Source organism: Entomomonas moraniae, from assembly GCF_003991975.1.
Classification (GTDB): domain Bacteria; phylum Pseudomonadota; class Gammaproteobacteria; order Pseudomonadales; family Pseudomonadaceae; genus Entomomonas; species Entomomonas moraniae.
The window spans coordinates 1,609,788-1,667,458 of sequence record NZ_CP029822.1; the positions used below are offsets into that span (position 1 = coordinate 1,609,788).

The following is a 57,671-nucleotide window of genomic DNA, read 5'->3' on the forward strand; positions in this document are numbered from 1 at the left end:
GGTATAGCGTTCGAAAGTAAAAACGGTGGAGTTCACTTAATCGTAAAAGCAGACGATACCTTAATAGATTTTTGGCCTAGTACGGGATTCTTTACGAATCGTAAAGCTAAACGTTCAGGTCGTGGAGTTAGAAATTTAATCAAGTTAGTTAGAGGTAAAAAGAATGTCTCAGAACAGCCAAGCAAAAACACATTTTAGAAAAGCGTTTAACTCGCCTTACCTTAGTAGTGCAGATATTGAAGAACCAATAGAGGTTACTGTATCAAGAGCCGTATTAGAGGGTGATAAAACAAAGCGAAGTAAGGACTTATTTAACACGCTCTACTTTATTGAAAAAGAAATAAGACAAGGCGAACAGCTAAAACCTATGATTTTAAATGCCACCAACAGCAAGATGATGAAAACACTTACTGGATCAGGATATTTAGAAGATTGGAGCAATACCAAAGTCAGGATTTATGTTGATCCTAACGTTAAAAATAGAGGTGAAATAGTGGAAGGATTGCGCTTAATGAAGCCATTCGCATCGAATAAACCAGCTATTACGCCACAAAATGAAAGGATGTGGACAAGAGCAAAAGAGGCTTATGTGCGGGATGGTAATTTAGATAAGGTTTTAGAAAGAGCTACCCTATCACAAGAGCATATCAACCAGCTAATAAATGAGTGCAATAATGATATGGCACAACATCCAACAGAATAGCGAAGAATGGGAGCAGTTAAGGCTTGGCAAGGTAACTGCTTCTAACTTTGGAACTATCATGGCTAATGACGGCGGCGCGTTGGGTGAGCCGGCTAAACGTTACGCTTTACAGTTGGCCCTAGAGATTATCAATAATCAAAAGGCAGAGTATAGCTTCACAAATCAGCATATGGAGCGAGGTCACGAACAAGAGCCAATCGCTAGGATGTTATACGAAAATGAGTATTTTGTTGATGTGACTAACGGTGGCTTTTTTGATTGTGGCGATTATGGCGATTCACCAGATGGACTTGTTGATGATGACGGTGTTATCGAGATTAAGTCAGTTATCGCCTCTACTCACTACGCAACACTAAAACGTAACTCATTCGACCCTAGTTATAAATGGCAGCTCATAGGCCATTTAGATTGTACAGGGCGCAAATGGGTTGACTTTATAAGTTACTGCTCAGACTTTCCAGAACATAAGCAATTAATTGTTTACAGGCTGAATAGATCGGACTGCGAACAGGATATAGAAAGATTAATCAATAGGCGTAGTCAGTTTATTGAGTTGGTTAAAAATACAGTTAAAGAGGTTGGAAATGGCTAGTTTAAATAAAGTACAAATCATTGGGCGATTGGGAAATGATGTTGACATGCGTTATACACCATCAGGAAGCGCAGTTGCTAATATGTCAGTAGCAACTAGCGAGAAATGGAAAGATCAGAATGGGCAAAATCAAGAACGTACTACATGGCACAATATAACGATGTTTGGCAAGGTGGCAGAAGTGGCAGGACAATACCTGGTAAAAGGTTCTCTTGCGTATTTCGAGGGTAAGATCGTTACTGAGAAGTATCAAGATCAACAAGGCAATGATAAATACACAACGAAGATTTATGCAAGCACAATGCAGATGCTAGACAGCCGTCAAGATCAACCTCAACAGCGAGCCGACCAGCAACAAAGTCCTCAACAGCAAAGACCGCAACAGAATCAACAAGCGGCTGCACCTGACTATAACGAATTTGACGACGACATCCCGTTCGCCAAACATCACTCAATCAATGGAGTTTAATTATGTGTAAAGATTTTTCCACTAACTTATGGTAATTGACAAGCAAGTAACGGGGTTGTATAGTTTGCTTACGAGGTGTCGAAACCTTTATACAGCAAGCGGACTAAACCGCCCCGATAGCATGCGGATTTTTTATATCTGTGATTTATGCCGAGAGGGCGAGGAATACAATACCCGAAAGGGAAATAACTCCAGCCAACTTGCTGTGGCTTTCGAACCTCTTGGCACCTAATGTCGAAATTAGGTAAATATTCGAAATCAGCAAGGAGACATTCACATGTCTAATCAATTATCTATATTCAACTTTGAAGACCATCAAGTACGTACTTTATTAATCAATGATGAACCTTGGTTTGTTGCTCAAGATGTCTGTAAATCACTAAATATTAAAAATGTAACACAAGCTATTGAAAGACTTGATGATGACGAACGCTCTATGTTTAACATAGGTCGTCAAGGTGAAGCCAATATAATCAACGAATCAGGATTGTTTACTTTAATATTACGTTGCCGTGATGCCGTCAATAAAGGCACTCTACCCTATCGTTTTAGAAAGTGGGTTGCTGGTGAAGTATTGCCATCTATTCGTAAAACCGGTGGATATGGAATAAATAACAATAGCTTAGAATATCCAGAGTATCGAGAAGATGTTAGGAAAAAAGCATTAGCTTATTCAGATGCCTGCATAGAGCAGTTAATCAAAAATAAAATACCATTTCCTAAATTCCCAACTGTAGACAATGAAGTCATAGATGGAGTTATCTCTACAATATTAATGCATTCACGGTTTATGTTGACGTTTGGAAATGATATGAAAATCCAAATAACCCAAATCCCTATGAGTGCTACTGTTGTTTATGAGGACAACAAAAAGCAAATGTCAGAATTAATAGGTAATCGCATACCACTAGAGTTCATTCCTGAATTATTAACTATTGGTGTTCAGCGACTATCCAATCAATTGAAATAATCTAAACAAGCCCTACCAGTTAGGGCTTTTTAATGCGAGGTATTTATGCAAACAGCAGAATTAATTAATAACGTTGAATTTTATCCGCCTGTTGAGCATACGCTAATAGGAAGTTTGTTGTCAGAATTTGAATATAAGAAAAGTAAAATAACTTCTTTTTCTAATGAAATAATTAATAGCATGAGCGAGGTATCATGTTATTTTGGAAGCTTTTATGCTAAGCAAAATAATAATAACCATCCACCGTCATTAAGTTATCTGTTAGAAAAAGAAGGTGCAGTTAAAGCTTTAGAGGCTGAGTATTGGAATAAAGTTATTCTTTTAACGGGTGTAATGGAAATAATGCCAGAAAAAAGACGGCATGAGTTACATGAGCAAATCAAAAAATTAGAAACCGTTGAGTTTAATAACGATAACATCAAATCAACCGTTACTGATTTATTATTAAATAGAGACCGTTTTTTTGCTGAACGGTTAGATGGGGTATTTAAAGCTTTGTCCGGTAGCCATGTCACTAATCAGCCCGAGGGATTTAGTAAGCGCATGATTATTGATAATGCCCATGATTGTGGACTCTATAATGCGTGGTCATATACAGATTATAGAAAAATTGGTTATTTGCATGACTTACGGCTTATTGTGCGTAAGTTTGCAGGATTACCAGGTGAAGGAGATGTTAATTTATCAGGTGTAACTAGCAACTTAGTAAAAGCGGCATTCAAAGTTACTGGCCAATGGATGTCTATAGATAATGGGCATATAAGATTAAGAGTATATAAAAAAGGTACTGCCCATGTTGAAATTAGCCCTGATATGGCTTGGAAACTTAACACGGTTTTAGCTTATCTTTACCCTACAGCAATTCCGCCAAAATTCAGACAGAAGCCTAAAAAGCAATCAAAAGAGTTTAAGTTAATGAATAAGCCTCTCCCTTCTGAGGTTATAACTGAGTTAGCTAATTCTGATATTTCTACGCAGTTTATAAAAGTAAAAGCTTACTCTATTAATAAAGCAATAGAAAAAGAACTTCATTCAGTATTAAAGCAAATAGGTGGAGTATTAACGGAAAAGCCAAGAGAAAAATATTACTACAATGTTTTTTCTTTTGATTATAACGTTTACGAGGCTATTGAGGAGATTATCAGAACTGGTGAGATACCAGATCACAGAAGCTATCAATTTTACCCAACCCCAGAGAATATAGCTCAAGATGCTGTGGCTATGGCGGATATTCAAGAAGGTAATACATGTTTAGAGCCAAGTGCAGGTATTGGTGGAATCGCTGATTTCATGCCTAAGGTTAAAACAACCTGTATCGAAATAAGTGAGCTTCACAGTAGAATCTTAAAAGATAAAGGCTTTAATGTCGTCACAGGCGATTTCTTGAAACTGGCGGAGAAAACAAGTAAACGTTTTAACCGTATTATTATGAATCCACCTTATAGCGAAGGACGCTGGAAAGCTCATCTAGAGGCAGCAAGTAGCCTTTTAGATAAGAATGGAAAGTTGGTGGCTATATTACCTGCAAGCGTAAAGGATAAAGAGCTGATAAAAGGATTTAAGCATACTTATTCCAAGGTGTATAGCAACGAGTTCTCAGGAACGTCTATTGATACCGTAATATTAGTATTGGAGTAGCCAGCATGCGCCCGACCAATTCAAAGCAACAAGAGCGCGATAAATTAAGCGCTCAGGTCAAAGAGTTTTTAAGCAGAGGAGGACAAATAAAGATGATCCCCTCTTACCACGAATCATTAAGGACCAACAATCCTTATAACCATAAACAGCATGGTATTATTTGAGGTGTGTATGAGTATTAATTGGATATCCATAGAAAATATAGTAAACGATAAAAGAATATCACAAAAAACTGAATTACTTTTACATAATAGAAAGGCAGGTGATTCAGATTTATATTATGCTCGTGCATTTTTTACCAATCGAGGTAATGGATATTTTAATACAGACTACTTAATCAACGAATATTCGCACTATGTAGTAATTACTCCGCCACAAACCAATCAATCATAACCAAGCTAGCCATTCCAAAGCCTAGCCTAATTTAACCATAAACTACTAACAGACTTATCTACAGTTACTGTGGATAAAGTGAGGTTTATTATGCAAATAAATCTAGCAGCAGCCGAAAACATGACTGCTAATGAGTTATTTTCAGCTATTCAATTACTGGACAACAGTCATTTAGGAGAAGTTCTTCCAATCCTTTTAAATAAGATTGATGACATTATTGCTGAAAATCATGAATTAAAAAAAGAATTAGAAGATAAGAGCGTCCTTAAAGATATGGCAGATGAAGTGGATGATCTTAGGGATAGACTAGATCAAATCAGCCGATTAGCAGATTATTGAGAGGTATTGTCATGCCTATTAACTCAATTTCATTTAATGAAGAAATGATCAAGGCCATTTTAGATGGTCGTAAAACGCAAACAAGAAGGCCGCATGCAGAACCGAAATATCAAGTTGGGGATATTGTCTATGTGAAAGAGCCTTGGAAAATAAAACAATGGTATCAAGATGATGGCGATTTAGATATCGAGTATGTAGTAGACGGTACAGTTAAACACAAAAGTGTGCCTTATGAAGAAGATGACTCAGGCGAAATATTCAACGAATACTGGATAGAGTCTTGTGATGATTATATTGAGGCTGGTGTACCATTTAATGAAGAAAATGAAAGATATGAGACACCTGAAATAAACCCATGTCGATTACGACCAGCAGAAGAAATGCCTGAATATTTCTCACGTATTCAGTTAAAAATTACCGCTATCAGAAAAGAAAAGCTACAAGACATAACAGAACAAGATGCTATTGCTGAAGGGTTCGGCTTGACACCTAAAGATATAGTTAAGGAAGATAAAACACCATCTATAACTTGGTTTAGAGGTCTGTGGGATTCAATCTATGGTAATGATGAATCAAAACAATGGCAAGCTAACCCTTGGGTATGGGTTTATGAGTTTGAGAGGGTTTAACTATGCCAGAACCAGACAAAACCAAAGAATATAAACAAGGCCGACAAGCAAGACTAGATCGTAAAGAACTGGACTCATGCCCATACGGCAGCAAGATACATAAAACCTTATGGAAAGCTGGTTGGAATGACACAGATAAAGAAATAAACAAGCGGATGGGGTGCTGAATGATTAAGGCGACTGATTTTATTTTTGAAAAAACCTTATTCTTTGTTAAACAAGATGAATATGGGCGAGCGTTTTCTAGTAAATCATTAAACGATGCGTGCCATTCACTTGCACTTAAATTAGTTAATGAATTTGGTAATTATAAAGATTTTAGTTTATTTGAACCAGAGAGAGTAGCTAGAGCAAGCAAAATAGCGCAACGCTTTGAACGTGAGTTTTTGAGAGAAAATAAAAAACCTAAATTCATTATTCTTCATGGAACAGACATAAAAGAAATGGATATTCTTACATGGAATACTGGATGCGACGCTCCTTACTATGAAAATGCTGTATTTGAAAGCAAAGAAGAAGCCAAGAGATTTGCGGAAGTAGAAGAAATGGATGATTTTACTATCGTTGAGGTAAGCAATGAGAATTGAGAAAAGTGTGAAAATCGTAGAAGCATCTGATATATGCGGATGGACTATTGGGGATAATTACGAATTTCGAGTACATGAGCAATATCCAGATAAAAATGGTGTAATCCACTACTACCACGTAAAGCCATCAAACGGTGCTGATGCAAAAGGGTATTGCCTTTGCATCAATAAAGATTTTGCCATAAAAATAGCCAAGCTGCTTAACGAGGATTTGAAAAGAGGTGATGTATGAGTGATAGATTTTTAACTAAAGAACAAGTGAGCGAAAAAGTAGGACTTGCAGTTAGCACAATTTATAAATATATGAAGCTTGGTGAATTTCCAAAGCAGCATAAAATCATAGGAGGAAAATCTGCAAGATGGAGTGAAAATCAGATCAATGAATGGATAGAAGAGCAAATAAAAAATAATGCTGCATAAATCTTTAGGGGCATACTATGGGGCATAAAAATATCTATGAATAAAAAAAGCCTAGCTAAATCAATTAACTAGGCTTTATATATGGTGCTGAAGATGGGACTCGAACCCACACGACCTACGGTCACTACCACCTCAAGGTAGCGCGTCTACCAATTCCGCCACCTCAGCACTATTCGGTAGGTTAACATTACTGTTAACGATTAATTACTTCCTTTAGAGTCAGCGGCAGGTGCAGGTGTCAACTCAACATCACTTTCTTTTGTTTGCACGTTGCTGTTTGTTGCTGGCGCTGGTTGATGTTCTATTTCTACATTTTGCTGCTGTACTTCTGGTTGGCTTACTGATTGAGTAGCAGCTGCTTGTTCTAATCGACTTGTTGGTGCAGTTTTTAATTTAGCGTAGTAGGTTAAACCTAAACTTGTTGCAAAAAAGATAGCAACAAGTATTCCAGTTGTTCTACTTAAGAAGTTTGCTGAACCTTGACTACCAAACACAGTATTAGAGGCACCACCACCAAAAGAGGCTCCCATATCAGCACCCTTTCCATGCTGTACTAACACGAGAATAACTACACCTAACGCAACTAGTAAGTGGATAATAACAATCGCTGTTTCTAATAACATTCTTAATTTCCCGCTATGCGATAAATCGCACCAAATTCATCTGCATTCAATGAGGCACCACCAATAAGCCCCCCATCAATATCTGGCATTGTAAATAATGCATCTGCATTATTCTCTTTTACACTACCACCATATAAAATCTGTATATTTTGAGCAATTGCTTCTTTCTTTTCAGCAATTAGTGCTCTAATAAAACAATGAACTTCTTGTGCTTGCTCTGGTGTAGCTGTTAAGCCAGTACCTATCGCCCAAACGGGCTCATAAGCAATCACTGCATTGGTAAATACATCAATACCTAAGCTGTCTATTATACTATTAAGTTGATCTCTAATAATAGTAAATGTTTGATTTTTTTCTCGCTGCTCTTTTGTTTCACCCAAACATAATATCGGTTTTAAACCTTTACTTTGCGCTGCTTGAAATTTTTTAATCAGTATTGCTTCTGTATCCCCCAATAATAGACGACGTTCAGAATGTCCAACTAATACAAATTGGCAACCCACATCGACTAACTGACTTGCAGAAACCTCGCCAGTTAGTGCCATCTCATCTGGTTCTATTGCACAATTCTGGGCGCCAGTCAAGATAGGCGTTTCTTTAAGCGCTTGGACAGCTTCAATAAGGAATAATGTGGGAGGAAATACTGCAATATCAACCTGTGGTTGCCATACTAAGTCTTTTAGACTTGTAAGTAGTGCTTTAACGCTCGCACTATTCCCATACATTTTCCAGTTACCTGCTACCAATGGGCGACGCATACTTAACCTCGTCTATTTTGTTGGGCGCAAATATTACCCAAGCTTTTCAAAAGTAGCAAGTAAAAACTGTGTCTATTGTTATTTTTCGACAAAAGCACGTTCAATTAAGTAATCAGCAGGATCGCCCATACGAGGGGATATTTTTAGACCGAAACTATCTAGCACTTGACAGGTTTCATCGAGCATAGAGGGACTACCGCAGACCATTGCACGATCACTTTCTGGGTTAATAGGAGGCAAACCAATATCATTAAATAATTTCCCAGAACGCATTAAGTCGGTTAAACGTCCTGTATTTTTAAAAGGCTCGCGTGTTACTGTTGGATAATAGATCAATTTTTCTTTAACCATATCACCAAAGAATTCATTTTCAGGAAGCTGATTAGTGATGAAGTCATAATAACCTAATTCACTCACATAGCGTACACCGTGAATAAGGATGACTTTTTCAAACTTCTCGTACACCTCTGGGTCTTGTATTAGGCTCATAAAAGGAGCTAAGCCTGTTCCGGTACTCAAAAAGTAAACATTTTTACCAGGCAATAAATCACCTGTAATTAAAGTTCCTGTCGGTTTACGACTTACTAATATTTCATCACCCACTTTTAAGTGTTGAAGTTTAGAAGTAAGAGGACCATTTTGGACTTTGATGCTATAGAACTCTAGATGATCTTCATAATTAGGGCTTGCGATACTATAAGCACGCATTAAGGGCTTACCATTGATCTCTAAACCTATCATGACAAATTGGCCATTTTGGAAACGCAATCCAGGATCACGTGTGGTCTTAAAACTAAATAACGTATCATTCCAATGATGAACGCTTAGCACACGTTCTGTGGCCATTTTACTCATCAAAAACTCCTATTAATCATAAACTAAGTAGTCATGCTTTATTAATACCCTTTGGCATTAATAGCTTTATATTAAATCTGTATGGGTGCACACTATAAGGGAGTTTTTAAACGATGAAAAGTATTTATATAGTCTAATTTGGTATTAGCTTATTAATTGCTATTATAATAATTTTAAAACCTTAAATATTTTTTTATTATTTTTTATTATAAGAAAGCAACTAACCACTTGGCTAGTTACTTTCTTAATGAACTTACTGAGCTTTACGACGACGCCCTTCTTCATCTGCTGCACAAATAGCAGCCAATACGCTTTGAGGTGTTACTCCCCCTGCTATATTGTGTATAGTTTCTCCTTCAGCACAAGCAAGCTCAGCAACAGTAAGTAACTCATCTTGAGTAACATGAGTTAAGCCGATATCCGCTAATGTTGTTGGTAACCCTACCTCTTCACAGAATGTATAAACCTCATCGATAATATCGGGTGATCTGTCTGTTAGCATCAATAAACTTAATACACCCATAGCCACTTTTTCACCATGCCAATAATGGTGTGTAGCCTCTAAGGCTGTAAAGCCATTATGTATCGCATGCGCGCCAGATAAGCCTCCACTTTCAAAACCTAACCCTGATAATAAAGTATTGGCCTCAATGACTCGCTCTAACGCAGGCGTCACAACTTGCCTTTTAACTGCCTGTACAGCAAGTAAACCATATTCAAGCAATGTTTCGTAGCAGAAATCAGCAAGATTACAAGCTGTAAATGATCCTTGGCGCCCTGTCATATTGGCTGCATGGCTATTATAACAATCCTCTGCTTCAAACCATGTTGCAAGGGCATCACCCATTCCCGAAACAAGAAATCTGACGGGAGCTTGAGCTACTATTTGACTATCGACTAAAACAACTCGTGGGTTTTCTTTAAAAACAACCATACGCTTATACTCGCCAGTCGCCGTATAAACAACTGATAAGGCACTACAAGGCGCATCTGTTGATGCTAAAGTAGGAACTACCACCACTGGGCGATTGAGCGTATCGGCTAGATACTTCGCTGTGTCTATTGACTTTCCTCCGCCCATCCCTACAACGACGTCAGGAATATCACCTTTTACCAAGTCCTGTAAGCGGGAAATTTCTTCATCACTACACTCCCCCATAAAACGCTCAAACTTACAGGTAACATGAGATTTGCAAGATTGCTCAATTTGTTTATGAAAATTATCATCTACAAAAGGGTCTAGCAGTAATAAGGCTTTTTTACCTAGTCTCGCCAGCTCCTCCCCTAGTAGATCTAGAGCACCTGCACCTTGAACATAACGTGAAGGGAAAATCGAAGTCGTAATCATAGCCATCTCCTGAATCGTTAGTGTGATTCAAACACTATAACACTACTATTTCGTATATTATTTGTTGATCATCAGTAAAAAGTAATAAAACGTTTATTGGTATCCTTTTGGATTTTTAAGCTGCCAATTCCAACTGTCTCGACACATGGCATCTAAATCATGAACCGCTTCCCATCCAAGTAGTGTTTTAGCGAGTGTTGAATCAGAAAAACACATTGCCACATCACCCTCTCTGCGCTCTGCAACTTGATAAGGAAGCTGCTTGCCACAGGCCTTTTCGAAAGCATGTAACATATCTAAAACACTATAGCCTACCCCAGTCCCTAAATTAATGGCTTTAATCCCTGGTTTAGTATTTAACCAAGACAAGGCATTCATATGTCCATTGGCCAAATCCATCACATGAATGTAGTCCCTAACCCCCGTACCATCTTTTGTAGGGTAGTCGCCTCCATAAATGTTTAAAAATGGGCGTAAACCAACAGCTACTTGAGCAATATATGGCATTAAATTATTGGGTGTTCCCGTTGGGTCCTCGCCAATTAAACCACTTGAATGAGCTCCCACAGGGTTAAAGTAACGAAGTAATGCAATATTCCAGCTATTATCTGCTTGATAAATATCCTCTAATATTTTTTCTAGCATTAACTTTGAGGTACCATACGGATTAGTTGTTCCTCCCACAGGAAACTCTTCTGTGGCTGGTTTACCTTTCGGGTCACCATAGACTGTCGCTGACGAACTAAAGACTAGCTTTTTTACATTCGCTTTTTTCATTGCTTCACAAAGAATCAATGTGCTATTAATATTATTGTCATAATATTCGATTGGCTTTTGTATGGACTCACTGACTGACTTTAAGCCTGCAAAATGAATCACCGCATCAATTTTGTGTTGTAAAAAGACATGATCCAATTTAGCTTTATCACGTACATCACCCTCGATAAAGGTGATTTTTTTTCCAGCGATTTTCTGGACACGAACCAGTGATTCATAATGGCTATTACTTAAATTATCAATCACAATAACAGAATATCCTGCCTCTAATAATACTAAGCAAGTATGCGAGCCAATATAACCTGCACCGCCTGTGACTAAAATTGTTGTAGTCATTTTGTCTCCGTCTATTTGGCCTGCTTAACCATACTAACACCCTCTAGCGTAGAGAAAGAGGTATCTTTTGCTGTTAATAAAAAATCTTGCATAAATGCCGCATCAAACATATCTTCTCTAATTGCTGCATAAAGCGTTGCTTGTAACCCTTTTTCTCCCAACTGTTTAGCTTTAACATAGCCACGGCTACTGTACTCATGTAAAGCCCAATTAGGTAGACAACAAACCCCTCGATTGGATGCCACTAACTGTACCATCATAACTGTCATTTCGGCCGTTCTTACAGATAATGGTTCAACATCATCTGGCTCTAAAAAATGGGTAAAAATATCTAATTTATTGCGATCAACAGGGTAAATAATTAACACTTCTGTTTCTAAATCAGTAGGCTCTACAAACGCTTTATTTGCTAATTTGTGTTTATTTGAAACGGCTAGCATCGCCTCATAGGTAAAGAGGGGGATGTACATAATGCCTGGTAACTCCACAGGATCAGAGGTAACAACCAAATCCAAATCACCCCTAGCTAACGCAGGGAGTGGGGCAAAAGAAAAACCTGATGCTAGATCAAGCTCTACTTCAGGCCAAGCATCTCTAAAGGCATCAATGGTTGGCATTAACCATTGAAAACAGCTATGACACTCTATTGCCATATGTAAACGACCCGCTGTTCCACCTGACAATCGTGATAAATCACGCTCAGCACCCCGCAACAAGGGTAACATAGTATCTGCTAACGTTAATAATCGAAGCCCTGCACTTGTAAAACGGATAGGCTTCGTTTTTCTAACAAACAGTTGTGTTCCCAGCCGATCTTCTAACTCTTTTAACTGATGAGACAGTGCCGACTGTGTAAAATGTAGGCGATCGGCTGCATCAACCAAGCTATCAGCCTCACGTAATGCGTGTAAACTTTTTAAATGACGGATTTCCAACATAAATAAATCACTATTTTATAATTGTAAAACCTAACAGCCACAAATGGCCCTATCAATCAATTGGTGTAACTCACTAACAGAAGCCACTACCGCTCCTGCTCCCCAATTTCTTGGATTATCCGTTGGATGTATATAACCATATTCAACCGCTACTGTTTTACAACCCGCAGCGTTCCCTGCGTCAATATCGCGTTTATCATCGCCCACATAAATGATGTTACTCGGATCAACAGCCAACTGCTTGGCAGCTAACAATATAGGTTCAGGGCTTGGTTTGCAATGTGTTACATGCTCAGGACATATCAAAATGGAACAACGTTTAGTCAAACCCAGTCGTTCCATAATAGGCTCAGCAAATCGAACGGGCTTGTTAGTGACGACTCCCCAACGTAACCCCGCCTTTTCAATATCTGTTAATAAGCCATTTATTCCTTCATAGAGTTTAGAATAAACTGCACAATCTTGCAGGTAGCGAGCCAAAAACTCTAAGCGTAATCCCTCAAATAAGGGATGGCTTTCGTCCATACTAAATGCAGTTGAGACCATGGCCTTCGCCCCACCAGAAACCACATCCCTAATCTTGCTATCATTCACTGGGGTATAGTCATAATCTTTGAGAAGTTGTTGAGTAATCGCAATAAAGTCTGGAGCAGAATCCAATAGTGTACCATCCATATCAAACAATATTGCTTCAAACTTCATCATTATTACCCTCTAATCGTCTATACGTTGTGTCTGTATCATATAGTTAACACTGACATCATAAGCGGTTAACTTATAAGTCTTAGACAATGGATTGTAGGTTAAACCGATCATATCTTGCATCGCTAACCCAGCTTCACGGCACCATGAGCCTAACTCTGAAGGTCTAATAAACTTTTGGTAGTCGTGAGTTCCTCTAGGCAGCAACCTCAAAATATACTCAGCACCGATAATAGCAAACATATAGGACTTTGGATTACGGTTGATGGTAGAAAAAAATACATATCCATCTGGCTTAACCAATTTATAGCAAGCTCTGATTACAGAAGCGGGGTCTGGTACATGCTCTAACATTTCTAAGCAAGTAACTACATCGTATTCACCTGCATGTGCTTCCGCAAACTCTTCTGCTGTACTCTTAAAGTACTCAACATTTACTTGTGATTCTAACTGGTGCAACTTAGCAACAGAAAGAGGAGTTTCCCCCATATCAATCCCTGTTACGCTCGCCCCCCGTTTAGCCATCCCCTCACTGAGAATACCTCCACCACACCCAACATCTAATACTTTTTTACCTGCTAAGGTTACATGCTCCTCGATCCAATTAACTCGCAAAGGGTTAATTTCGTGAAGTGGTTTAAACTCACTTTCACGATCCCACCAACGACTAGCTAACGCTTCAAACTTGGCTATTTCTGCATGATCTACATTATTACTCATAATCCTGCCTCATTAGGGAGACTAAACAAATTCTCTAAATTTCTTGTATTATCCTTTATCGTATTAATAACATCTACCTTTTTTATGGATTAAATGTTCCAATCAATGTCATCTTATAAAACTTCAGTTTCTTCTTGTTTTATCAGCCATGTCATATTTGGTCTGACACCTGTTACATCGACAATACCCAATGCTTTAAGAATAGCAAGAATATAATTTAACGGAGACTCTTTCATATAAGGATTAGCGTCACGAGCAACATTAGCGATAGCTGAACTCCGTTCATAGACTTCATCTATTTTAATATCACAAGGTAACTCTTGATAATGATTATGCGCCACTAAATAATCGATTACATCAATAAATGCCTGTTTAGCTACCTTTATATTATTTTGCGGACGTATTTTTATGGTCAGATCATCAAGATCAACCAACCAGAACTCTTTCGTAATATCATCAACGATCCAAAAGCTTTGGCCAATTTGCAACTGCGGCCATAATGACAAAAACTTTTCCCTATATTGTGACATATATACTCCTGTTGATATTAACCTATTCACATTTCACCAATATACTATAACAAAATTATCGATGAAGACTGATAAAATGTGTTTTATTTTATGGGTTGCCGAAGTATTACTTGATATTGGCAACCTTTTTTTATTAAACTAAATAAGTTACGTTACATAGTTTACCGAAGATATTGATAGAGCATCTGTCCCATCAAGATCGGGTAATTAATAAATGGAGCCTAGTCACTCACCACAAGTAAATGATTAGCAGTTATGATTACCGTTAGGCATCTTCTTCATACTTCTCAGAAACTTTATTGTAATTATTGACTCTAGGTATAGCCTACCGTCGTTGATTAAATATAACTAAAGGTTAATAAATAGAATGCAATGGAATTTTTCTGATCGTGCCGCTAGTCTTAAAAGCTCTGCTATTCGTGAGATTTTAAAAATCACTGAACAACCTGATATTATTTCTTTTGCAGGAGGGCTTCCCTCTCCTGATACATTTCCTGTCAAAGAAATTAAACAAGCTGTCGATCATGTATTAAATGGTAATGATGCTATTGGAGCATTACAATATGGCCCTACGGAGGGCTATGTTCCATTAAGAGAATGGGTTGCTAAACAAGTTTCTCGTGATGGTATCACTGTTCGCCCAACACAAGTGCTTATCGTTACAGGTTCACAACAAGCTTTAGATTTAATAGGTAAAGCACTTATTAACAAAGGCAGCCAAATTCTTGTTGAAACGCCAACCTACTTAGGTGGTTTACAATCTTTCACTCAATACGAACCACAGTATGTTTCTATTGAAAGTGATGAAAAAGGATTAATACCTGACTCTATTTCTGACGACATGGCTAAATCAGCTAGTTTCATGTACTTAATACCTAACTTTCAAAACCCAACAGGTCGCCGCTTATCATTAGAACGTCGCAAACAAGTAGCAGAACTGGCGAAAAAGAACGACCTCGTTTTGATTGAGGATGACCCTTATGGCGAGCTTGACTATGAGGGTAATAGACTCCCCGGCGTGTATACATTAGCGCCTGAAAACACAGTGTACTTAGGTTCTTTCTCTAAGGTACTAGCCCCTGGCCTGCGCCTTGGCTACATTGTGGCTTCTGAGACATTAATTAATAAGTTAGTACAACTTAAACAAGCAGCAGACTTGCATACTCCCAGCCTTACACAACGTATTGCTTATCATGTTATCAAAGAGGGATTTTTAGAAAAACATATCCCTACAATACGTGCGCTCTATGCTAAGCGTTGTAATGCAATGATTGATTCATTAATTCAACATATGCCTAAAAGTGTTAAATTTAATCGACCTGAAGGTGGTATGTTTATTTGGGTTGAACTTCCAAAAACAATCAATGCTACTGAGTTACTGGCCGAAGCCGTGCAAAATAAAGTTGCTTTTGTACCTGGAGAACCATTTTTTGCCAACTCAACCAATATTCATTGCTTAAGATTGGCCTTTGTTACAGTGCCAGAAGAAAAAATTGAGAAAGGAATTAAAATATTGGCCGAGCTTATCAAAAAGCACACAGCCTAATTAATAAAAATATAGCTATTATTTCGGTAATAGTACTTATAAAAATGGCCAAGTAATACTTGGCCATTTTCCTTATTTTACTTCGTAAGCCTCATACCCTTCAGCAAAAACTGCTTTTACAATTTCTGTCGCTGGCAACTCACTTACAACGGTCATTTTTCCTGTGGCTAAATTGATATCCACTTCGGCGTTCTCATCTAGCTTTTTAATTGCATCAGTTACCGCACGCACACAATGCCCACATGTTAATCCTTTTAAATCAAAATGTTGCATAATATACCTCTCTTATTATAAACAGTTAAGAAAACTTACTATGAATTAATTCAGCCAACGCATTAGCAGAACGGTCTACTAATGCGGTATCTTGCCCTTCAACCATTACTCGAATAACGGGCTCTGTGCCCGACTTCCTTAATAAAATACGTCCTTTTCCATCCATTGATTGAATAATTTGCTCTGATAATTTCTCAATATCCGCTGACTTTAAATCTTCTTCAGAAATCATCACAGGTAATTTTATATTAATCAGTCTTTGAGGGCACTTATGTAACGTTTGACGTGCTTCTGCCAACGTTTGTCCACGATGCTTAAGAGCCATCAGCACCTGCAATGCAGCCACAATACCATCACCAGTGGTGGTATGATATTTACAAACAATATGCCCTGAGTTTTCCCCACCTAATTGCCAACCATGCTCTAACAAAGATGACATGACATAACGATCGCCTACATTCGCACGAGCAAAAGGAATACCTAACGTTTGAAAAGCTAATTCTAGGCCAAGATTACTCATTTGAGTTCCAACAACCCCACCCTCTAACTTCCCTTGCTCTTTAAGATCACGTGCAATTAAAAAGAGTAACTCATCACCTTCGACAACTCCACCCGCATGATCAACCATGACAACACGGTCACCATCCCCATCAAAACCGATCCCTAAATCCGCTTGATGTGTTTTAACGGCTTCAACTAGTGGAGCAGGATGTGTTGAGCCACATTGGTCATTAATATTAAGCCCATTAGGATGAACAAAAAGCGAGATAACCTCAGCCCCTAATTCTTTAAAAACATTGGGTGCCACTTTATAGGTTGCACCATTGGCGCAATCTACAACAATCTTCATCCCCTCAAAACTGGTATGATTCGGTACAGTGCTTTTACAAAATTCCGTATAACGGCCAGCAGCATCATTAATACGAGAAGCCTTACCTAACAATTGGGACTCTACCACTTCCATAGGACGACTCATGAGCTCTTCAATCATTAACTCCGTATCATCAGGTAACTTTGTTCCCTTGCTTGAAAAGAACTTGATGCCATTATCATTATGTCCATTGTGAGAAGCACTAATAACAATACCTGCATCGGCATGAAAAGTACGAGTCAAATAAGCTACGGCAGGTGTAGGCATAGGGCCTAATAGCTGAACATTCACTCCAGCAGAAGCAAGACCAGACTCTAACGCTGACTCAAACATATAACCAGAAATACGTGTATCTTTACCCACTAAAATACGGCAAGCTCCCTTTTTACGAAACGCAACACCTGTTGCCCAACCTAACCTCAACATAAAATCTGGGGTAATAGGATATTGCCCTACACGTCCACGAATACCATCTGTACCAAAATGTTTTCTAGTCACGCTCATTCTCTACTGCAGTAATAATTTTCACTATATCAACTGTTGCCGCCACATCATGCACCCTTAGGATACGGGCTCCTTTTGTAATCGCCAATGCAGCCAACCCTAAACTACCATACAAACGCTCTGTTACGTCTTTACCTAACACCCCACCAATCATAGACTTTCTAGAAACACCTACAAGCATAGGAAATCCCAATACTTGAAGCTGACTCATATGATGGAAAAGTGCTAGGTTTTGCTCTAAACTTTTAGCAAAACCAAAACCAGGATCAATTACTATTTGTTCTTTACAAATACCTGCTTCTTGGCAAGCTAGACTGCGCATTTGTAAAAACTCTTTTACTTCATAAACTAAATCATCATAATGTGTTTGCTCTTGCATAGTACGAGGATCACCACGCATGTGCATAATACAAACAGGTAGACCCGTTCGTTTAGCTGCGGCGAGAGCTCCTTCGCGCTGGAAAGATCGAACATCATTAAGAAAACCCGCCCCAACTTTTGCTGATTCAATCATTACTTCAGGCGTTGACGTATCAACAGAAATAACGACATCAAATCGATGGCTAATTGCTTCAACAACAGGTAAGATTCGATCCAACTCTTCTTGTACAGAGACAGACGCTGCATTAGGGCGTGTGGATTCACCACCCACATCAATAATACTCGCACCTTCATTTATCATAAGCTCAGCATGGCTAAGCGCATCAGATAAATTACTGTGCAAGCCTCCATCAGAAAAAGAATCAGGTGTTACATTTAGAATACCCATCACTTGGGGATGGGTTAAATTAAGAACCCGGCTACCGCACTGTAGCCGGTCAACTTGTTGATGGCAAGTAAGTGTCATTACTTACTGTCCGCTAGAAGGGTTATTTCCTGCTGGCGTAGAAGACTCATTATCATCTGCACCTTTATCAGCTTCAGATACATCCTCATTTTTACCAGCCTCAGTAGATGATGGCTTAGAAGGTGTATTATCATCAATATCCCAATCTTTTGGAGGACGCACTTCCCGTCCATTCATTATGTCATCAATTTGATCACTGTCTAACGTTTCATACTTAAGCAACGCTTCTGCCATTGTATCTAACTTGTCACGATTATCCACTAAAAGCTGTTTTGCGCGGTTATAACAAAAATCAATGATTTTTCTAATCTCTTCATCAACCGCCTTAGCAGTTTCAGCCGACATTGCATTAGCAGCACTGTCACGATAGCCTGAGAATACTTCTTGCTCATCTTCACCATACATTAATGGCCCTAGCTTCTCAGACAGTCCCCACTTAGTCACCATATTACGTGCTATTTGTGTAGCTCTCATAATATCGTTAGAGGCCCCTGTTGTAACCCCTTCAAAACCTAACGTTAACTCTTCTGCAATACGCCCACCAAATAACGAGCTAAGCATACTTTCTAAAGAGCGTTTTGAATGGCTATATGTATCTTCCTCAGGTAAATACATGGTGACACCTAAAGCACGTCCACGAGGAATGATTGAAACTTTATAGACTGGATCATGATCTGGCACTAAGCGACCTACAATAGTATGCCCTGATTCATGATATGCAGTATTACGACGTTCAGCCTCTGGCATAACCATAGACTTACGCTCAGCTCCCATTAGAATTTTATCTTTAGCCAATTCAAATTCTTTCATACTGATTGTACGTTTATTGTTACGCGCAGCAAACAATGCAGCTTCGTTAACTAAATTAGCCAAATCAGCACCAGAAAATCCTGGTGTACCTCTTGCTAAAACTGAAGGTTTAACATCTTGCTCAATAGGTGTTTTACGCATATGAACTTTAAGAATTTGTTCACGACCACGGATATCAGGTAACCCTACGACCACTTGTCGGTCAAAACGACCTGGACGTAATAGCGCTTTATCTAGAACATCTGGACGGTTAGTAGCGGCAATAACAATGATGCCGTCATTCATTTGGAAACCATCCATCTCAACAAGCATTTGGTTCAATGTTTGCTCACGCTCATCATTACCCCCGCCCATACCCGAGCCACGATGACGACCCACCGCATCAATTTCATCAATAAAGATAATGCAAGGAGCATGTTTTTTCGCTTGTTCAAACATATCACGCACACGACTTGCACCAACACCCACAAACATCTCTACGAAATCAGAACCTGAAATAGTAAAAAATGGAACTTTCGCTTCACCTGCAATGGCTTTAGCCAATAAGGTTTTACCTGTTCCTGGAGGACCTACCATTAACACACCACGGGGGATACGCCCGCCTAACCTTTGGAATTTACCAGGATCACGTAAAAACTCAACCATTTCCTCTACTTCTTCTTTGGCCTCATCACAACCCGCCACATCGGCAAATGTTGTTTTCACTTGATCAGGAGATAACATTCTGGCTTTACTACGCCCAAAGCTCATTGGGCCACCTTTACCACCAGAGCCACCTTGCATTTGGCGCATAAAGAACATAAACACAGCGATAATAATTAAAATAGGGAAACAGGCAATCAATAATTGAGTCCAAATACTTTGTTGCTCAGGTTGTTTACCAATGACAGTTACATTGTTATTTAATAAATCGCCCATCAAGCCATTGTCTTGAATAAGTGGACGCACTGTCTTAAAGGTGCCACCATCTTTAGTTTTACCCGTAATCGTATAACCATCAACTGTTACACTTTGAACTTTGCCGTCTTTAACCTGTTGGATAAATTGAGAATAATTTAATGACTGGGCATCGCTGGTTAATGAAAAATTATTCATTATTGAAACAAACACAACAACGACAACTACCCATAATATTATATTTTTAGTTGTATTATTCAATTAGCCACCCTTAACTTTATAACCGCTATAAATTTGTTAAAAACAAACATGATGATAATCATTAAACCTTAGTGTTTTAGTCTACTATAAATAAATATCAATAACATTTTATTTATTTAAATAAATGTTTATAGATTTTACATAAAATAGACTTAAAACTCACTCCCTTTAAACCCTTTTGCTAATAAATACTGCTCTCTTGATCGATCTCTTGATGAGTTAGGCTTACGTATTTGAACTTTATCAAACGATTGGCGCACCATCTGCAGATAGGCGTCAAACCCTTCACCTTGAAATATTTTAATCAAAAAACACCCTCCAGGTTTTAGTACTTTTAATGCCATATCTAATGCCAACTCACAGAGCAGCATTGCTTTTGTCTGATCAACAGAGCGCATACCTGACATATTTGGTGCCATATCAGAAATTACCAAGTCAACAGGCTGATGATTAATCGTTTCTAATAATGTTTCAAATACTTTATCGTCTGTAAAATCCCCTTGAATAAACGTCACATCCGCGATGCTATCCATAGATAAAATATCAGACGCAATTAAACGACCATGCTCTCCAATGATGCGACTAACAACTTGTGACCAGCCTCCAGGTGCTGCTCCCAAGTCAATAACAGTCATCCCATTCTTTAATATGTGGTCTTTTTCTTGGATCTCAAGTAATTTATAACTTGCTCTAGAACGATAGCCGTCCTTCTGAGCCTGTTTAACAAATGGATCATCAAAGTGCTCTTTAAGCCAACGTTGACTGCTTTTAGAACGCGCCACACTATACCTCATTTAGAAAAAGTCAGGTAAACTATACCACTTTTTAGTGGAGAACCTTTATCATGTCTGTAAACCAACAGCAGAAAAAAAACTTTCAAGTCATTGGCCATCATTTAAAACCTATTGTTATTATAGCTAAAAATGGACTCTCTGATGGAGTTATTTCTGAATTAGAACGTGCATTAACTGACCATGAATTGATTAAAATAAAACTTGCAGTAACAACACCAGAAGATCGCAAACTACTTTCGGAAGAAATTATTAAACTAACAGGCTGCGAAATCATCCAAAACATCGGTAAAACAGCTTTAATCTATAAAAAAGCCGCTAAACCGAACCGTAAACTTTCTAATATTTTACGCCATCAAGAAATACTGTAATAGTAGATCAAGGTCTTCACTTTATAAGATTTTAAGCAATAAAAAAGGCAATCTTATTAGATTGCCCTTTCTATTTCTATTTATTTTACTGTTGAGTTTGATTCTTTGATGGTTCGGAAGATTGCTCTGTCGTTTTCTCAGTTGTATTCCCTTTAGCAGCCTCTTGACTCTCAGGATTATTATTGTCAACAGTAGCGCTTTCATTAGCAACAGTGCTTTGACTAGCAGGAACATCCTGGTCATCGTTAGCTTGTTTAACATGCTCCTCTTGATCAACTGACTCATTATCCTGACTTGGTGTACTGCTTTGTTGCTGGCTTCCTATATTAGCTTGCAAAGAGGCTAACTGATCATCTTTAAGCTCAATTAACTTCTTCATATCAGCTAAACGAGATTGTAAATCTAACATACGACTACGCAATTCATTATTTTTACTGTGTGTAGCGTCTATCTCTTCAGCCGCTTGAGCAATTTTATCCTTTAAGCTAATGGATGATGAACCTTCTGATGCTTGCTGATTAGCTCCTTTACCATCATCTTCTAAAACACCTGCTAATTTTAACTGATCCTTTACAACATCATTATTATTTGATGTTTGAGTAGGGTTTTCAGCTAATACTTGTCTTGGTGCCACGGTAGTAGAGGCTTTTCCTGTTACATTGGCGAGAACTTGAGACTCTGCTTCTGCACGCGATGTTTTACGCATTTGTTCACTTGAAGGAATACGCAAAACAGCCCCTTCTTTTAAAAGGCTCATTTTACCATCTAAAAAAGCATCAGGGTTTGCCTCATAAATTGCTAACATTGCTTGTTGAACCGATACTCCACTACGTGAACGCTCAGCTAAAAGCCATAAGCTAGAACCGCGAAAAGCCTTTACCGTCTTCCCCTGAGCATTGCCAGAAGAAGCAACTTTTTTTGGCTCTCTATTTACAGTTGCTTGTGGTGCAACACTTTTAGCAGGTTTAGTAGGAGCTATTGCTGTTTTTACTGTTTTTTTTACAGAAACTGCCGTAGGTGGCGTATAAGCTGGCGGATCAATTAGCAATGTATATTCACGTAATGTTTGACCAGAAGCCCATGAAACGCTTAATAAGAAGTCTAAGTAAGGTTCTTTAATTGGTTGCTTAGAGGTAACCTTAATAATACCTTTTCCATTCTCTTTAATAATAGGAGTAAAAACAAGATCAGACAATACATAAGGTCTCTCAATGCCTGCTTTTTGAAACTCTTCAACAGAAGCTATTTTAACAACAAGCTCTTTATTTGTAATATTATGAGCATCATAAACAGCTATTTCCGCATTGAGGGGTTGGTTCAATGAAGACTTCCAAGTCACCTCACCTAAACCTAAAGCAAATACATTTCCTACTGATGATAATGTTACTGCTAAACCAATTGCTGCCAATTTATGAAATCGCGCCATGATAAATCCCTAAGACTCTATTAGAATAGAATAATTCTATCCAACTAAACTTTTATAACACCAAAACAGAAAAATTATCTTATATATAAAGGTGATGCCTATTAATGAATACTTCGTAATTTAGAACACAGGATATCAAAAACAACAGGCAAAACCATACTTCTATTACTATATTGTTACAGTTTATATTATAAGGGGCTATTTATTCAACCAATATCATATAAATCGCTATAATTTTCTAACAGTTAAGTATTTTTTCTGACATATTTTACTTTTTACTTGATGCTTTATCTGTCACAACCCATTTATTACCGTCATAAAAAGCTTTCCAACCCGTTGGTTTTCCATTCACCTCCGTTTGGACATACTGTTCCTTAGTTTTACGACTAAAACGAATAATAGTCAAATTACCATCAGTATCTTTAACGGGTGCTTCACACAAATAATGATATTTGGGATCAATTTCTGTTTTATGTGGTATTAACTCTTTAACAAGTGGCGCCCTAGTTTCACGCTTTTTAGGAAATTGACTTGCCGCAAGAAATAATCCCGAAGCACCATCACGCAATACATAAGTATCATCAACCTTTTCACATTTCAACTCAGGCATAGGAACAGGATCAATCTTAGGGGGCGCAGGTTGGCCATTCTTTAATAATTTACGAGTATTTTTACAACTTTCATTTGTACAGGCAAAGAACTTACCAAAACGTCCCGTTTTTAGCTGCATCTCACTGCCACAACGATCACACTCTAAAAGAGGGCCGTCATAACCTTTGATCTTAAAGTTACCTTCTTCCAGCTGATAACCGTCACAATCTGGATTATTACCACAGATATGTAACTTGTGATGCTCATCCATCAGATAAGCATCCATAGCAGTAGAGCATTTAGGACAACGCAATTTGTTATGTAAAACCCGTGCTTCTGACTCCCCTTCATCGTCTTGTGCTATTTCATCGCCAGAAATCAGGTTCACAGTGGCTTTACAACGTTCTTTGGGTGATAAATTATAACCAGAACACCCTAAAAATACCCCTGTTGAGGCAGTACGAATCATCATATCACGCCCACACTCTTTACATTTAATCAAGGGGGTCAACGTTGGGGTATTAGAACGCATACCACCATCATCTTGCTCTGCCTTTTCTAATCTTAAACTAAAACCTTTATAAAAATTATCTAATAGTTTCTTCCATACCAAATCACCTTCGGCAATTTGATCCAGACTCTCTTCCATATTGGCCGTAAAGTTATAATCCATTAAATCGGAAAAACTTTCACTTAAGCGCTCAGTCACAATATCGCCCATTTTTTCTGCATAAAAACGACGATTCTGTAGTTTTACATAGCCACGATCTTGAATAGTGGAAATAATAGATGCATAGGTTGAAGGACGACCAATACCCCGCCTCTCTAATTCTTTAACCAGTGTTGCTTCAGAATAACGAGGTGAAGGCTTCGTAAAATGTTGTGAAGGAGTCAACTTAATTAATGTTAATATCTCTCCTTCATTAACAGAGGGCAACACTTGGTCTTCAGCATTTTTAGTGATAGCGCCCAACACTTTGGTGTAACCATCAAACTTCAAGATACGTCCTTTAGCTTTTAGCTCAAATTCATTTGCTTGCACTGTCAATGTCGTTGATAGGTATTCCGCGGGAGGCATTTGACAAGCCACAAATTGACACCAAATCAGCTCATATAAACGCTCTGCATCACGCTCCATATTACTAAGTTGAGTTGACTTTAAGTGTACATCAGAAGGACGAATCGCTTCATGCGCTTCTTGCGCATTTTCTTTACTGCTATAAACAAGTGGTTTAGCAGGTAAGTACTTTTTACCATATTTCGTTTCTATGTATTCACGTACCATATTCACAGCATCTTGAGATAGATTAGTTGAATCAGTACGCATATAAGTGATATAACCCGCTTCATACAAGCGCTGCGCCATCATCATCGTTTTCTTCACAGAAAAACCTAAACGTGTACTTGCAGCTTGTTGTAGAGTCGAAGTAATAAAAGGAGCCGAAGGTTTACTACTAGTAGGTTTATCTTCACGCTTAACAACTTTGTAAGAAGCTTTATTTAATACCGCTAATGCTTGATCTGTCTGAGCTTTATTAATCGGGCGAAAAGCTTCTCCCTTATATTTAACCACATCCAAACCAATCGCTTCTTTTTTGGCGTTCATAGTATCAGCAGCCACTTGCCAAAACTCTTCAGGAACAAATGCACGTATTTCCTGCTCACGCTCAACAATTAATTTTACAGCGACAGATTGCACACGTCCGGCAGAAAGCCCTCTAGCAATTTTTTTCCATAATAAAGGAGAAACCATGAAACCAACAACACGATCTAAAAAACGACGAGCTTGCTGTGCATTAACACGATTAATATCTAGTTCACCAGGCTCAGAGAAGGCCCCCTTAATAGCCTTTTGTGTAATCTCATTAAATACAACCCGCTTATAGCGTGTTTCGTCACCACCAATCGCTTCGCGCAAATGCCAAGCGATAGCTTCCCCCTCTCTATCCAAGTCGGTTGCGAGATAGATGGTATCGGCTTCTTTAGCTAATTTCTTTAATTCGTCAACAACTTTCTCTTTACCAGGAAGTATTTCATAATGGGCTTTCCAGCCATGTTCTGGGTCAACCCCCATACGGTTAAATAACTGTTGCTTTGCACGCTCTTTGGAGGTTAGACTCGTATCAGCTTTCTTTCCTTTACTCGCAGACGTGGTTTTAGCAGCCCCCGTAGGCAAATCACGAATATGCCCAACACTTGACTTAACAATGTATTGATTACCTAAATATTTGTTAATTGTCTTGGCTTTAGCTGGAGACTCAACAATGACCAGTGACTTACCCATATAAACAGTATTTCCTTAATAAAAAGAATTTAAAAAAATAACGACTATTGTCTTCTATTTATAGTGTTATCATATTTTTTAATCAAGAGTAAATAGATTTTTAACATTTATTCATAAGTTGTTTGTGGCAACTCGTTTGTTAAATTTCGGTAATTTAAACCCTATAATAGCTCTTAACAAAAGGGCTGTAGCAATGACTAGGGGATAATACCATGCATTATTATTTAACTGTAATAGACTGTTATCAAAAGGATGCATAAAATAAAAATGGTAATAGATAAAACACCCAACAATATAGCCTAAAAAAATAGAAAAGGGATAACGCCACAAAGGGTATTGAAGTAACAGGATAAAACCAAGTAGCGATAACGTGAACAAAGCTAATCCAATTCCCACACCTATTGAAAGAACAGGATAACTAGAAAAGATATTCAGCAAATCGGCGACTTGGTCAATCGTTAATAAATGGAATGAGTAAAAAAACTCAATGCTTAATACAAACGCACCGATTGCTATAAATAATAAGATCAGACGTAAAATAAAACGACCCCATTTAATCACAACTCACTCCATCATCCAATCCATGCCTAACAACATAAAAGGGCTACTTAGAATTACTACTAGCGGCCTCTAAGGCTGAACTAATAAGCTGATCGGCGGCTTGATAACCAGGAATAATCTGACCATTTTCTAAGATAATAGCAGGCGTTCCCCTAATGCCAATTTTTTGTCCTAACACATACTGCTCAACAACAGGACTTTCACATTTCTTTGTGCTTTTAACTGGTATTTCTTGCATCAACTGATTCATTGCTTCTTGTTTATTATCAGCACACCACACTTTTTGTAACTCATCAAATCCTCGGGAAGCAAAGCCTTCACGTGGGAACGCTAAATAACGAACCTCAATACCCTTTGCATTTAACATGGGCACTTCTTGGTGTAAACGGTGGCAATATGGGCATGTAGTATCAGTAAAAATAGTGATGTGCGTCTTAGGTTGATTATCTTTTGCCTTAAAAATAACCATTTTTGACTTATCCATATTATTAATTAGATTAGCAACAAACTTTTCCTCTGTTTGCAACGTTAAGTTTTTAGGTTCTTTTCCTGATAAATCAAATAAATATCCTTGAAGAAGATATTTACCATCTTCGGACATATAAAAAACTTTACCACTATCAACTTGAATTTGATAAAAGTCATTAATTGGACTTTTAGATACTTCTTTAACCACAACATCAGGGACTACTTTTTGAAATTGTGCTTTTACTGTTTGCTCTGATGCAAATACCATATTAGTAGTAACAGTTAAACCCAACGCCAAACCTACTAACATTTTTTTTAAAGACATTAATCATTCCTCATCATTATAATTTTTAGCTTATTCATACAAAATACTTTAAAACAGCGAAAGCTATAAAGTATTTCACATTACATCAAAATCAGCTAGCCTGTTTCATATATTTTATACTTTTACATAAAATAGCAAAATAATTAATAAACTTTATGTGACAAAACATTGAAACTTTATAATTATCTATCATAAGTAGTAAAAACAATATATTATTCAAGCATTGAACGACACCTTTTGAAGATAAAATTTAGCCTATGAATATCGATTTAATCATCGTTCTCAGCTTATTAGTCGTAGCTATTATCGCTTTTATTATCAATAAGCCACGTATGGATTTCGTAGCGCTTTCTGTTATTGTCGCCTTCCCCCTTACAGGAATTTTAACAGTTAATGAAACACTCATAGGCTTTAGCGACAGCAGTGTTATTTTAATTGCCGCATTCTTTGTTATTGGTGATAGCCTTGTTCGCACAGGTATTGCTTACAGCGTTGGGGAATGGCTTATTAAACAAGCTAAAAACAACGAAACACGCCTTATCATCTTACTCATGGGATCTGTTGCTTTACTTGGTTCAATCATGAGCTCAACAGGTATTGTTGCCATATTCATTCCTATTGTTCTAAATATTGCCAGACACATGAATGCAGACCCTAAACGTCTCATGATGCCACTTAGCTTTGCTGCCCTTATCAGCGGAATGCTCACATTGGTCGCCACAGCTCCCAACCTTGTTGTCAGCAGCTCTTTAAAAGAGGCGGGGTTTACCCCCTTTAGTTTCTTTTCATTTACACCCATTGGCTTAGTGATTTTAGTCATGGGTATTGTCTATATGCTATTTGCGCGCCGCCTACTTGCTTCCCCCGCTGATAACGATATCGCATCACATCAAAATAAACGACATTTGGTTGATTTAATTAAAGATTATAACTTATCTGGCCGAAACCGACGGTTACGAGTTAATTCGGGCTCCCTTATGATTGGCAAGACCATAGCAGAACTACAACTAAGAGCCCGTTTTGGTGCAAATATTATTGGCATAGAAAGAGAAAAGCGTATCACTTACAAAGTTCTTGATGCGTCTTCACATCTTGAAATAAAAGTGGGTGACATTTTATTGTGCGATTTTTTCTACAAAGAAACGGTTGACGATTTTTGTAATACATTTCAACTGACAAAACTCGCTTTTAAAGGTGATTACTTCACTGATCAATCACACTCAATCGGTATGGCTGAGGTTTCACTCCCTCCTGAGTCAAAGCTAATAGGTAAAAATATCTTAGAAATAGGTTTTCGTTCTACCTATCGATTGAATGTGGTTGGATTACGGCGTAATGGTGAGTCATTAGAAAATGACATCATAGATGAAAATCTCAAGCTAGGTGACACTTTATTAGTCATCGGAACATGGAAAGCCATTAAACAACTACAAACACTCAATCAAGATTTCTTGGTTTTAAGCCTGCCCGCAGAAATTGATCAAGTAGCCCCTGCACTTAGCCGTGCACCTTATGCGCTTATAACACTGGCTATCACCGTTGGATTAATGATCAGTGGTATTTTCCCCAACGTGATCACTGCCTTGCTAGGCTGCTTACTAATGGGAGCATTTCGTTGTATTGACATGGACAGTGCTTACAAATCTATCCATTGGCAAAGTTTAATCTTAATTATTGGTATGTTTCCCTTTGCGGCAGCATTACAAAAAACGGGGGGAGTTAATCTAGCTGTATCTGGATTACTCTCTGTCGTGGGGGACTCTAGCCCGCATCTACTCATTGCTGCTTTATTTATTTTAACAGCCTCTATTGGCCTATTTATCTCTAACACGGCAACAGCTATTCTATTAGCCCCGATAGCCATTCAAGCGGCTGAACAAGTAGGTGTCTCACCCTATCCATTTGCCATGACAATCGCTCTTGCGGCCTCTGCCGCATTTATGACCCCCGTATCATCCCCTGTCAACACACTAGTTGTAGGGCCTGGGCGCTATAAATTTATCGACTTTATAAAATTAGGAGTACCCTTTACCTTGATAGTTATGGTAATTTGTATCCTCTTTGTACCTATATTATTTCCTCTACACCCTATACCATAAAAATGAGAGAAACATGCCTATCCATCATAGCATTGTCCATTTAATTGATAAAAAACCTGACGGAACACCATCAGTACTCCATCTCAGTGAACATGAGTTATCTCTATCTCAAGCAATGGAAAACTTATTAACCGATTTAAATGAGAGCTACAATGCCAAGCCAAATAAAGCATGGGGCTACTTTCATGAAGAATCTGGCGCTTATCCCTTTAGCGGTTGGTTAACTCAATACTTAGAGAAACAACAAGATTTTATTAGTTTTAGTAAACAAGCTTCAGAACACTTACAAAAATTGATGGAAGAGTCTAATCTATCCATGGGTGGCTATGTACTTATTGCACACTATCAACAAGGAATGACAGACTACCTTACTATTACCCTCCTCCATCATACCAAAGGGGTAACCGTAACTGATAGTCTGGAAATAACTGAAGCTAAGCACCTTGATTTAGCTCAGCTGCATTTAGCCGCACGTATAAACCTTTCCGAGTGGCAAAATAACAAACAGTCAAAACAATATATTTCATTTATTCGTGGCAAAAATGGTAAAAAAGTATCTGATTACTTTAGGGACTTTATCGGATGCCAAGAAGGCGTTGATGCCCCCAGTGAGACACGTACATTATTGAAAGCTTTCAGCGATTATGTAGAAGATGAAGATTATTCCGAAGATCAAACCAAACAAAAAACAGACACTCTCGTCAGTTATGCTAGTTCACAAGCTCGATTAGGTGAAGCGATTTCACTGGATGAATTATCCGAACTTATGAATGAAGAAACACCCCGTGCTTTTTATGACTACATTCGTAATAAAGACTATGGGTTATCGCCTGTTATTCCTCCTGATAAACGTACACTGAATCAGTTTAAGCGATTCACTGGCCGTGCCGAAGGTTTATCTATAAGTTTCGAGGCACATCTATTAGGCTCGCGTATTGAGTACGATGAAAGCAGTGATACATTGATTATTCATCAAGTCCCTACGAAGCTAAAAGATCAATTAAAACGCAATAATAAGTGATTATATTCAAACTTATTCCCAGTATAAAAATAAGGGAATGCCTTAATTGACTACAACAGTTAGAGAGGATATTAATAGAGAGTTCTTTTATTCTAACCAATATCATTTAAGTATCTATAGTGCAAAACTAATAGAATAGATAGGTAAAAATATTATCAATACGATAGAATAATCGATAATTTAGGAGTTATTTCGGTAATTACTTTAAAATAATAAATAGCTATAAGGGGCTAGATTAAATCCAGTCCCTTACTATAAACTATTAGGAAATAAATTATTTCTTTTTAGCTTTCTTTGGCGCGTCTACAGCTTCTTTTAAGCCTTTACCTGCTTTAAATACAGGTGCTTTTTTTGCAGGAATAGTCATTGGCTTACCTGTTTGTAAATTACGTGCTTGACGCTCTGCACGCTGTTTCACCTCAAAACTACCAAAACCTACTAATGCAACTGACTCATCCTTTTGTAGTGTTTCAGTAACAGTCTCTAAAAATGCATTAAGCACACGTCCAGCTTCCGCTTGTGTAGTATTAGCCTTAGTTGCAATAGCATTAATTAACTCTGTCTTATTCATTTCGTTGTTCCTATTTTCACATGTATTAATAAATATATGGTAGTCAATGCTTAGTATAGTATCTCTCTTTTCTTTAGGTTGCAATCATTATAGGAGATAAATTATATTAATAAACAGCTGTCATATTAGGTTTTTTTCAAATCTTTCTTAATTTGATCTTTATTGTATACTCCAATCCCTAAAACTAACCTCCACTTAAAACCTCACGTTTACTGCTCTGTCATAGGCCAAGCTCTCTAGTGATCCCAAACTTTTTTCGTTAAGCCGCATTTCAGTTTTGCTAGATCAGTCACTCGTTTAATATTTTTATTTAACGAAAAGCTATTTTTCTAAATTTACTTTGAGTTACTTTTCCTCTACTTTTATTAAGTATCAAAATTTGATCTATATCACTTATCACTTTAATAAATAATCAAATGATTACTCAGTATTCGTACACAAATTATCACTATATTTTTATTAATTTTTAATATAATCAAAAAACCTGTAGCCATTGTTTTTCTTCGACCATAAACATTTGTTCTATACCAAGAACAAAAATAAATTATTTACCTTATTATGATGATTATTAAAATTAGACTTTAGTTGTATTGCTATAAACTTTCGTACATAGTTTTATAGTACCACTTATGTGTATTTCTTTTGAATCAAGGAGCGGGTTTATGAAATTTTCAGAAAAGATTTATCGTGATGAGGATGTATCCTTAGAACCATTGAAAGGAAAAACAGTTGCTATTATTGGTTATGGTAGCCAAGCTAGAGCACAAAGTTTAAATATCCGTGATAGCGGAATAAAAGTTATTGTTGGTTGTGGCGATCGCAAATTCTTCCCTGACTGGGAAAGAGCTGAAGCAGATGGTCATACCGTAATGAGCATCGAAGATGCTGTCAAACAAAGTGATCTAGTACACGTTTTATTACAAGATCCTGCACAGCCTGAAGCCTATAAAAAACATATTCATGAACATTTAAAAGAAGGTCAAACACTAAGCTTTTGTCATGGCTTTGCTATTTTATATGGCACAATTCAACCCCCTAAAAATGTTGACGTTACACTCTACGTCCCCAATGGCCCAGGGCCTGTCGTACGCCAAAAATATTTAGATGGATCAGGTATTTATGGGTGTGTTTGTGTTGAGCAAGACTACACTGGTAATGCATTGAAAACAGAACTTGCATTAGCAAAAGCTGCGGGTAGTACACGTGCGGGTACTATTGAAATGTCTTTCCAACATGAGACTGAAGGTGATAACTTCGAAGAACAAGTATTGTACGGCGGTACAATCCATCTTATGAGAGAAGTTTATCAATTAATGGCCGATGCGGGTTACCCTAAATCATTCGCTTATGCAAAAGCAATCCGTTCTATTCGCTCAGTTATCGATGATATCGATGCAGTAGGTATTGAAACATACCTTTCAACTCACTGTAGCCGTACTTGTGAATTTGCGGTTAGACATAGCGGTCCTCGTGTTATTAATAGAGAAGCTATCCGTGAAGTATTTAATGAAACAGAAAAAGGGGTTTTCGCCCGTAATTGGTTAGTTGAATTTAGTCATGGTATGCCAACACTTCACCGTATGCGTAGAGAACGTAAAGACAGTGATATGGAGCAAACTGGTAAGCTATGGCGTGAGACTTTTGCTAAAGAAACAGACTTAGGCGCTAAATAGTCTATTCAAGTAGGTAATAGGGGCTTCCTATTGCCTACTTAGTTGTACTGTATTATTTAATTGTGGTTGTAAGTAGGAAAATCACTTTGTATTGCTTTTATAATTTTATCTACACTTTGATTAATTGTAAGCGTTGCGCTATCAATCACTAACCTCTCTCTATCCCAAGACTCATAGTGGCGATTTATAACATCACTCCAATCGGGTAATTTCAATCCATCAATATTTGATGCTCTTTTTTCAATATGCTCTTGATGTAGTGTAATATCAGAACAAATTACCTCAACCTCTAAATAAGACACACCACGAGAAAGTGCAATATTGCGATATGTATTACGGGTTAAGTGTAATGGATTTACAGAGTCAGTAATGACTGTATTGCCAATGTTTATATTATCCTGAGCTATTGCATAAGCAATAAAATAGCCTAATGTATTAGCTGCTGTCCCTGAGTTCAGTATAGTTGCTCTATTGTATCAATACGTAAATAGATAGCATTAAGCTGTTTGGCAAGTTCACTTGAAATACTGCTTTTACCACATCCTGGCAGCCCACTAAAAATAATTAACACGGCTATCCTTTAACTACTTGTTAGTAATAAAAATCTTTTAGCGAACTCATCCACTTTATTCCAATCAGTATAACTGTAGTTTTGAGTCATATCGTGATTTTTCTCACCACCCATTTTCATAATAAAACGGATCATATTTCTATCAAACCAATTGTATTGTGGATAATATAAAGCACCTGCAAACACAGCCTTTAACTGTGGTTGCCATTTCGTTTTAGCAAAAAACTTACGGGTATAAACACTACCCTCTGGCGTATCTTTACCTACTTTCCTCGCAGTGACGCAAACACAAAAGAACGCCGTTTTTTTCCTATTTAAAATATCAGTATGTGTATTAACAAACTGGATTAATGACTTTCTAAAGCGCCCATAGCGAATGGATCCACCTACCAAAATAGCATCATAGTCATTTAGGTTTTTATTAAGAGGTTCTTCTATATTATGTAGTTGATAACTTTGATCAGGCAGTTGCTTTGCTATTTTCTCTAAAATAGTCAGAGTCTGCCCCTCGACAGTTGAATATAAAAGCAATGTTTTAGTGGTCATTTTAGCACTCTCATCAAGACTATTAAAAAAGCTATACATTCTTTCACTGTAACATAATAAATAGAGGCAAAGTAAATATTGTCCCCACAGCTATAAACTATTATATGTTATTAAACAGTTTATTTTAATAAGGTTATAATTATAGCGTAGTTTTTTTGATAAAAAGGTGATAAACCTTTTTCATTTACCTCTTGACCTCTTTATAATGTAGTTCATTACATTTTATATATTTTTCTTATTAACATATTGAGACAGAATAATGTTAGATTCAAAATTGGTAAGAACACAACCCAAAGAAATAGCGAAACGACTTGCTGCTCGTGGTTTCATACTCGATGTTGAAAAAATCGAAGCACTCGAGCAAAAACGCCGCACTGCACAAGTAACAACAGAGCGATTACAAGCAGATCGTAATGCCCGAGCAAAAGCAATCGGCCAAGCAAAACAACGTGGAGAAGACATCGCGCCCCTACTAGCAGAAGTAGACCAGTTGGGTGATGATCTTGAAAAAAATAAAGCAGAACTTGACACAATACAAGCTGAACTAGATGCGATCTTATTAGCTATTCCCAATCTACCAGATGAAAGTGTTCCTGTCGGTGCCGATGAAGAAGATAATGTCGAAGTAAGACGTTGGGGAGCGCCTAAAGCTTTTGATTTTGAAGTAAAAGATCACGTTGATCTTGGCACTGCGATCGGCGGGCTTGATTTTGAAGCAGCAGTTAGAATGTCTGGTGCTCGCTTTACCGTATTAAAAGGCGCTATCGCAAGATTACATCGCGCCCTAGCACAATTTATGATCAACCTACATACATCAGAACATGGGTATGAAGAGGCTTATACACCTTACTTAGTTCAAGCTCAAACACTACAAGGTACAGGTCAACTCCCTAAATTCGAAGAAGACCTATTTAAGTTACCTCGTGAAGATGCATCTGATCTATATCTTATTCCAACCGCAGAGGTCACGTTAACAAACCTCGTCGCAGGGCAAATCTTAGAAGAAAAACAACTACCCATTAAACTAGTGGCTCACTCCCCTTGCTTTAGAAGTGAAGCAGGTGCTTCAGGTAGAGATACTCGTGGCATGATTCGTCAGCACCAATTTGATAAAGTTGAAATGGTACGCATTGTTGAGCCTTCTACCTCAATGCAAGCATTAGAGGAATTAACAGCCAATGCTGAAAAAGTATTACAACTACTTAACCTACCCTATCGTGTAATTACACTATGTACTGGTGATATGGGCTTTGGCGCTGTTAAAACCTACGATATTGAAGTATGGATTCCGAGTCAAGACAAATACCGTGAAATTTCCTCTTGCTCTAACTGCGGTGATTTCCAAGCACGCCGTATGCTAGCACGTTACCGTAATGCAGAAACAAATAAACCAGAATTAGTACACACCCTAAACGGTTCTGGTTTAGCGGTTGGCCGTACACTCGTGGCTGTACTTGAAAATTATCAACAGGCAGACGGTTCAATTATCGTTCCTGATGCGTTGAAACCCTATATGGGCGGTATTGAGGTTATTCGCTAAGTTTATGGACTTTCTACCACTTTTTCACAACCTACAAGGACAAGATGTCTTATTAGTTGGCGGTGGTTCTATAGCACTGCGTAAGGCCAGACTATTACTGGCCAGCAGTGCTAAACTCACAGTTGTAGCTCCCTGTATTAATGAAGAATTAAAGGCGCTTCTTACAAAGCACCAATGCCATTATATCCAAGCGCATTACCATGAATCACATATTGCCAACTCACTATTAATTGTAGCCGCTACTAATGATCTGTTAGTTAATCAACACATTTCAAACGACGCAAGATTACGCCGCATTCCTGTGAATGTAGTGGATAATCCGACTCTAAGCACTGTTATTTTTCCTGCCATTATCGACCGTTCTCCTATCATTGTCGCCGTTTCGAGCGGCGGAAAGTCCCCCGTTTTAGCTCGCTTATTACGGGCTAAGTTAGAAACTTTACTCCCCAGCGGTTATGCCAAACTCGCCAAGCTCGCTGAAAAATTCCGTGATAAAGTCAAACAACATTTCTCTAATACAGAACAGCGGCGTATTTTCTGGGAAAAGGTATTACAAGGTTCTATTAGTGAGCAGGTATTAGCCGGGCGAGAAAGCCAAGCAGAAAAAGAGCTACAACAACTGTTAGATAATACTCAAGACCAACCGCCTAAAGGTGAGGTTTATTTGGTAGGTGCCGGCCCTGGTGATCCTGATTTGCTTACCTTTAGAGCATTACGCTTGATGCAACAAGCAGATGTCGTCTTGTATGATCGCTTGGTTGCACCTGAAATCATTGATCTATGCCGCCGTGATGCTGACCGTATTTATGTAGGTAAGAAGCGCAATAATCACACATTACCACAAGACGATATTAATCTGCTCTTGGTAAATCTTGCCAAACAGGGTAAACGTGTTGTGCGCCTGAAAGGTGGAGACCCTTTTATATTTGGACGTGGCGGTGAGGAGATCGAGACCTTAGCCGATCATAACATAGCATTTCAAGTCGTTCCGGGAATTACTGCAGCTAGTGGCTGTGCAGCTTACGCTGGTATTCCTCTCACTCATCGTGATTATGCCCAATCTGTTCGTTTTGTCACAGGACATTTAAAAGACAATAGTATTGATTTACCTTGGCAAGAACTTGTTGCCAAAGGTCAAACCGTCGTCTTTTATATGGGGCTTATTGGTTTGCCAACTATTTGCCAACAGCTTATTCAACACGGTCAAGCCCCTGATACGCCTATGGCACTTATTGAGCAAGGAACGACACAATCTCAGCGAGTTTTCACCAGCACACTCGCCAATATGCCTGAAACTCTGGCAAACAAAACCATACAAGCACCCACTCTAATTATTGTGGGTGAGGTGGTCAAACTAAGGGATAAATTAGCTTGGTTTAACTAACAAGCTGGCGAAGGAAACAGTAAATAGGAGAATAAAAACATGAAGTTTTTAATCATCATTATTATTGCCATTGTAATCATATTAGGGATAAAAACTTATAACCAAGAACAATGGCAGAAAGACGCAATGTCTGACACTTGGTATGATAGTCATCCAGAGGAAACAGCAATATTAATTAGCCGTTGTAAAGACCAAAAAGCAACACTTCAAGCATGTGAGGCTGTTAAACAATTTAAAGAAAATAATTTATCACTATCAGAAATATATGCCATCTTCCAACGTGGCCAGCAAAGTTTAGATCAAAAAAACTATCAAGAAGCGATGAAATACTATTTAAAAGCTGCTAAATATAATAATTTTGATGCCATCAATAACATTGGTTATATGTACAGTCACGGTTTGGGTGTTGAGAAAAACCCTCAAAAAGCCTTTCAATGGTTTCTAAAAGCGGCAAAACTAGGCAATCCGATGTCGATGTATGCTGTTGGAATTGACTACTATTATGGTAAAGGGACACCAAAAGATATAACTAAAGCAAAAGAATGGTTATCTAAATCAGCCAACGCGGGTTATTCTGATGCAAAAAACTTTTTAAACCAAATACAGTAAAGGTGTAGTCTAACAACATATTAGAGGTGGACAGAAAACTGAATGGATATTAACTTTATAAAAGCTCACTTCTCTGAACTTTTACCCAAAATTACTCTATGGGCTGAAGAAACACAATCTTATATTTGTCAGCATGGTAAATTACTAAATCAACAACAAATACTTGATGCGCAACGTGTTGGTGTTAGCCAGCCTAAAAAGATTTACCTATTAGAACTAGAGAGATTTCCTTTACCTGATGATATCGTATTGCAACAAGCTGCAATAGCATTAGGCTTCTTAAGTGAGAATACCGCAGGACTTACCTTAGGTTATGGCATTTTAATCAAAAAGGGACTTCTCTCAAGAAGACTACTTTCACACGAATGCCGCCATGTTCACCAATATGAACAGGCAGGTTCTATCGCTAATTTTTTAGAAAGCTATCTTATGTCTGTACTAAAAGATGGCTATTTTGACTGCATTTATGAGCAAGATGCTAGACAATACGAACTGTAAATATCTAATAGAGACTCTCTATTTCATAAAATGCTTTCAATATCGTCATCATATAGGTTACGTCTTTCGTCCCTGCTACCTCCCTAATGGAGTGCATTGCCCAAGTTGGTAAACCGATATCCACTGTTTTTACACCCACCTTACTCGCTGCAATAGGTCCGATGGTTGAGCCACAGCCCATATCGCTCCGGGTAACGAAGGTTTGTACAGGAACTTGATTAATTTGGCAAAGATGACGAAAAATACCTGCCGTAATGCTATTAGAGGCATAGCGTTGATTGCCATTGATCTTTATGACAGGGCCTGCATTAATTTTAGGTGCATGTTGTTCATCATGCTTTTGTGGGTAGTTGGGATGTTGCGCATGAGCATTATCGGCGGAGACGAGTATGGATTTCTCAATACAACGACTTAAAGCGCTTGGATCAGGCATGAGCCTTGTTAATACTTGCTCTAAAAAAGGGCCATCCGCACCACAAGCAGAACATGAACCGACCTCTTCATGATCAGTACAAATAAGCAAACAATTTTGTTCATCATTTGCATGCAATAAAGCTTCAAGTCCTGTATAGCAGGATAATAGATTATCTAAACGGGCACTGGTAATAAAATCATTATTTAAGCCTACTATATTGCCTTTTTGATTGTCATAAAAGCTTAATTCATAATCCAAGAGTTCAACCTCTTGTAAACCATACTCACTAAATAGCTGTTTAGCTAATAATGCTTTTAGATCAAAGGGGATATCGTCACTGCATGCGATGATGGGGGGAAGCTCGGTTTGTTGGTTAATAGCCCAACCTTTATTGGCTTCTCGGTTGAGATGAATAGCGAGATTAGGAATAATCGCAATCGGTGATTCTATATTAATTAAACGGCTTTGTACTTTACCTTGATGAGTAAAAGTAACACGACCTGCTAGAGACAAGTCTCTATCAAACCAAGGGGATAACAAAGCCCCACCATAAACAGCAACACCTAACTGCCAACAACCACTTTTATTTAACTCAGGTTGGGGTTTAACTTGTAAGCAAGGGCTATCTGTATGAGCACCTACCATTCTAAAGCCCGACTCTTCTAACTTAATTTTCCCCAGTTTAAAAGCAATGAGTGAGGAATCATTACGCGTCACATAATAACGCCCACCTGCTTGAATTGACCAGCTATCTTGCTCATATAAAGGTTGATAGCCAGCAGCCTCTAACTGCCCAATCATTTTACTGACCGCATGAAAAGGAGTTGGTGACTCATGAATAAAGTTAATCAGTGCCTGACTTGATGCATTGCTCATTTAAATACTATCCTTTACTCTTTAGCGATTAAATTACCGGCGTGTAATCCACATTCTTTTTGCGTGCCCTCTTCCCACCACCAGCGTCCTTCGCGCTCATGCTGATTAGGAAGTACAGGACGCGTACAAGGCTCACAACCAATACTAATAAAACCTTTTGTATGTAGACTATTATACGGTATTTCCATCATTCGAATATAATCCCATACTTCCTTACTGCTCATATTGGCTAAGGGATTAAACTTATAAAGTTGATTGGTTGGTGTCGAGAATGTCATATCCTTTTCCATCACAGGCACATGACTACGTGTACCAGGGCTTTGATCACGGCGCTGCCCTGTTACCCAAGCACCGATAGTTGATAACTTACGGCGTAACGGTTCAACTTTACGAATACCACAACATTCACTGTGCCCATCTTTATAAAAACTAAAAAGCCCCTTTTCTTTGATAAAAGGCTCTAATTTTTGGTAATCCGGTGATAATATTTCAATATTAATCGAGTAAAAATCCCTAACCTCTTCAATAAATTGATATGTTTCAGGATGTAGTCTTCCTGTATCAAGGCAAAATACATTCACCTTTTTATTAATTCGCCATGCCATATCTAATGCAACTACATCTTCTGCACCACTAAATGATACCCACAGGTCATCATTAAAGTGTTCAAACGCTAATTTGAGAATGTCACGCGGTGATTTATCGCTATATGTTGTCGCTAAAGTTTCAACATCAAACGTTGAGTTAGTCATTTATTTTTATCTCATTGCCTATCACAGTAGTTGTTAGCATGTTAACAAAAATAACTTTTAGATTAAACGAATCTATTTTTATATGGTTAGATCAAAAATGATAAGCGATTTATAATGTCATTATTTTAATCGATATCACAGGATAAAAAATGCCAGAGTTACCCGAGGTTGAAACCACCCGTTCAGGAATTGAGCCTCATATTATTAATCAAAAAATTAAACAGGTCATTGTCAGAGAGCGCCGCCTACGTTGGACGATCCCTGATGAACTTGATATTTTAACCTCAGAACAACGCATAAAAGTGGTTAAGCGCCGTGCTAAATACTTATTATTAGAACTTGAATCAGGTACCATTATTATTCACCTCGGCATGTCAGGAAGCTTACGCATTATAGAAGATAATGCGCCAGTTCAAAAACATGACCACGTAGATATCCTATTAGAAAATGGTGTCATCTTACGTTATCACGATCCTCGGCGCTTTGGTTGTATCTTATGGACAAAAGAACCTGCTACTCATGAGTTACTTAAAAACCTTGGTCCCGAACCATTAACTGATGCGTTTAATAGCGATTACTTATTCGATGTTTCTCGTAAACGCAGTGTTGCCATAAAGCTATTTATTATGGATAACAAAGTCGTCGTAGGTGTGGGTAATATTTATGCTAACGAGGCCTTATTTGCAGCAGGTATTAATCCTAATAAGCCAGCCAATAGCATTTCTAAAGCACGCTATGAAAAATTAGTACATTACATCAAAGAAATACTGGCTCGTGCTATTGAAGTAGGCGGGACAACACTGCGTGATTTCGTGGGTGGCGATGGTAAACCAGGGTATTTTCAGCAAACATTAAATGTTTATGGCCGTGGTAACTTACCTTGTAAAACCTGTGGCAAACTATTAAAAGAAGTTAAACTAGGCCAACGTACTACGGTTTGGTGCAGTCATTGCCAGCACTGATTATTGTTAATTTAAAGAGCGTTTTTTGTGAACGAAAGAGATTAATACATTTCATTATCCCTTTAGTCGCTGTAAAATGAGAATATTTCTTATTAACACACTACTGTTTTTGCCATTCTTTTATTTAAGAGGCTACCATGCTCTTTGAACGCTTTGAAAAACTAATTGATCCTTTTAAAGAAGTCCCTGATGAAATGCCACCTAATAAGATTCTTCCTTTTTACTGGCATTACTTAAAGCAAGTCAAAGGTATTTTTTTATGTTTGCTGATTGTTGGTTTTTTTGCTTCGATTATAGAGGTTGCTTTCTTTAACTTTTTAGGAAAAATTGTTGATTATATTCAAGCCTCCTCCTCGCCAGTTAACTTCTTTAGTGACCACCGTTATGAATTAATATGGATGGCAGTTGTCATCTTATTATTGCGCCCCCTCTTTTTTCTCATTCATGATCTATTAGAAAGACAAGCACTGACTTCGAATCTTGTTACGTTAGTTCGCTGGCAACAACATCGGTATGTTTTAAAACAAAGCTTAAATTTTTTTCACAGTGACTTTGCGGGCACTATTTCAAGCCGTATTATGCAAACAGGCAATTCATTACGTAGCTCTGCAATCAGCTGTGTAAATGCCATATGGCATGTGATTATTTATATTGGTAGTGCACTGTTTCTATTCATCGAAGCGGATTGGCTCCTAACTATTCCACTATTAATTTGGCTTGTTGCTTACGTATTGACTTTAATCTACTTTGTTCCTAGAACAAAGCAACGCTCTGCTATCTCCGCAAGAGCCCGTTCTAAATTGATGGGATGCGTGGTGGATAGTTATACCAATATAACTACACTTAAATTGTTTGCACATACCGAACTCGAACAAGACTATGCTAAAAAAGCCATGCAAGAACAGACAGTTGCAGCGCAAAGATCAACACGCCTAGTCACTGCCATGAGTCAAGTCCTCTGTATTATTAATGGGTTAATGATTACTAGCACAACAGCGCTTGCTTTATGGTTATGGTCAAATAGCTTAATTACCATCGGTGCTATTACTTTAGCAACAGGGCTTGTGATACGTATTAATAACATGTCTGAATGGATTATGTGGGTAGTTAATGGTGTTTTTGAAGAGTTTGGTATTGTACAAGATGGTATCAGAACCATTTCACAACCTAGAACAGTACAAGATAAACCTAATGCAAAACCCTTGTTAGTTCCTCAAGGTAATATTACGTTTAACCATATCTACTTTTCATACGATAGTAAACGCCCCATTTACCAAGATCTTAACTTTTCCATTCAAGCGGGGGAAAAAATAGGTCTTGTAGGTCCGTCGGGGGCAGGCAAGTCAACGCTAGTCAACCTTTTGCTCAGGCTTTACGACTTACAAGGGGGCAGCATTACTATCGATAATCAGAACATCGCTGAGGTCACACAAGATAGTCTTCGATCCCAGATTGGGATGGTGACGCAAGACACTGCACTACTGCATCGATCCATTCGAGAAAATCTCTTATACGGTAAGCCTAATGCTACGGAGGAAGAAATGCTACATGCATTACGCCAAGCTAAAGCCGATGAGTTTGTGCTTAACCTAGTCGATAATGACGGCGGTAAAGGATTAGATGCTAAAGTCGGTGAGCGAGGCGTAAAACTTTCAGGTGGACAGCGTCAACGAATAGCGATCGCACGGGTACTACTAAAAAATGCGCCTATTCTCATTTTAGATGAAGCCACATCAGCATTAGACTCTGAAGTAGAAGCCGTCATTCAAGAAAGTTTAGAAATGCTTATGAAAGATAAAACCGTGATAGCAATTGCTCATCGCCTATCAACCATTGCCAAAATGGATCGCCTTATTGTTTTAAATAACAGCAAAATTGTTGAAACGGGCACCCATCAACAATTAATCAAAGAAAATGGATTGTATGCTCGGTTATGGCAACATCAAGCAGGCAATTTCGTAGGGCTAGATGAGTAAATCATAAAGCCCTAAGGGAGAGGACAGCGCCACAAATAAGCACAATCAGAGTTATCGGTAAGAGTATTTTCCAACATTTCATGGGTAAGGGTTGCATTTTTTTATGGAACTCTACCCATGTTAATACAAACATACTGATACCAACGGCTAATAAAGCCCCTGCTATCACATCGGTTAACCAATGCATGTTTAAATAAATACGTGACAAACCAATCAAAAATGCAGGAAGAAAGGCAATAGAAAGCCACATCAAACGCTGTTTAGGAGGCCTCCCTAACCCTGCAAGCACACCAATACTCACAAAAAAGGCAAACGAAGCAGACGTATGCCCACTTGGAAAACTAAAGGTTTGTACAACATCCGACATACCAAAAGGACGCACACGAGCAATTGATTCTTTCAGTATCCAACCAATAGTCGCTGTGGCGAGCATTGTAAAAGCAAAAAAGCATAAAGGCTTTATTTGTTTCATAAACAACAATAAAAAACATAACACAGCTGATATAACAAACTGTACTTTATATCCTCCTAGCTCCGTTATAAAATGCGCTACCTTTTCTAATGGCTTTTCTTGAATCGTTTGAACAATTGCCAGTACACCTTGATCCAAAGTATTTAAGTTCGGTAAAAAAAGATAAAGCAATAACAATAAAACTAAGCTAGCCAATGACATATAAGCAGTCACCCAGCTCTTTTGCTTAAGGCACCCATAAACACTTATTGCAATAAAAATAGCTAGAATAGCGACTACATAAATTAACGTCATCCAAAATTGCTCATCAACAGGAAAAGAAAAGGCAACCCCCGTCAACCAACTTGGAACAACGAAAGTGATTGTCCAAAGAGAACTGGCCATAAGGGTAACAATTAGAAAGGTAACCACAGGATAGTGAAAAATACCAACCATCATTGACATGTTTGATCGTAAAGGGCTAACAAAACGTCCTAACACAAGCCCCATAATACCATAATGCTTAAGGTAGTTATCAGCGGAGTTGATCCATTTAGGATTTTTCTTAACAAAGCTAAGTTGATAAACTCTTTTTTTAAGCTTATAGCCAATACCATACGAGACAATGTCACCCAGCCACCCGCCCAAAATGCCGAGGATAATTACTTTCCAGAGAGGGTAGTTATAACTACCTGCGACAGCACTTGCAATCACAACCATTGTATTACCGGGAATAGCTAATCCGAGCAAAGCAATGCAATCAAAGAAAACTATAAGAAAAATAACTAATCCAATTAAACTTTGATGGTGCTGTAAAAAAGCATTCAACCAATCAAGCATAAAAAAATATGTTCACTCTTGTTAATAAATAATTACTCCGCTTGATAGACAATACGCCCATCAACAAAAGTCGTCTTAACTTTAGCAGGCAAGCAATGCGCCATAAAAGGACAGTTTTTCCCTTTTGAATGCCAATGTTCACCAACGATGGTAGATGTTTTGGGATCAAACAAAACAATATCAGCTGCTTTGCCAATTGCTAAGTCACCTGCAGGTAAGCGAAGTGCGCTCGCAGGACCAGAAGTCAACCTTGCTAGTAAAGTCGGAAGATCTAACAGCCCTTCATCAACCAATGTCATCGCTAAAGGAAGCAATATTTCTACACTGCTAATACCGGGTTCTGTTTCTGCAAAAGGGGCTGATTTAGCATCTTTTTCATGAGGCTGATGATGACTAGCAATAGCTTGGATTACTCCAGACTTAACCCCCTCACGTAAAGCATCACGATCCTTAAGTGTTCTTAACGGCGGTTGAACATAATAGAGACTTGAAAAATCAGATAACGATTCATCTGTCAAAATAAGCTGATAAAGTGCTACATCTGCTGTTACATTAAGCCCCCTCGCTTGAGCGGCCGCAATCAATTCAACAGAGCGGGCGGAGGTAAGCTGGCTAAAATGTGCGCGTACCCCAGTTTGCTCAACCAGCAGTAAATTACGTGATAGAGCCACTGTTTCCGCTGTTTCTGGAATCCCTGCAAGCCCTAAGAAATTAGCAATGGATCCTTCATGAGCAACACCACCCTCTGCGAGCTTACTGTCTTGAGAGGTAAATGTTACTTGAAAATCAAAAGTTGCAGCGTACTCCAACGCTCTTCTTAGGACACGATTACTTTCAACTTCCGCCAAACCATTAGTAAATGCAATACACCCCGCCTCTGCTAATGTTACCATTTCTGAAAGCTGTGAGCCTTCACAACCCTTTGTTAGCGCTGCAATAGGAAAAACTTTACTAAGATTAGCTTCTCGTGACTTTTCTAAAATCAAATCAAGAACAGCGGTTGTATCGGCTATAGGCTTTGTATGAGGTGGGCAGCAAAGTGCAGTCACACCACTCGCAACAGCTGCAAGTGTTTCCGTTGCAACAGTGCCTTTACGACTATAACCTGGCTCACACAAATTAACACTCAAATCCACCAAGCCTGGCGCAGCAACAAGCCCTTTAGCTTCAATAACCTGGTCAGCAATAAAACCCGTAGGCTTATCACCAATAGCAATGATTTTGCCATTTTCAATATGAATATCTGTTTGTTTGTCAAATCCACTACTAGGATTAATAACTCTTGCATTGGTAATTGATATCGTCATTATTTATTCTCCAATTCCAATTGTCGTTCTGTTAGTTGCCCACTCATCGCCATAGAAAGTACGGCCATTCTAACCGCGATACCATAGGTCACTTGGTTTAAAATCACTGATTGCTCACAATCTGCCACAGACGACTCTATTTCTACACCACGATTAATAGGCCCTGGATGCATAACAATGGCGTCAGGTGCGGCTAAAGCCAAACGTCTTTCTGTCAAACCATACTGTTTAAAATACTCTCCCTCACTGGGCAATAGGCCACCATGCATGCGTTCTTTTTGTAAACGAAGCATGATCACGACATCCACTCCTTTAATACCTTCATCCATGTTAGTGTAGGTTTTAACCTTATATTGTTCTGTCAAACCGATGGGTAATAAGGTGTTAGGGCCTATCACTCTAATATCTTTGCAACCTAGCGTTTCAAGCGCTAGCATATCCGTTCGAGCAACACGTGAATGCATGATATCGCCAACAATTGCAACCGATAAATTAGCAAAGTCACCTTTATGACGTCTAATGGTTAGCATATCCAACATACCTTGGGTTGGATGTGCATGACGACCGTCTCCACCATTGATTACCGCCACATGGGGGCAAACATGTTCAGCCATAAAGTGTGCGGCACCAGACTCACTGTGTCTTACCACAAACATATCGGCAGACATCGCCTCAAGGTTATGTAAGGTATCAGTTAAGGTTTCGCCTTTACTGGTTGATGAGGTTGACATATGCAATGTAACAACGTCAGCAGACAAACGCTTTGCTGCAAGCTCAAAAGTTGTACGAGTACGAGTGGAGTTTTCAAAGAAGACATTACAAACCGTTTTCCCTCTCAGCAAGGGAACTTTTTTTACTGACCTAGCACCTACTTCAAGAAATGAATCAGCCGTGTCTAATATTTCCGTGAGAATTTCTTTTGGCAAACCATCTAAAGATAGAAAGTGCTTTAATTGTCCCTGCCTATTTAATTGTAGTGTTTGTTTTCTTTTAAGCATCAAAAAAGCCCTCAGTTTTTTAGTTTAGCAAGCCAATGTTTTTAACTCAAGAGTCAGTGGTGTAGGCCCTTGAACTTTAACGCGTTGATTTTCAGGGAGATTAAGAACCTCACCAACCACATCAGGTCTAATAGGTAACTCTCTGGCGTTTAAATCCAATAAACACACCAATGTAATACTCGCAGGGCGTCCATAATCAAATAGCTCATTCATAGCAGCTCTTATGGTACGACCACTCATTAGCACATCATCAATTAAAACAACATGTTGATTATCAATCTCAAAAGGTAATGCCGAAGGACTAACCTGTGGATTTAAACCCTTTTGTGTGAAATCATCACGGTAAAATGAAACATCTAAAATACCTAACGTTTCATCTTGTTTATTCATTTCTGCCAATAACTGTGTTGCAACCCAAACACCCCCTGTTCTAATACCGACATAAACAGGATTTTGAATATTGTGTGTAGTCAAATACGTTTGAAGTTGATCTGCTATTTTAGGCAAAAGCTCTGAGGGTAAAGGCAACATCATATGCTCTCCGTTGTTGAAGAATAATTTTCTAACCAGCTTTCAATGATTAATGCCGCGGCTAAAGCATCGACTGGGTTTTTATGGTAGTCTGCTTTATATCCTTGCGCGTGGTATTGCTCCTTGGCTTCATAACTCGTCAATCTTTCATCTTGTGTATAAACAGTGGCTTGAAAACGACCATGAAGCCTACGTGCAAACTTTTCAGCACGCTTACTCATTTCACTAGGTGTACCATCCATATTCAAAGGCAGCCCAACAACAACAGCATCGGGTTGCCATTCTTTTAGTAAACGCTCTATCTGCTGCCAATTAGGAATACCGTCTTGTGCTTTTAATACACAGAGCTCTCTTGCTTGCTTGGTGAAACCCTGACCTACGGCAACTCCTATTTGGCGTAACCCATAATCAAACCCTAAAATGATTTTAGGAAGCGCTGTCTCCATTAAGCATGCCCTACATGGCGCGATAGTGATGAAAAATTTACACCCAGTTGTTCCAATGCAGCATCAACACGCTGCTCAGAGGCTACTTTAAAAATAATATCGGCGTTAAATGGACAAGTTAACCATGTATTCTCAATAATTTCTTGCTCTAGCTGCCCTGCTCCCCAACCTGCATAACCTAATGCAATAAGGTAGTTTTCAGGCCCTTTCTTTTCGGCAATATCAATCAATACATCTTGGGATGAGGTTAACTGGATATCAGGTAAGTTAATTGTATTTTGAAAAACGTTATCTTTGGAGTGCAATACAAAACCACGTTCTGTATCAATAGGGCCACCATGATAGATTGGTGTCATTAGGTTTACTGCAGGAAATAGTGTATCGGGCCTTAGCTGCTCTAATATATCAGCCAAATGAAAAGGTTTCTCTTTATTTACAATAATCCCCATGGCGCCTTCTGTATTATGGCTAATAAGATATACCAATGAGTTAGAAAACTCTGAGCACTCTAGCTGGGGCATTGCCACTAGAAACTGATTATTTAAATAAGACAAAGGGTCATTTTTCATAAATAATGCTTGTTCGATTAAATATCGACGCACATTATAAAGCGCATTTACACAAAGGTCACGAAGTCATCTTAATAAATTCACATTACCATTAACTAAACCATTGGCATAATGCATATTTACTGGTACTGCAGGAGTTTTGTTGAAGTGCCTTACGAATTTTTTTCACTTTAGCTTTTTGTATATAAGCAATCGCGTCTTTTACATCATCAGCCTGTGTCGCTGAAATACCATTCACAAGCTCATCTATGGCTTGTTGTTTTGTCCAATTCTGCACAATAATACGATACATAGCAACGAAAAGCCCTGTTCGATTTTGTCCATGCTTACAATGAATTAATACAGACTTACCTTGACTCTTTGAGTTCTGAATCACTTTTAAAACATCTAACACATCGTCATCATCAATACGATCAGCATGGGAAGGATAGCTTAGCAGTTGGATACCCGAAGATTTTCCAAGCCACTTTTTATCATCCTCTTTAATAAAACTAATGATTGTGCCTATATTTTGTTGTTTAATCAGATCAACATCTGTGGAGTTTGGTAAAGCACTACGAAATAAAAGAGGACTCACTTGATAAAACTTAAAGCGGGTATCAATCGGTGTTGCCCAGTCCTTTTCTAACTCACTTGCAGAAGCTGAATGGGCAAGTGAAAATAATATAACTGATAACAGAAAAGGCATGTATTTTAGGGTTTTCATCGAGGGTTCAAACCTATAAAGAACTAATTCGTGCTTCATTATAGGAAAGCACCTGTAAAAAAAATGTTAAGTTAAGCGTTTATTGTTATCATGTTTGTATAATTTTATGACAAGGACTTTTACATGCACGTTAAAAAGCTATTGCTTTTATTATCTGTAATTAATATGTCAATCACTTATGGTTCTGAATTAAAATCAGATGAACATGTGTTATTCATTCCGAATATTGCCTATCAAACCCCTGATAATAAATTAGCTATTAGTATACAGGCGTGGGTTTATGAGAAAGAAAGGCGCCCAGGGATGACCTCTCTCTTAACCAAATATTTAGGCATTGATAAGGATACGTTAACTCCCGAGGAGTATGACCTATTGTATCAAAGAAGCCAATTATTTAGAGTCGATTCAGAACGAGGCAAAGTGTTAAGCATAAAGCTAAATAACACAACCTACACATTACCTAAAACAGATAAAGGTGGCGTTACTAATCAGGTAATTTATCTTAATACGATACCTAGCCAGCAAAGTAATCATAGTATTAGTTACTCTATTTCTGACCTAAACCTTCCCGAATCCACTAACACAGAGTTATCTTTTTTTAGCCCTGATATTGGATTGTCTGTTATTTCAGATATTGACGACACCATAAAAGATTCAAAGGTGTTAGATCAAAAACAACTCTTAATTAATACTTTTATCAAGCCATTTAAAGCCATCAATAGCATGCGCGATTGGTATCAACAAATGGCAAAAAAGGGGATTAGCTTCCATTACCTTTCTTCTAGCCCTATACAACTGTATCCCGCATTAAAAGACTTCATGGATAAGGCACAGTTTCCCACAGGCAGTGTTCATTTGAGAGAGGCAACAACTTGGCACTCCATTATCCCAACGGGAGATGACTCACGCAATCACAAGCTATCAACACTAGAAAAGCTACTCAACGCTTACCCTAAACGACAATTTATATTAATCGGTGACTCAGGGGAGGCTGACCCAGAAATCTATGCCCAAATGATGAAAAAATACCCTACGCAGGTTAAGTGTATAGCCATTCGTAACGTCACGAATGAAGATGAGCAAAGTCCGCGTTATAAGCAATTATTTGCAGGGGTAGATAGTTATAAGTGGCAGATCTTTACCGACCCCACAACAATTATTAATACCTGTGCTCCTAGAGAATAAAAAAGGACGTTAACGTCCTTTCTTATTATTGTTTTTTCTCTTGCTCGGTAAACATATCTGCAAATAACATACTGGATAGATAACGCTCTGCAGAATCAGGCAAAATAACAACAATCGTCTTGTTCTGGTTTTCAGGTTGCTCTGCAAGTTTTAATGCCGCCGCAACGGCTGCACCTGAAGAAATCCCACACAAGATACCCTCTTCTTTCATCAGCTGTAGCGCTGTTTGTTTTGCTTCATCATCAGTCACAGTCACCACTTGATCCACTAATGATAAATCTAAATTTTTAGGGATAAAACCAGCACCAATACCTTGAATTTTATGTGGTGCAGGTTTAATTTCTTCTCCCGCTAAGGCTTGCGTTATAACAGGAGAATTAGTAGGTTCAACTGCTACCGAAATAATAGGTTTTTTCTGCGTATTTTTAATGTAACGAGAAACACCTGTCAACGTTCCACCTGTTCCCACGCCTGCAACAAAAATATCAATATCACCGTTAGTATCTTGCCAAATCTCAGGCCCCGTTGTCTTTTCATGAATAGCTGGGTTAGCAGGATTATCAAACTGTTGAGGCATAAAATACTTGCTTGGGTCACTATTAACAATTTCATTGGCTTTATCAATCGCCCCTTTCATCCCCTTTTCAGGTTCTGTTAGCACTAACTCAGCACCTAATGCTTTTAATACCTGACGTCGCTCCAAACTCATTGAGGATGGCATAGTTAAGATCAACTTATACCCTCTAGCAGCAGCTGTAGAGGCTAAAGCAATCCCTGTATTACCCGAAGTAGGCTCAACAATGGTCATGCCTTCTTTTAATTTACCTGATGTTTCAGCATCCCAAATAAGGTTAGCACCCACACGACATTTAACGGAGTAGCTTGGATTACGCCCCTCTATTTTCACAAGAATAGTGACACCACGAACTGTTAGCTTATTCAACTGTACTAATGGTGTTTTACCAATGGACTGGGCATTATCTACAAAAATCGTCATCTGTTCATTCCTCTTATTTGAAAATCTTTCTTCTTCTATTATTTCTGATAATCCATTGCATTTAATCAATTGATTATATACCTAAAAAGAATAAAAACCATTATTCATTATTCTATAGGTGTATCAATAAAATTAGGCAAACTTTCTAAGCTCTGGGTAAACTGTACTAAATTAGGAAAATCTTGTTTATCCAATACATTAGGTAAAGCATACTGATTAAAACTCCAAGCAACGGCTGTTGAAATGGCTGCTTGACTGATTGCCTCCCCCATAAGCCAATCGGAGTTATTGGCTACCTCAGAGTCAAGCGCATTAAATGCCCCTTTAATTTGCTGAGTTAAACGTTCAATCCACTCACCGTACTGCTTATCTTCAGGTCGCCTTTGTGTTTCATAAGCTAATTGAACGGTTTTATCTGCCCCCATCATCGCAAGCCCTATTACTTTTAAATGAGAAGCTAAATCGTTGGCCGTCATGGGTAATAACTTTTGAATAACAGGTACTTGTGACTCGAAATATTCAAGTATCAAGCCTGAATCCATCAATATATCACCATTGTCTAATACGAGTGTGGGTAATTTTGCAACGGGGTTAATGGCCGATAAAATAGGATAACCCTCACCAAAAGCTGACAAAGGATAGTGCTCAAAAGGGATACCATAATACTTTAATGAAATGGCCACACGTCTGACAAAAGGGGATCTTAATAAGCCGATAAGTTGCATGGTATACTCCGAGCTGCTAGTGTATTTTTGTTTACCTTACGCTAATAACCCATGAAAATAAACACAATATGTTTTAATAAACATTACACTACAACTCGGTTAAAGCAACCGCCTCTTCCATATTAACTGCCACAAGGCGTGAACATCCTGGTTCGTGCATGGTAACCCCCATGAGTTGATCGGCTTGTTCCATTGCTATTTTATTATGGGTAATATAAATAAACTGAACTTTCTCCGACATTTCTTTCACTAAATTGGCATAACGCCCAACGTTAGCATCGTCAAGAGGAGCATCCACCTCATCTAGCATACAAAAAGGAGCAGGATTAAGCTGGAAGATAGCAAAAACCAAAGCGAGTGCAGTTAAGGCCTTTTCTCCACCCGACAATAAATGAATAGTACTGTTCTTTTTACCCGGTGGCCTTGCCATAATAGCCACCCCTGTATTTAGAAGATCATCGCCTGTTAGCTCAAGCGAAGCCATTCCCCCTCCAAAAACTTTGGGGAACAACTGCTGTAAACTACCGTTAATCTGATCAAATGTCTCTCTAAAACGCTGACGTGTTTCTTTATCAATTTTCTGAATAACATTTTCAAGCGTTGCTAATGCTTCCACTAAATCATTATTTTGTTCATCTAAATAGTTTTTACGTTCAGACTGCTGTTGATACTCTTCAATCGCCGCTAAGTTAATTGCACCTAGCCGCTGTATACGTTCAGCTATTTGGTCTAATCGTTGGGACCATTCGCTTTCTATCGCTTCATCAGATAGATTCTGTAACAGTGTATGCAAGTCGTAATTGTCTTCTTGTAGTTGCTCTTGAAAAGACTTTTTGCGAACATTTAACCCTTGCCAGTCTAAGCGTTGTTGCTCAAGCTGTGCCCGTAATGCTTGAGCTTGCTGTTCAGCCTTAGTACGTCTTTGTTCATTTTGACGTAACGACTCATCAGCATCCTCTAGAGCCAATCGCGCATGCTTCAATGTATCTTCTATCTGCAAGCGATTTTCTAACTGTTCCTCTAAAGAAAAACGTAACTCATCTATAGGGGCTGTGCCTTCAGCTAATTGCATTTGCAAAAGCTCTTTACGCTCGCGTAAGCGCTCAACTTGTTGCTTTAAACGTTGTAAAGATTGTTCTGTTGCCTGACGCTTAGTGACTAGCCCATTCAACTTAATCGATAATTGATGAAGTTGCTCTTTCTGACTACGTTCCTCTCGACGCCAATGTTCAAGTTGATTCTGCAACTGATTACGCTGCGCTTGCAGTTGACCATCTTGCTCTGCATACTCAGCCATTTGATCAAGCGCTTCTTGCAAAAGTGATCTCGCTTGTTTTAGCTCATCGAACTGTGTTTGCTGTTGTATCGTGAGTTCGCTAATTTCTTTATCTAAATATTGGCGGCGTTGTGTTATCTGCTCGAGTTTTGCTTGATGTGCTACTAGCTTTGCTTTGAGCTCTCCACGTTGTTGGGTCATTTGCTGTAGCTTTTTGTTTTGATCTGCCAATGTTTGCTCTTTTAAAGTGAGTTGTTGGCCTAACACCTCAATTTCTTGATGAGACTGCTCGATAAGCTCTTCATTCTCATCTTGTTGCTGAAGTAGTTTTTGCAGCTCTTCAGCTCTGGCTAATACGCCCGTTGTTGATTGCTCGCCTCGCTTAATACGAATAAAATCTATTCCCATCCAATAGCCATCTTGGGTGATGATACTTTGGCCTACAGCCAACTGAGCGCGTAAAGTGAATGCTTCCTCTAAATTTTCAGCAGGAATAATAAGCGCTAACCATGAGGGGGCAATATCTTTTGTTATTACCTTATCAAGTAAAGACGGTGTTGAAACAGTCAATGCATTGTTAGTGGGCTGAAAAACTCGCAACTCACCTTTATCAAATGATTGCAAGGCTTCATGCGTTAAATGATCACTAATAATTGCTTGTAAATCTGCACCTAATACCGTTTCTACCGCAAGTTGCCAACCATCCTCTACCTTTAGCTTATCGGCTAAATAAATACAATGTTCAAACCTCTGCTTAGATAGCCATTGGCTAACCTCATTGTCAGGATTAAGGGCAGCTTGTTGTAACGCTTCGAGTGAGGAAATACGCCCAGAAAGTTTTTGATTATCCGTTTGTTGCTTTTGATACTGAGAATCTAACTGGCTACGCTTATCCCGTAACTGATTAATATCTTGCTGTAACTGCTCTTTATCCTCTTCGGTTTGAGCAATAAGCAGTTCAGACTCACTCAATTGTTCATCTAATAAAAGAATTTCAGCCGACTGTGGATCAGCATTAAGTTGTGCTAGCTCATTAGTTAATCGCTGTACACGTTCACTTAACCGCTCAAGACTCTGCTCAAAATGCTGAGTTCTTGACTGTTGAACTTCAGCTTGACGCTTTGCATCATTACTATTTTGGTTAAATACTTGCCACGCTTCTTGCGAACTAATGGTAGTGGCTTCAAGTTCCTCTAATTGAATAACTGCTTCTTCGACTTTAGCCTCTAATAGCTCCTTTTCTGGCTCAAGCAGTACAATTTCCTCTGCCATACTCGCGTATAGCTCGTCATCAGCCGCGATAGTTGTTACAGCTTCTTGATAATTTTTCTCTGCATCAAGGCTGTCTTCTTGTAACTGTTTTACTCTTTGCTGATTGTGCTGAATCGTTTGTTCTATACGTGCTATCTCAGCACCTACCGCATAAAACCTACCTTGTATTTGATTAAAATTTTCTGATAAATCATGGTGTTTATCACGGTATTGCTCAATATGCGTATCTGCATTTTGTTGCTCAGTTATCAACGCTTCAAGCGCTAGTTCTTGCTCACGAATAACGCGCTGATGATTTTCTGTTTTACTGTGTAAATCTCGCCAACGTATAGCAGTGAGCTCTGCTTTTAGCTGCCTTTCTTCTATTTTATATTGCTGATACTTTTCCGCTGACTTTGCTTGTGAATGTAAACGTTCTAACTGTCTTCCTAGCTCTTCTCTTAAATCCGATAGTCGGGCTAAATTTTCTTGGGTACGACCAATACGATTTTCTGTTTCTCTGCGGCGCTCTTTGTACTTGGAAATACCAGCGGCTTCTTCAATATAACTGCGTAAATCCTCAGGTCTGGCCTCAATCAACCGAGAGATCATGCCTTGCTCAATAATAGAATAACTACGAGGACCTAACCCTGTACCCAAAAAGATATCTGTAATATCGCGCCGACGGCATTTTGTACCATTTAAAAAGTATTGATTTTGTCCATCGCGCGTAACCCGCCGACGGATAGAAATTTCCGCATAACTGGCATACTCGCCGACAATAGTTCCATCGGAATTATCGAAAATAAGCTCGATGGACGCTTGGGTGACAGGTTTACGGCTATTAGACCCATTAAAGATAACATCAATCATGGATTCACCACGAAGGTTCTTAGCAGATCCTTCGCCCATTACCCAACGCACTGCATCAATAATATTTGATTTACCACACCCATTTGGCCCAACAACTGCCGTCATATTGGTTGGAAAATAGGCGGTTGTTGCATCTACAAAAGACTTAAAACCCGCTAATTTAATAGACTTTAAACGCATACAACCTAACTTCTCTTACTCGTCTGTAATTTCTATAATAGGCAAAATAGAGGCTTGAGCCTGTAATTGAGCTAACTGCTGTACTACCTGTAAAGCAATAGCTTGATAAAGCTTCGAAGCTTCAGACTCAGGATTAGCTAATACAATAGGAACACCCGAATCTGCCTGCTCTCTAATAGCAAGAGATAAAGGTAAAGAACCTAATAAGTGGACATGGTATTGCTTCGCAAGCTTTTCACCACCACCCTCACCAAATAAATGCTCCACATGACCACAAGCAGAACAAATATGAACGGCCATATTTTCAATAATACCAAGCACAGGAATATTCACTTTTTCAAATAAGCCGATGGCTTTCTTTGCGTCTATTAGGGCAAGGTCTTGAGGAGTTGTCACCACAACGGCCGCACTGATAGAGGCTTTTTGTGCAAGGGTTAATTGAATGTCGCCTGTTCCTGGCGGCATATCAATAATTAAATAATCTAATTCACCCCACGCTGTTTGGGTAAGTAACTGAAGCAGCGCTCCTGAAGCCATGGGGCCACGCCATGCCATAGGGGTTTGATCAGAGGCTAAAAAAGCCATCGACATAACAGATACACCATGCGCCTCAATGGGGATAAAGTATTGATCATCTTTAACACCCGGTTTAGTTCCCTCTGGTATCCCAAACAATATGCCAAGGCTCGGCCCATAAATATCAGCATCTAAAATACCAACCTTGGCACCTTGCTGGCTTAATGCCATGGCTAAATTAGCCGATGTAGTGGACTTACCTACGCCCCCTTTACCAGAAGCAACGGCGATAATATGAGAAATAGAATCTAATGGATTAAATGTTGATGCTGTCACTTTATAAACCTTAGGTTATTGTAAAGAGTCAATATGATGAGGTAACTGCCAATTAATAGGCGCTATATCACGTTGAGTCAAGAAAAAGTTTGCTTTACTAAAGTGCCCATTGCCTAAAAAACCACGATGTGCCGACAAAGGCGAAGGGTGCGCAGAGCATAAAACCAAATGTTTTGTTTGGTCAATAAAATGCGTTTTACTTTGCGCATGTGACCCCCAAAGCATAAACACAACACTTTGACAGTGTTGATTGACTTCTTGAATAATACGATCAGTAAAAAATTGCCACCCTTGCTTTGAGTGAGAGGCAGCCTGACCAGCCTCAACCGTTAATGATGTATTTAATAATAAAACCCCTTGTTCGGCCCACGGTTGTAAACAACCATGAGGAGGAGGATCAATATTGAGATCTCGTTTTAACTCTTTATAAATATTTACTAATGATGGAGGAACTTTCACATGGGATTGTACAGAAAAGCTTAAACCGTGGGCTTGGCTGGGGCCATGATAGGGGTCTTGCCCCAAAATAACAACTTTGACTCGATTTAGCGGTGTACTATTTAATGCATTAAAAATGAGTGATCCCTTGGGATAAATAATCTTTCCTGCACGCTTCTCACTGCGTAAGAAATCCCCAAGCGCCTTCATATAAGGCTTATCAAACTCTTCGTGCAAAACTTGCTTCCAAGAGGACTCTAATACTACATCCTTAGTCATTGTTTTGGTCTCGATTAGCGTTATTATTTTTCCTATTATTATAGTATCTGCGTTTTTTTGGTGTATTTCGTGGAGGAGTGTTATTGGAAGACTCATCCTCTGTTTTATATTGTAGCCTACGCTCTGTTAAGGTTGCCCAAATAGTAATGAACATTGCAGCAAACAAGGGGCCTAAAACAAAACCATTGATACCAAATACTGAAATACCACCTAATGTAGAAAGTAAAATTAACCAGTCTGGGAGTTTAGTATCTTTACCTACAAGGATTGGACGAAGGACATTGTCAATCATACCAATAACAAGTGCCCCAAATAAAATAAGGGTAATGCCCTGCCAATACATACCCGTCACCAAGAAATAAATAGCAACAGGCCCCCAAACAAGGCTAGCGCCCACCGCAGGTAATAATGACAATACCGCCATTATAGTGCCCCATAAAATAGCACCTTGAATGCCATAAAACCAAAGTGCAACTCCACCTAAGGCACCTTGAATACAGGCAACAATAATATTACCCTTTACAGTCGCTCGAATAACTGTTGAGAATCTTACAAACAAATCAGACTTGTGATCATCGGTTAAAGGGATAGCTTGCTTTATGCTATCCCCCATCCATGAACCATCGCGTAATAAAAAGAATAGTAAATAAAGCATTACACACAAGCTAACAGCAAACTGCAATGTGACTTGGCCTATGCTGTAAACTTGATTACCTGCAAAACTAAGTGTTTTCATGCCTAACTCAGACAATCTGGTCTTAATACTAACTAGATCAAAGTTCCAACCAAGACGCTCTAATACATTAAGCATGGGCTTAGGTAAGCCATCAACAACATGCTGTAAATACTGGCCCATGTCGAACTTACCCTCTTTAATACGTGCAAGCAACATAGTACTTTCTTGAAATAAAGAGTTAATAACAAAAATAACGGGGATAATGACAATTAATATACACGTACATACCGTAATGAACGCTGCAATATTAGATCTACCATTTAAGCGTTTCTCTAAAAACCTTTGCATCGGCGTAAATAAAACAGCCAAAATAACAGCCCAGAGAATAGCACTAAAAAAAGGCAACATAATGCTTAAAAAAGCACAGCTAAAAAAGATCAAAATG

General features: G+C 38.5%; 61 protein-coding genes, 1 tRNA gene and 1 pseudogene (2 of these 63 cut by a window edge). 25 read left to right on the forward strand and 38 right to left on the reverse strand.

The annotated features are described in order from the left end of the window. The 13 genes from DM558_RS07680 to DM558_RS07730 all read left to right on the forward strand — a co-directional run. Positions 1-198: the 3' portion of a hypothetical protein gene (locus DM558_RS07680; protein ID WP_127163220.1), read on the forward strand. It extends 117 nt beyond the left edge of the window; 198 of the gene's 315 nt are visible here — the last part of the coding sequence; its start codon lies beyond the left edge, outside the window; it ends in the stop codon at positions 196-198. Next, entirely contained in the window at positions 164-703 is a 540-nt protein-coding gene (locus tag DM558_RS07685) for a hypothetical protein (RefSeq protein ID WP_127163222.1), read from the forward strand. The genes DM558_RS07680 and DM558_RS07685 overlap by 35 nt, the downstream gene beginning before the upstream one ends. Next, a complete protein-coding gene (locus DM558_RS07690) occupies positions 675-1,295 on the forward strand; it encodes a lambda exonuclease family protein (RefSeq protein WP_127163223.1) in 621 nt (206 codons plus the stop codon). The genes DM558_RS07685 and DM558_RS07690 overlap by 29 nt, the downstream gene beginning before the upstream one ends. Beyond that, entirely contained in the window at positions 1,288-1,764 is a 477-nt protein-coding gene (locus tag DM558_RS07695) for a single-stranded DNA-binding protein (protein WP_127163225.1), read from the forward strand. The genes DM558_RS07690 and DM558_RS07695 overlap by 8 nt, the downstream gene beginning before the upstream one ends. Before the next feature lie 277 nt (positions 1,765-2,041). Then, entirely contained in the window at positions 2,042-2,734 is a 693-nt protein-coding gene (locus DM558_RS07700) for a BRO-N domain-containing protein (RefSeq protein ID WP_127163227.1), read from the forward strand. 45 nt (positions 2,735-2,779) lie between these two features. Continuing rightward, complete coding sequence (locus DM558_RS07705) at positions 2,780-4,372, forward strand: DUF4942 domain-containing protein (RefSeq protein WP_127163228.1); 1,593 nt, start codon at positions 2,780-2,782, stop codon at positions 4,370-4,372. Positions 4,373-4,377: 5 nt separating this feature from the next. After that, the gene (locus tag DM558_RS15645) at positions 4,378-4,536 is read left to right on the forward strand and encodes a hypothetical protein (RefSeq protein ID WP_164731422.1); all 159 of its coding nucleotides are present in this window, start codon (positions 4,378-4,380) and stop codon (positions 4,534-4,536) included. Positions 4,537-4,855: 319 nt separating this feature from the next. Then, positions 4,856-5,104, forward strand: coding sequence for a hypothetical protein (locus DM558_RS07710; protein ID WP_127163230.1), 249 nt, complete (start codon positions 4,856-4,858; stop codon positions 5,102-5,104). Between the two features lie 11 nt (positions 5,105-5,115). Next, the gene (locus tag DM558_RS07715) at positions 5,116-5,733 is read left to right on the forward strand and encodes an ASCH domain-containing protein (RefSeq protein ID WP_127163232.1); all 618 of its coding nucleotides are present in this window, start codon (positions 5,116-5,118) and stop codon (positions 5,731-5,733) included. A gap of 2 nt (positions 5,734-5,735) precedes the next feature. After that, on the forward strand, positions 5,736-5,900 hold the full coding sequence (locus DM558_RS15650) for a ribosome modulation factor (RefSeq protein WP_164731423.1): 165 nt from the start codon (positions 5,736-5,738) through the stop codon (positions 5,898-5,900). Further along, complete coding sequence (locus tag DM558_RS07720; protein WP_127163234.1) at positions 5,901-6,320, forward strand: hypothetical protein; 420 nt, start codon at positions 5,901-5,903, stop codon at positions 6,318-6,320. Then, the gene (locus DM558_RS07725) at positions 6,310-6,552 is read left to right on the forward strand and encodes a hypothetical protein (protein WP_127163236.1); all 243 of its coding nucleotides are present in this window, start codon (positions 6,310-6,312) and stop codon (positions 6,550-6,552) included. The genes DM558_RS07720 and DM558_RS07725 overlap by 11 nt, the downstream gene beginning before the upstream one ends. Continuing rightward, positions 6,549-6,740, forward strand: a complete 192-nt coding sequence (locus tag DM558_RS07730; RefSeq protein WP_127163238.1) for a helix-turn-helix transcriptional regulator — start codon at positions 6,549-6,551, stop codon at positions 6,738-6,740. Before DM558_RS07725 ends, DM558_RS07730 begins: the two co-directional genes overlap by 4 nt. Positions 6,741-6,822: 82 nt before the next feature. On the opposite strand, the gene DM558_RS07735 is transcribed toward DM558_RS07730, so the two are convergent. The 10 genes from DM558_RS07735 to DM558_RS07780 all read right to left on the reverse strand — a co-directional run bounded on the left by DM558_RS07735 (position 6,823) and on the right by DM558_RS07780 (position 14,327). Beyond that, positions 6,823-6,908, reverse strand: a tRNA-Leu gene (locus DM558_RS07735). Between the two features lie 32 nt (positions 6,909-6,940). Then, positions 6,941-7,363 (reverse strand): preprotein translocase subunit SecG, encoded by a 423-nt coding sequence (secG, locus tag DM558_RS07740; RefSeq protein WP_127163240.1) that lies wholly within the window; start codon positions 7,361-7,363, stop codon positions 6,941-6,943. A gap of 2 nt (positions 7,364-7,365) precedes the next feature. Next, positions 7,366-8,121, reverse strand: coding sequence for a triose-phosphate isomerase (gene tpiA / locus DM558_RS07745; protein WP_127163242.1), 756 nt, complete (start codon positions 8,119-8,121; stop codon positions 7,366-7,368). Between the two features lie 78 nt (positions 8,122-8,199). After that, positions 8,200-8,976: a ferredoxin--NADP reductase gene (locus tag DM558_RS07750; protein WP_109702257.1), complete on the reverse strand. Its 777-nt coding sequence runs from the start codon at positions 8,974-8,976 to the stop codon at positions 8,200-8,202. Between the two features lie 253 nt (positions 8,977-9,229). Beyond that, complete coding sequence (locus DM558_RS07755) at positions 9,230-10,324, reverse strand: glycerol dehydrogenase (RefSeq protein WP_127163244.1); 1,095 nt, start codon at positions 10,322-10,324, stop codon at positions 9,230-9,232. A 93-nt stretch (positions 10,325-10,417) separates the two neighbouring features. Continuing rightward, positions 10,418-11,437, reverse strand: a complete 1,020-nt coding sequence (gene galE / locus DM558_RS07760; protein ID WP_127163245.1) for a UDP-glucose 4-epimerase GalE — start codon at positions 11,435-11,437, stop codon at positions 10,418-10,420. Between the two features lie 11 nt (positions 11,438-11,448). Beyond that, a complete protein-coding gene (gene metR / locus DM558_RS07765; RefSeq protein WP_127163247.1) occupies positions 11,449-12,375 on the reverse strand; it encodes a transcriptional regulator MetR in 927 nt (308 codons plus the stop codon). A 30-nt stretch (positions 12,376-12,405) separates the two neighbouring features. Continuing rightward, complete coding sequence (locus DM558_RS07770) at positions 12,406-13,077, reverse strand: HAD family hydrolase (protein ID WP_127164839.1); 672 nt, start codon at positions 13,075-13,077, stop codon at positions 12,406-12,408. A 12-nt stretch (positions 13,078-13,089) separates the two neighbouring features. Then, entirely contained in the window at positions 13,090-13,797 is a 708-nt protein-coding gene (gene ubiG, locus DM558_RS07775; RefSeq protein ID WP_127163248.1) for a bifunctional 2-polyprenyl-6-hydroxyphenol methylase/3-demethylubiquinol 3-O-methyltransferase UbiG, read from the reverse strand. Between the two features lie 113 nt (positions 13,798-13,910). Beyond that, positions 13,911-14,327: a hypothetical protein gene (locus tag DM558_RS07780; RefSeq protein ID WP_127163250.1), complete on the reverse strand. Its 417-nt coding sequence runs from the start codon at positions 14,325-14,327 to the stop codon at positions 13,911-13,913. A 367-nt stretch (positions 14,328-14,694) separates the two neighbouring features. Here DM558_RS07780 and DM558_RS07785 point away from each other — a divergent pair, with 367 nt between their 5' ends. Beyond that, the gene (locus tag DM558_RS07785; protein WP_127163252.1) at positions 14,695-15,873 is read left to right on the forward strand and encodes an aminotransferase-like domain-containing protein; all 1,179 of its coding nucleotides are present in this window, start codon (positions 14,695-14,697) and stop codon (positions 15,871-15,873) included. Between the two features lie 72 nt (positions 15,874-15,945). Here DM558_RS07785 and DM558_RS07790 read toward each other — a convergent pair whose 3' ends face one another. From DM558_RS07790 to rlmE, 5 genes are all read right to left on the reverse strand, one after another. Next, positions 15,946-16,146: a heavy-metal-associated domain-containing protein gene (locus tag DM558_RS07790; RefSeq protein WP_127163254.1), complete on the reverse strand. Its 201-nt coding sequence runs from the start codon at positions 16,144-16,146 to the stop codon at positions 15,946-15,948. Positions 16,147-16,171: 25 nt separating this feature from the next. Continuing rightward, entirely contained in the window at positions 16,172-17,521 is a 1,350-nt protein-coding gene (gene glmM / locus DM558_RS07795; RefSeq protein WP_407644300.1) for a phosphoglucosamine mutase, read from the reverse strand. Beyond that, positions 17,508-18,368: a dihydropteroate synthase gene (gene folP, locus DM558_RS07800; RefSeq protein ID WP_127163256.1), complete on the reverse strand. Its 861-nt coding sequence runs from the start codon at positions 18,366-18,368 to the stop codon at positions 17,508-17,510. Before folP ends, glmM begins: the two co-directional genes overlap by 14 nt. Positions 18,369-18,371: 3 nt before the next feature. Then, the gene (gene ftsH, locus DM558_RS07805) at positions 18,372-20,273 is read right to left on the reverse strand and encodes an ATP-dependent zinc metalloprotease FtsH (RefSeq protein WP_407644310.1); all 1,902 of its coding nucleotides are present in this window, start codon (positions 20,271-20,273) and stop codon (positions 18,372-18,374) included. A 215-nt stretch (positions 20,274-20,488) separates the two neighbouring features. Next, positions 20,489-21,118, reverse strand: coding sequence for a 23S rRNA (uridine(2552)-2'-O)-methyltransferase RlmE (gene rlmE, locus DM558_RS07810; RefSeq protein WP_109702245.1), 630 nt, complete (start codon positions 21,116-21,118; stop codon positions 20,489-20,491). Between the two features lie 62 nt (positions 21,119-21,180). Between rlmE and DM558_RS07815 the strand changes: the two genes are divergently transcribed. Continuing rightward, positions 21,181-21,498 carry a YhbY family RNA-binding protein gene (locus DM558_RS07815; protein ID WP_127163259.1) on the forward strand — a complete coding sequence of 106 codons (318 nt, stop codon included), beginning with the start codon at positions 21,181-21,183 and terminating at the stop codon, positions 21,496-21,498. A gap of 85 nt (positions 21,499-21,583) precedes the next feature. Here DM558_RS07815 and DM558_RS07820 read toward each other — a convergent pair whose 3' ends face one another. The 4 genes from DM558_RS07820 to DM558_RS07835 form a co-directional block, all read right to left on the reverse strand. Then, positions 21,584-22,924: a type IV pilus assembly protein FimV gene (locus DM558_RS07820; protein ID WP_127163261.1), complete on the reverse strand. Its 1,341-nt coding sequence runs from the start codon at positions 22,922-22,924 to the stop codon at positions 21,584-21,586. A 268-nt stretch (positions 22,925-23,192) separates the two neighbouring features. Beyond that, positions 23,193-25,799: a type I DNA topoisomerase gene (gene topA / locus DM558_RS07825; protein ID WP_127163262.1), complete on the reverse strand. Its 2,607-nt coding sequence runs from the start codon at positions 25,797-25,799 to the stop codon at positions 23,193-23,195. A 111-nt stretch (positions 25,800-25,910) separates the two neighbouring features. Next, positions 25,911-26,360: a hypothetical protein gene (locus DM558_RS07830; protein WP_127163264.1), complete on the reverse strand. Its 450-nt coding sequence runs from the start codon at positions 26,358-26,360 to the stop codon at positions 25,911-25,913. A gap of 43 nt (positions 26,361-26,403) precedes the next feature. Then, the gene (locus tag DM558_RS07835) at positions 26,404-27,153 is read right to left on the reverse strand and encodes a DsbC family protein (protein WP_127163266.1); all 750 of its coding nucleotides are present in this window, start codon (positions 27,151-27,153) and stop codon (positions 26,404-26,406) included. Positions 27,154-27,410: 257 nt separating this feature from the next. Here DM558_RS07835 and DM558_RS07840 point away from each other — a divergent pair, with 257 nt between their 5' ends. Together DM558_RS07840 and yejK are read left to right on the forward strand one after the other, a co-directional pair. After that, positions 27,411-29,252: an SLC13 family permease gene (locus DM558_RS07840; protein ID WP_127163268.1), complete on the forward strand. Its 1,842-nt coding sequence runs from the start codon at positions 27,411-27,413 to the stop codon at positions 29,250-29,252. 13 nt (positions 29,253-29,265) lie between these two features. Beyond that, positions 29,266-30,273 (forward strand): nucleoid-associated protein YejK, encoded by a 1,008-nt coding sequence (gene yejK / locus DM558_RS07845; RefSeq protein ID WP_127163270.1) that lies wholly within the window; start codon positions 29,266-29,268, stop codon positions 30,271-30,273. Between the two features lie 274 nt (positions 30,274-30,547). Here yejK and DM558_RS07850 read toward each other — a convergent pair whose 3' ends face one another. Next, positions 30,548-30,844: an HU family DNA-binding protein gene (locus DM558_RS07850; protein WP_109702238.1), complete on the reverse strand. Its 297-nt coding sequence runs from the start codon at positions 30,842-30,844 to the stop codon at positions 30,548-30,550. A 662-nt stretch (positions 30,845-31,506) separates the two neighbouring features. Here DM558_RS07850 and ilvC point away from each other — a divergent pair. Further along, positions 31,507-32,517, forward strand: coding sequence for a ketol-acid reductoisomerase (ilvC, locus tag DM558_RS07855; RefSeq protein ID WP_109702237.1), 1,011 nt, complete (start codon positions 31,507-31,509; stop codon positions 32,515-32,517). 56 nt (positions 32,518-32,573) lie between these two features. Here ilvC and DM558_RS15815 read toward each other — a convergent pair whose 3' ends face one another. The 3 genes from DM558_RS15815 to hemG all read right to left on the reverse strand — a co-directional run bounded on the left by DM558_RS15815 (position 32,574) and on the right by hemG (position 33,634). After that, positions 32,574-32,819 (reverse strand): hypothetical protein, encoded by a 246-nt coding sequence (locus tag DM558_RS15815; RefSeq protein ID WP_228411841.1) that lies wholly within the window; start codon positions 32,817-32,819, stop codon positions 32,574-32,576. 152 nt (positions 32,820-32,971) lie between these two features. Continuing rightward, positions 32,972-33,088: an AAA family ATPase gene (locus DM558_RS16040; protein WP_407644301.1), complete on the reverse strand. Its 117-nt coding sequence runs from the start codon at positions 33,086-33,088 to the stop codon at positions 32,972-32,974. 9 nt (positions 33,089-33,097) lie between these two features. Further along, positions 33,098-33,634, reverse strand: a complete 537-nt coding sequence (gene hemG / locus DM558_RS07865; protein WP_127163272.1) for a menaquinone-dependent protoporphyrinogen IX dehydrogenase — start codon at positions 33,632-33,634, stop codon at positions 33,098-33,100. A 259-nt stretch (positions 33,635-33,893) separates the two neighbouring features. On the opposite strand from hemG, the gene serS reads away from it, so the two are divergent. The 4 genes from serS to DM558_RS07885 are packed head-to-tail and all read left to right on the forward strand — an operon-like array spanning position 33,894 to position 37,665. Beyond that, the gene (gene serS, locus DM558_RS07870; RefSeq protein WP_127163274.1) at positions 33,894-35,174 is read left to right on the forward strand and encodes a serine--tRNA ligase; all 1,281 of its coding nucleotides are present in this window, start codon (positions 33,894-33,896) and stop codon (positions 35,172-35,174) included. Positions 35,175-35,178: 4 nt separating this feature from the next. Then, the gene (gene cysG, locus DM558_RS07875) at positions 35,179-36,558 is read left to right on the forward strand and encodes a siroheme synthase CysG (protein ID WP_127163276.1); all 1,380 of its coding nucleotides are present in this window, start codon (positions 35,179-35,181) and stop codon (positions 36,556-36,558) included. 39 nt (positions 36,559-36,597) lie between these two features. Next, a complete protein-coding gene (locus DM558_RS07880) occupies positions 36,598-37,167 on the forward strand; it encodes a tetratricopeptide repeat protein (RefSeq protein WP_127163278.1) in 570 nt (189 codons plus the stop codon). Between the two features lie 42 nt (positions 37,168-37,209). Beyond that, the gene (locus DM558_RS07885; protein ID WP_127163279.1) at positions 37,210-37,665 is read left to right on the forward strand and encodes a hypothetical protein; all 456 of its coding nucleotides are present in this window, start codon (positions 37,210-37,212) and stop codon (positions 37,663-37,665) included. A 4-nt stretch (positions 37,666-37,669) separates the two neighbouring features. Here DM558_RS07885 and DM558_RS07890 read toward each other — a convergent pair whose 3' ends face one another. Together DM558_RS07890 and DM558_RS07895 are read right to left on the reverse strand one after the other, a co-directional pair. Continuing rightward, the gene (locus DM558_RS07890; protein WP_127163281.1) at positions 37,670-38,956 is read right to left on the reverse strand and encodes a M18 family aminopeptidase; all 1,287 of its coding nucleotides are present in this window, start codon (positions 38,954-38,956) and stop codon (positions 37,670-37,672) included. A gap of 14 nt (positions 38,957-38,970) precedes the next feature. After that, positions 38,971-39,708: a phosphoadenylyl-sulfate reductase gene (locus tag DM558_RS07895; protein WP_127163283.1), complete on the reverse strand. Its 738-nt coding sequence runs from the start codon at positions 39,706-39,708 to the stop codon at positions 38,971-38,973. A gap of 149 nt (positions 39,709-39,857) precedes the next feature. Between DM558_RS07895 and mutM the strand changes: the two genes are divergently transcribed. Further along, positions 39,858-40,670 (forward strand): bifunctional DNA-formamidopyrimidine glycosylase/DNA-(apurinic or apyrimidinic site) lyase, encoded by an 813-nt coding sequence (gene mutM / locus DM558_RS07900; RefSeq protein ID WP_127163284.1) that lies wholly within the window; start codon positions 39,858-39,860, stop codon positions 40,668-40,670. Between the two features lie 137 nt (positions 40,671-40,807). Beyond that, positions 40,808-42,646 carry an ABC transporter ATP-binding protein gene (locus DM558_RS07905; protein WP_127163286.1) on the forward strand — a complete coding sequence of 613 codons (1,839 nt, stop codon included), beginning with the start codon at positions 40,808-40,810 and terminating at the stop codon, positions 42,644-42,646. A 1-nt stretch (position 42,647) separates the two neighbouring features. On the opposite strand, the gene DM558_RS07910 is transcribed toward DM558_RS07905, so the two are convergent. The 7 genes from DM558_RS07910 to DM558_RS07940 form a co-directional block, all read right to left on the reverse strand. Beyond that, positions 42,648-43,937, reverse strand: coding sequence for a bifunctional DedA family/phosphatase PAP2 family protein (locus DM558_RS07910; RefSeq protein WP_127163288.1), 1,290 nt, complete (start codon positions 43,935-43,937; stop codon positions 42,648-42,650). A 32-nt stretch (positions 43,938-43,969) separates the two neighbouring features. Beyond that, entirely contained in the window at positions 43,970-45,244 is a 1,275-nt protein-coding gene (locus tag DM558_RS07915; RefSeq protein WP_127163290.1) for a dihydroorotase, read from the reverse strand. Then, positions 45,244-46,242: an aspartate carbamoyltransferase catalytic subunit gene (locus DM558_RS07920; protein ID WP_127163292.1), complete on the reverse strand. Its 999-nt coding sequence runs from the start codon at positions 46,240-46,242 to the stop codon at positions 45,244-45,246. Before DM558_RS07920 ends, DM558_RS07915 begins: the two co-directional genes overlap by 1 nt. A gap of 24 nt (positions 46,243-46,266) precedes the next feature. Next, complete coding sequence (pyrR, locus tag DM558_RS07925; protein ID WP_109702224.1) at positions 46,267-46,776, reverse strand: bifunctional pyr operon transcriptional regulator/uracil phosphoribosyltransferase PyrR; 510 nt, start codon at positions 46,774-46,776, stop codon at positions 46,267-46,269. Further along, positions 46,773-47,219: a Holliday junction resolvase RuvX gene (ruvX, locus tag DM558_RS07930; RefSeq protein ID WP_127163294.1), complete on the reverse strand. Its 447-nt coding sequence runs from the start codon at positions 47,217-47,219 to the stop codon at positions 46,773-46,775. Before ruvX ends, pyrR begins: the two co-directional genes overlap by 4 nt. Then, a complete protein-coding gene (locus DM558_RS07935; protein ID WP_127164840.1) occupies positions 47,219-47,788 on the reverse strand; it encodes a YqgE/AlgH family protein in 570 nt (189 codons plus the stop codon). Before DM558_RS07935 ends, ruvX begins: the two co-directional genes overlap by 1 nt. A gap of 91 nt (positions 47,789-47,879) precedes the next feature. Next, positions 47,880-48,533: a dual specificity protein phosphatase family protein gene (locus DM558_RS07940; RefSeq protein WP_127163296.1), complete on the reverse strand. Its 654-nt coding sequence runs from the start codon at positions 48,531-48,533 to the stop codon at positions 47,880-47,882. Between the two features lie 84 nt (positions 48,534-48,617). Here DM558_RS07940 and DM558_RS07945 point away from each other — a divergent pair, with 84 nt between their 5' ends. Further along, positions 48,618-49,679, forward strand: coding sequence for a phosphatidate phosphatase App1 family protein (locus DM558_RS07945; RefSeq protein ID WP_127163298.1), 1,062 nt, complete (start codon positions 48,618-48,620; stop codon positions 49,677-49,679). A gap of 25 nt (positions 49,680-49,704) precedes the next feature. Here DM558_RS07945 and cysK read toward each other — a convergent pair whose 3' ends face one another. The 6 genes and pseudogenes from cysK to DM558_RS07975 form a co-directional block, all read right to left on the reverse strand. Then, positions 49,705-50,676: a cysteine synthase A gene (gene cysK, locus DM558_RS07950; RefSeq protein WP_109702219.1), complete on the reverse strand. Its 972-nt coding sequence runs from the start codon at positions 50,674-50,676 to the stop codon at positions 49,705-49,707. Positions 50,677-50,783: 107 nt separating this feature from the next. After that, positions 50,784-51,401 (reverse strand): glutathione S-transferase family protein, encoded by a 618-nt coding sequence (locus DM558_RS07955; protein WP_127163300.1) that lies wholly within the window; start codon positions 51,399-51,401, stop codon positions 50,784-50,786. Positions 51,402-51,489: 88 nt separating this feature from the next. After that, positions 51,490-54,981 (reverse strand): chromosome segregation protein SMC, encoded by a 3,492-nt coding sequence (gene smc, locus DM558_RS07960; protein ID WP_127163302.1) that lies wholly within the window; start codon positions 54,979-54,981, stop codon positions 51,490-51,492. A 128-nt stretch (positions 54,982-55,109) separates the two neighbouring features. After that, positions 55,110-55,788: pseudogene (locus DM558_RS07965) on the reverse strand (Mrp/NBP35 family ATP-binding protein); the annotation flags it as partial. Between the two features lie 60 nt (positions 55,789-55,848). Next, a complete protein-coding gene (gene ung / locus DM558_RS07970; protein ID WP_127163306.1) occupies positions 55,849-56,550 on the reverse strand; it encodes a uracil-DNA glycosylase in 702 nt (233 codons plus the stop codon). Next, positions 56,543-57,671, reverse strand: partial view of an AI-2E family transporter gene (locus tag DM558_RS07975; protein WP_127163308.1) — the 3' portion only. 44 nt of this gene lie beyond the right edge of the window; 1,129 of the gene's 1,173 nt are visible here — the last part of the coding sequence; its start codon lies off the right edge, out of view; it ends in the stop codon at positions 56,543-56,545. Before DM558_RS07975 ends, ung begins: the two co-directional genes overlap by 8 nt.

Coding starts and splice junctions, on each gene's coding strand:
- DM558_RS07685 (WP_127163222.1), top strand. CDS start 164: ATGTCTCAGAACAGCCAAGCAAAAACACATTTTAGAAAAGCGTTTAAC.
- DM558_RS07690 (WP_127163223.1), top strand. CDS start 675: ATGATATGGCACAACATCCAACAGAATAGCGAAGAATGGGAGCAGTTA.
- DM558_RS07695 (WP_127163225.1), top strand. CDS start 1,288: ATGGCTAGTTTAAATAAAGTACAAATCATTGGGCGATTGGGAAATGAT.
- DM558_RS07700 (WP_127163227.1), top strand. CDS start 2,042: ATGTCTAATCAATTATCTATATTCAACTTTGAAGACCATCAAGTACGT.
- DM558_RS07705 (WP_127163228.1), top strand. CDS start 2,780: ATGCAAACAGCAGAATTAATTAATAACGTTGAATTTTATCCGCCTGTT.
- DM558_RS15645 (WP_164731422.1), top strand. CDS start 4,378: ATGCGCCCGACCAATTCAAAGCAACAAGAGCGCGATAAATTAAGCGCT.
- DM558_RS07710 (WP_127163230.1), top strand. CDS start 4,856: ATGCAAATAAATCTAGCAGCAGCCGAAAACATGACTGCTAATGAGTTA.
- DM558_RS07715 (WP_127163232.1), top strand. CDS start 5,116: ATGCCTATTAACTCAATTTCATTTAATGAAGAAATGATCAAGGCCATT.
- DM558_RS15650 (WP_164731423.1), top strand. CDS start 5,736: ATGCCAGAACCAGACAAAACCAAAGAATATAAACAAGGCCGACAAGCA.
- DM558_RS07720 (WP_127163234.1), top strand. CDS start 5,901: ATGATTAAGGCGACTGATTTTATTTTTGAAAAAACCTTATTCTTTGTT.
- DM558_RS07725 (WP_127163236.1), top strand. CDS start 6,310: ATGAGAATTGAGAAAAGTGTGAAAATCGTAGAAGCATCTGATATATGC.
- DM558_RS07730 (WP_127163238.1), top strand. CDS start 6,549: ATGAGTGATAGATTTTTAACTAAAGAACAAGTGAGCGAAAAAGTAGGA.
- secG (WP_127163240.1), bottom strand. CDS start 7,363: ATGTTATTAGAAACAGCGATTGTTATTATCCACTTACTAGTTGCGTTA.
- tpiA (WP_127163242.1), bottom strand. CDS start 8,121: ATGCGTCGCCCATTGGTAGCAGGTAACTGGAAAATGTATGGGAATAGT.
- DM558_RS07750 (WP_109702257.1), bottom strand. CDS start 8,976: ATGAGTAAAATGGCCACAGAACGTGTGCTAAGCGTTCATCATTGGAAT.
- DM558_RS07755 (WP_127163244.1), bottom strand. CDS start 10,324: ATGATTACGACTTCGATTTTCCCTTCACGTTATGTTCAAGGTGCAGGT.
- galE (WP_127163245.1), bottom strand. CDS start 11,437: ATGACTACAACAATTTTAGTCACAGGCGGTGCAGGTTATATTGGCTCG.
- metR (WP_127163247.1), bottom strand. CDS start 12,375: ATGTTGGAAATCCGTCATTTAAAAAGTTTACACGCATTACGTGAGGCT.
- DM558_RS07770 (WP_127164839.1), bottom strand. CDS start 13,077: ATGAAGTTTGAAGCAATATTGTTTGATATGGATGGTACACTATTGGAT.
- ubiG (WP_127163248.1), bottom strand. CDS start 13,797: ATGAGTAATAATGTAGATCATGCAGAAATAGCCAAGTTTGAAGCGTTA.
- DM558_RS07780 (WP_127163250.1), bottom strand. CDS start 14,327: ATGTCACAATATAGGGAAAAGTTTTTGTCATTATGGCCGCAGTTGCAA.
- DM558_RS07785 (WP_127163252.1), top strand. CDS start 14,695: ATGCAATGGAATTTTTCTGATCGTGCCGCTAGTCTTAAAAGCTCTGCT.
- DM558_RS07790 (WP_127163254.1), bottom strand. CDS start 16,146: ATGCAACATTTTGATTTAAAAGGATTAACATGTGGGCATTGTGTGCGT.
- glmM (WP_407644300.1), bottom strand. CDS start 17,521: ATGAGCGTGACTAGAAAACATTTTGGTACAGATGGTATTCGTGGACGT.
- folP (WP_127163256.1), bottom strand. CDS start 18,368: ATGACACTTACTTGCCATCAACAAGTTGACCGGCTACAGTGCGGTAGC.
- ftsH (WP_407644310.1), bottom strand. CDS start 20,273: ATGAATAATTTTTCATTAACCAGCGATGCCCAGTCATTAAATTATTCT.
- DM558_RS07815 (WP_127163259.1), top strand. CDS start 21,181: ATGTCTGTAAACCAACAGCAGAAAAAAAACTTTCAAGTCATTGGCCAT.
- DM558_RS07820 (WP_127163261.1), bottom strand. CDS start 22,924: ATGGCGCGATTTCATAAATTGGCAGCAATTGGTTTAGCAGTAACATTA.
- topA (WP_127163262.1), bottom strand. CDS start 25,799: ATGGGTAAGTCACTGGTCATTGTTGAGTCTCCAGCTAAAGCCAAGACA.
- DM558_RS07835 (WP_127163266.1), bottom strand. CDS start 27,153: ATGTCTTTAAAAAAAATGTTAGTAGGTTTGGCGTTGGGTTTAACTGTT.
- DM558_RS07840 (WP_127163268.1), top strand. CDS start 27,411: ATGAATATCGATTTAATCATCGTTCTCAGCTTATTAGTCGTAGCTATT.
- yejK (WP_127163270.1), top strand. CDS start 29,266: ATGCCTATCCATCATAGCATTGTCCATTTAATTGATAAAAAACCTGAC.
- DM558_RS07850 (WP_109702238.1), bottom strand. CDS start 30,844: ATGAATAAGACAGAGTTAATTAATGCTATTGCAACTAAGGCTAATACT.
- ilvC (WP_109702237.1), top strand. CDS start 31,507: ATGAAATTTTCAGAAAAGATTTATCGTGATGAGGATGTATCCTTAGAA.
- hemG (WP_127163272.1), bottom strand. CDS start 33,634: ATGACCACTAAAACATTGCTTTTATATTCAACTGTCGAGGGGCAGACT.
- serS (WP_127163274.1), top strand. CDS start 33,894: ATGTTAGATTCAAAATTGGTAAGAACACAACCCAAAGAAATAGCGAAA.
- cysG (WP_127163276.1), top strand. CDS start 35,179: ATGGACTTTCTACCACTTTTTCACAACCTACAAGGACAAGATGTCTTA.
- DM558_RS07880 (WP_127163278.1), top strand. CDS start 36,598: ATGAAGTTTTTAATCATCATTATTATTGCCATTGTAATCATATTAGGG.
- DM558_RS07885 (WP_127163279.1), top strand. CDS start 37,210: ATGGATATTAACTTTATAAAAGCTCACTTCTCTGAACTTTTACCCAAA.
- DM558_RS07890 (WP_127163281.1), bottom strand. CDS start 38,956: ATGAGCAATGCATCAAGTCAGGCACTGATTAACTTTATTCATGAGTCA.
- DM558_RS07895 (WP_127163283.1), bottom strand. CDS start 39,708: ATGACTAACTCAACGTTTGATGTTGAAACTTTAGCGACAACATATAGC.
- mutM (WP_127163284.1), top strand. CDS start 39,858: ATGCCAGAGTTACCCGAGGTTGAAACCACCCGTTCAGGAATTGAGCCT.
- DM558_RS07905 (WP_127163286.1), top strand. CDS start 40,808: ATGCTCTTTGAACGCTTTGAAAAACTAATTGATCCTTTTAAAGAAGTC.
- DM558_RS07910 (WP_127163288.1), bottom strand. CDS start 43,937: ATGCTTGATTGGTTGAATGCTTTTTTACAGCACCATCAAAGTTTAATT.
- DM558_RS07915 (WP_127163290.1), bottom strand. CDS start 45,244: ATGACGATATCAATTACCAATGCAAGAGTTATTAATCCTAGTAGTGGA.
- DM558_RS07920 (WP_127163292.1), bottom strand. CDS start 46,242: ATGCTTAAAAGAAAACAAACACTACAATTAAATAGGCAGGGACAATTA.
- pyrR (WP_109702224.1), bottom strand. CDS start 46,776: ATGATGTTGCCTTTACCCTCAGAGCTTTTGCCTAAAATAGCAGATCAA.
- ruvX (WP_127163294.1), bottom strand. CDS start 47,219: ATGGAGACAGCGCTTCCTAAAATCATTTTAGGGTTTGATTATGGGTTA.
- DM558_RS07935 (WP_127164840.1), bottom strand. CDS start 47,788: ATGAAAAATGACCCTTTGTCTTATTTAAATAATCAGTTTCTAGTGGCA.
- DM558_RS07940 (WP_127163296.1), bottom strand. CDS start 48,533: ATGAAGCACGAATTAGTTCTTTATAGGTTTGAACCCTCGATGAAAACC.
- DM558_RS07945 (WP_127163298.1), top strand. CDS start 48,618: ATGCACGTTAAAAAGCTATTGCTTTTATTATCTGTAATTAATATGTCA.
- cysK (WP_109702219.1), bottom strand. CDS start 50,676: ATGACGATTTTTGTAGATAATGCCCAGTCCATTGGTAAAACACCATTA.
- DM558_RS07955 (WP_127163300.1), bottom strand. CDS start 51,401: ATGCAACTTATCGGCTTATTAAGATCCCCTTTTGTCAGACGTGTGGCC.
- smc (WP_127163302.1), bottom strand. CDS start 54,981: ATGCGTTTAAAGTCTATTAAATTAGCGGGTTTTAAGTCTTTTGTAGAT.
- ung (WP_127163306.1), bottom strand. CDS start 56,550: ATGACTAAGGATGTAGTATTAGAGTCCTCTTGGAAGCAAGTTTTGCAC.